Genomic DNA, 56,988 nt, shown 5'->3' with positions numbered 1-56,988 from the left:
CCGGCCGGCCGCGCCGATCGCGCGGCCGGCCGGACCCCGGGCCACGGGAGGTGCAGGATGGGGCCCCACCGGATCCGCTCCCGCACCGCAGCGTCGGACGACCGAAGGAGGACCACGTGTCCGTGCCCACCACCAGCTCCACGCACGAGTCGGCCACCACGGCCCAGGGTCCGAACGGTGCGAACCACGCCCCGAACGGCGCCGGTCACGCCCCCGCCTCCGGCACCCCCGACGCGACCTCCTCCGTCCCCGCCCCGCGCGGCGCCTCGCTCGACCCGGAGGACGCCCTGGTCCAGCTCCTCACCCCGGCCGGCGAGCGCATCGACCACCCGGTCTACGGGCCGCTCGTCGACGAGCTCGACGAGGACACGCTGCGCGCGATGTACCGCGACATGGTCCTCACGCGGGCCTTCGACACCGAGGCCACCCGCCTCCAGCGCCAGGGCGAGCTCGGCCTGTGGGCGCCGAGCCTCGGGCAGGAAGGCGTCCAGATCGGCTCGGCCCACGCCCAGCGGCCCGCCGACATGATCTTCCCCAGCTACCGCGAGCACGGCGTCGCGCTCGTCCGCGGCCTGCCGCTCACCGACCTGCTGCCCGTCATGCGCAGCACCCGGCACGGCGGTTGGGACCCCCGCGCGCACAACTTCCAGGTCCAGACCTTCGTGCTCGCCGCGCAGACCCTGCACGCCGTCGGGTACGCGATGGGCATCCAGCGCGACGGGCACGTCGGCACCGGCACGGACGCCGACCGCGCCGTCGTCGTCTACCACGGCGACGGCGCCGCCTCCGAGGGCGACTTCAACGAGTCCCTCGTCTTCGCCGCCTCCGCCCAGGCGCCCGTCGTCCTCCTGTGCCAGAACAACTCGTGGGCGATCTCGGTCCCCACCCGTGTCCAGTCGCGCGTCCCGATCGCCCGGCGCGGCCCCGGCGTCGGTATCCCGGCGGTCCGCGTGGACGGCAACGACGTCCTCGCCTCCTACGCCGTCACCGCCGAGGCGCTGCGCCGCGCGCGCTCCGGCGGGGGGCCGACCCTCATCGAGGCGGTCACGTACCGGATGGGCGCCCACACGACGTCGGACGACCCCACGCGCTACCGCCCTCGTTCCGAGGAGGAGGCCTGGCGCGCGAAGGACCCGATCGACCGGATGCGTGCCCACCTGCTCGCCGCCGGGCACGCGGACGACGCCTTCCTCGCCGCCGTCGAGTCCGAGGCCGAGGCGCTCGCCCGGGACGCCCGCACCGCCTGCCTCGCCGAGCGCGCCGACGCACCGGGGTCGATGTTCGACCACGTCCACTCGCTCCCGCACGCGCAGGTCGAGGCCGACCGGGAGGCGATGCTCGCGTTCGAGGCCGGCTTCGCCGACACGGAGACCGGCACGAGCACGGACACCGACAACGCCACCGGCACCGACACCGGCACGACCGCCGAGGAGGCCCGCTGATGCACCCCGCCCCGCCGGCGACGGCGACCACCCTCCCGCTCGCCCGCGCGATCAACGCGGGCCTGCGCGCCGCGATGACCCGCGACGACCGGGTGCTCGTCATGGGCGAGGACGTCGGCCCCCTCGGCGGCGTCTTCCGCGTGACCGACGGCCTGCACGCCGAGTTCGGTGCGGACCGCGTGGTCGACACCCCGCTCGCGGAGTCCGGGATCGTCGGCACCGCGATCGGCCTGGCGATGGCCGGATACCGCCCGGTCGTCGAGATCCAGTTCGACGGCTTCATCTTCCCGGCGTACAACCAGATCACCACGCAGCTCGCGAAGCTCACCTACCGCACGTCGGGCGCGCTCAGCATGCCGGTCGTCGTCCGCGTGCCCTACGGCGGCCACATCGGCGCGATCGAGCACCACAGCGAGTCGCCCGAGGCGCTGTTCGCCCACACGGCCGGCCTGCGCATCGTCAGCCCGGCCAACGCCGCCGACGGCTACGCGATGATCCAGCAGGCCATCGCCTCCCCGGACCCCGTGCTCTTCCTCGAGCCGAAGTCGCGCTACTGGGAGAAGGGGCCGGTCGAGCTCGACGCCCCCGTCGACCTGTCCGCCGACGCCCTCACGCGCGACCTGCACGCCGCCCGCGTGGTGCGTCCCGGCACCGACCTGACGATCGCGTCCTATGGTCCGGGTGTGAAGGTGGCGCTGCAGGCGGCCGAGGTCGCCCAGGATGAGGGGTCGAGCCTCGAGGTCATCGACCTGCGCTCGATCTCCCCGCTCGACGTCGACGCCGTCGCCGCCTCCGTCCACCGTACGGGGCGCCTGGTCGTCGTCCACGAGGCCCCCACCTTCTTCGGTCCCGGCGCCGAGCTCGCCGCCGCCGTCCAGGAGCGGTGCTTCTACGAACTCGAGGCCCCGGTGCTGCGGGTCGGCGGCTACCACACGCCGTTCCCGGCCTCCGCCCACGAGTCCGTCTACCTGCCCTCCCTCGACCGGATCCTCGACGCCGTCGAGCGTTCGCTCGCCGCCTGAGACGCCACCCGAGGAGCCGAGATGAGCGACCAGCGACACCAGACCTTCCGCCTGCCCGACGTCGGCGAGGGCCTGACCGACGCCGAGATCGTCAGCTGGGAGGTGGCCGTCGGCCAGCGGGTCGAGGTCAACCAGACCCTGTGCGAGATCGAGACCGAGAAGTCGGTCGTCGAGCTGCCCAGCCCGTTCGCCGGCGAGATCCGCGCGCTGCTCGTCGAGGAGGGCACGACCGTCGAGGTCGGCGCCCCGATCGTCGAGCTCGACACCCGCCCCGATGAGCCCGCCGCCCCCGAGCCGGCTGCCGGCACCGCGGAGGGGGACGAGGCCGACGACGACGCCGGCGGGTCGGGCGCCGTCCTCGTCGGCTACGGGACCCGGCCGGGCGCCGCCCGACGCCGTCCGCGGCGCGAGCCGGCTGCGGCGCAGCAGGGCGGATCAGCGGCGGGCGCCGCTCGGCCGTCCGCCGCGGCGAGCGCGTCCCCGGCCCCCGCCCCTCTCGTCTCACGCCCGAGCCCGGCCGGCACCCGCGTGGCCCCCGGCCGCCCGCGCACGGCCCCGGGCGGCGAGGCTCCCGGCGCCGCGGGCCCCGGCGTCCCCGGCCGCGCCACCCGCGAGGGTGGCGGCTCGAGCACGAGGTTCGTGCCGGCGTCGGGCGGTCCGACCCGGGCCAAGCCCCCGGTGCGACGCCTCGCGAAGGACCTCGGCGTCGACATCGACTCCGTGCACGGCACGGGGCCCGGCGGCATCGTCACGCGCGAGGACGTCGTGGCGCTCCACCAGCGCTCGGACGTCCAGCAGCTCGCCACGTGGTCGGACGAGGAGCCGTGGCTCGAGGGTGGTTCCGTCTCGCCCGACGGCCGGCGCACGCGCGTCCCGGCGCGGTCGGTGCGCCGCCGGACCGCGGAGGCGATGGTCCAGTCGGCGTTCACCGCCCCGCACGTCAGCGAGTTCCACACGATCGACGTCACGCGGACGATGGAGCTCGTCGCCCGGCTCAAGGCCGACCGCGAGTTCGAGGGCCTGCACGTGACGCCGCTGCTCATCGCCATGCGCGCCCTGCTGCTCGCGGTCAACCGGCACCCCGAGATCAACGCGTCCTGGGACGACGACACCCAGGAGATCGTCTACAAGCACTACGTCAACCTCGGCATCGCCGCGGCGACGCCCCGGGGGCTCGTCGTGCCCAACGTCAAGGACGCGCACCGGCTCAACCTCAAGGAGCTCGCGCAGGCGCTCGGCGAGCTGACCTCGACCGCGCGGGCCGGTCGCACGCAGCCCGCGGACATGGCCGACGGCACGATCACGATCACGAACGTCGGCGCCTTCGGCATCGACACCGGCACGCCGATCCTCAACCCCGGTGAGGCCGCGATCCTCGCGCTCGGCGCCGTGCGGCAGCAGCCGTGGGTGCACGACGGCGAGATCGCCGTCCGGTGGGTCACGCAGCTCGCGCTGAGCTTCGACCACCGGCTCGTCGACGGGGCCCTCGGCTCGTTCGTGCTCAAGGACATCGCGACGATCCTCGAGGACCCCTCGATGGCGCTCGTCTGGGCGTGATCCGGGGCGCCCGCCCGGCGCGTCAGCGCAGCGGGACGAACGCGTAGCTGCCCGGTGCTCGCTCCTCGTCGCGGCCGTCCGGCGTCCTGCGCACCCTCACCAGGTGCCCGCCCGCCGGCACGACCATGACGCCCCCGACCGCGAGCTGCGCGACCAACGGCTCCGGCACCGCGTCCGACATGGCTGACACGAGTATGCGGTCGAACGGCCCGTCGTCGGGGGCGCCGAGCACGCCCGCCTCGGCGACGCGGAACTCGATCCGCGGACGGCCGGTGCGGGGAGAGGCAGGCTTCTCCGTGTCCGTGTCCGTGTCCGTGCCCGTGCCGGTGCCCGTGCGGCCGTGGGGTGCGGCCGTCTCGACGTCCTCCGCCGCCTGCCCCACCGATGCCGCGCCCTCCAGCGCCGCGCGGCTGCGCCGCACGAGCTCGGGGACCAGCTCGACGCCGAGGACGCTGCCGCCCCGGCCGACGAGCTCCGCGAGGATCGCCGTGGTCCAGCCCGATCCGCTGCCGACGTCGAGGACCCGCGCACCCGCGGGCACGTCGAGGAGCTCGAGCATCGCGCGCACGGTCGAGGGCTGGGAGCACGTTGCGCCATGGCCGATCGTCAGCGGGGCGTCGGTGGACGCGTAGGGCCGGGTCGCGCGCGGGAGGAACCGGGCACGGTCCACCCGAGCCATCGCCTCCCGGGTGCGCGACGTCGGAGGTTCCCCGAACATCCCGTCACGCTACGGCCGCGCGGGCGGGACCGGAAGGCCCGCGACCGCCGCGCCTGCCGTGCAGGCTCGGCCGAGCAGATCGGGGCGCTTCACCCGAGCAGGTCGGGCGCCGCCGGCGGCTCCTCGCCGAGGACGTGCTCGGACAGGAAGCCGAGGACCACCTGGTACCAGAGCTTGGCGTGCTGGGGCGTGAGGATCCAGTGGTTCTCGTCGGGGAAGTAGAGGAACCGGTGGGGCGTGTGCCCGGCGTCGTCCATCGCGAGGGCGGACCGGGAGACGAGCGAGCGCCACAGCGCGAGGCCCTCGCCGATCGGGACGCGGTAGTCCTTGTCGCCGTGGATGACGAGCATCGGGGTCGAGATGTCGGCCACCGCGTGGTGCGGGGAGTGCGCGGCACGCATCTCCGGCGTCATCTCGCGCTCCCAGAACCAGCCGACGTCGGTGGTGCCGGAGAAGGTCTCGATGTTCCACAAGGAGGCGTGCGTGACGACCGCGTCGAACCGGTCGGTGTGGCCGGCGATCCAGTTGGCCATGTACCCGCCGAACGACCCGCCCATCGCGGCGGTGCGGGCGTCGTCGATCTCGGGCAGCGACGCGGCCGCGTCGGTGACCGCGAGGACGTCGGTGAACGGGTGGCCGCCCCACGCGCCCCAGCCGCGCTCGATGAACTCCCAGCCGTACCCGGTCGAGAGCGCCGGGTCGGGCAGGACGACGGCATACCCCTGCGCGACGGCGATCCACGGGTTCCACCGCCACGACCAGGTGTTCCACGAGGAGACCGGGCCGCCGTGCACCCACAGCAGGAGCGGCGCGGGCTTCTCGGCGGTGGCGCCGTCCGGGACCGCGAGCCAGCCCCGCAGCGGGTGGCCGTCGGGTGCGAACGCCTCGATCTCCGTGAGCGTGCCCGGCAGGGTCGGCGCCGGCACGGGGGAGGGGACGTCGGTGACCTCGGCGCCGCCGAGCGCGGGCTCGCGCAGCACGGACAGGTCGAGGCGCACGGGTGCGGCCGGCGCCCCGTAGCTCGCGCGCAGGGCGTAGGCGCGCGTCCCGTCGGGGGAGATCCGCACGTTCGAAAACGCGCCGTCGGCGGTGAGGCGGGTGACCTCCGAGCCGTCGAACGGCACGTGGAAGACCGGCGCCCGGCCGCGGTCGTCGGCCACGGCGAGCATGCCGGAGCCGTCCGGGAGGACCGTGGCCTCGCTGATCCAGCGGTCCCAGCCCTCGGCGATCGTCGCGCGCCGGCCGGTGGCGAGGTCGAGGAGCGCGAGGGTGACGATCGGGGGCCGCTCCGGGGTCGAGGGCTGCTCGACGGTGACGACGGCGCGCGCCCCGTCCGGCGTGAGGGCCACGGGCGAGAACTCGTGCTCCGCCGACGGCTCGGCCACCCAGCGGCGAGCGCCGGTCGCGACGTCGATCGTCACGACGCCGGTGCGTAGCTCCCCGCGCGCCGCGGGGACGGACCAGGCCGCGAGGATCGTCGTGCCGTCGTCGGACAGGACGTGGGTGCCCTCGAACAGGGCGGTCCCGGCGTCCGGGGTGAGGTCGACGAGCGTGCCGGGGGCATCGGCGTCGGGCCGTTCGTCGTCGTGCCCGGTCGTGGCGGCGTTCGCGCCGTCCGTCGCCGAACCGGCCGACGGCGGGTCGACCCGGTAGAGGTGCGGGTGACCGGGACCGAGGTCGTGGTCCCAGTAGCGGACCGGGTAGCCCGAGTGGAGGATCGCCGCCACCTTCTTGTCCGTGCGCGCCTTGCGTCGCTCGGTGTCGTCCTTGAGGTCGGTCGAGCCCGGGAGCGGGGAGCCGACGACGACCACCGTGTCCGCGGCGCGCGCCGTGAGGACGCCCTCGACGCCGCCGGGGTGGTCGGCGAGCACGCGCGCCTCGCCGCCGCCCGCGGGCAGGACCCAGGCGCGGGCGCGCGAGCCCTCCTCGTCCGCCGGGTCGGGCCGCGCGGCGGTGAAGACGAGGTCGCCGGACGCGGTGAAGGCCGGGGCGGACTCGCCGGTGCCGCCGCGGGTGAGGCGGCGCGCCGGGCGCTCGGCGTCGGGGTCGATCTCCCAGACCGCGCTCCGGTAGGCCGTCGCCTTGTCGTCGAGCGTGGCGACCGACGTGACGAGCCGCCCGCCGTCCGGGCTCAGCGCGAGCCCGGAGACGCGCCCGAGCGCGACGTAGGTGTCGAGGTCGTGGAATGGGGTGCGGGGCGTGTCGTCATCGGTCACCCTCGTATCCGACCACGGGCACGCCGCCCGTGTCCGCCTGATTCGGAGGTGTTCGCGACGCGCGGACAGCCGCGGCGGCCCCGCCGGGTCAGTAGGTCTCGAGCACCGACGGGCCGAGGCGGAAGCCGCTGCCGGACTCGGTCGACCAGCACTCGACGTCGACCCCTGTCACCGTGCACGCGAGGTCGCCGTTGTAGGCGGACTGGCCGTCGGAGAGCAGCGGGTCGGCGTTCGCGGACCGGTTGCAGTTGACGCCGGCCTCACCCTCGGAGCTGATCTCCACGCTGATGCCGCCGGGCAGGCACCCCTCGGGGGTGTCGAGCGAGTGGTCGACGATCGTGCAGACGACGTCGCTGCCGCTGAGGTTGCACGCCATGTTCGCGCCCTGGACCCAGAACCCGGGCATCTGCTGGGCGTCGGCCGGGATCTCGGGGACCTCGAGCCAGCTCATGTCGGCCTCGATGGCCGTGCGCAGCGCGGGGTTGGTGTCGGAGTCGCCGAGGATCATGTCGACGACCTCCTGGGTGTGCTCGCGCCCGCACTCGTCCATCAGCGCCTCGAGGGAGTCGACGACCCGGTCGCCGTGCGCGGGGTCGCCCCACGTGCCGTCGGGCGCCGCGGAGGCCGCGAAGGCCTGGACCACCTCGGCATCAGGACCCGGGTCGGAGCAGCCGGAGCTCGACGGGAGCGCCTCGAGGGCGGCGAGCGCGTCCGCGATCTCGTCGGTCGCGGGGCTCTCCTCCTCGCCCTCGCTCGGCGCCTCGTCGGTGGCCGGCGGGAAGTCGGGGTCGGGCTCGCCCGCCGAGGTGGTCTGCTGGTCGTCGTTCCCGGGCAGGTTGAAGATCCACAGGGCGCCGAGGACGATGACGGCGAGCGCGGCGGCGACGGCGAGGATCCCGGCCCACGGCACGGCGCGGCGCGGCTCCTCGATCTGTCGCGGCGGTGCGTCGGGCGTGCGGGTGGTGACCGGTGAGCCGTCCGGCGGGGTCGTGGGGCGCGCGAGCTGCTCGCCCTCGACCGCGGGGGACTCGGTGGTCGGCCGCTTGGCGGACCCGGTCGCGGCTGCGCCGGCGGCCCCCGCAGCGCCGAAGCGCTCGGCGGTGGGGCGGCGCACGGGCGCCGTGGCGGGCTCGTCCGGGTCGATGCCCGCGGTGCGCGCGCGGCGCTGGGCGATCGCGTCGTCGACGTCGTCGTCTCCGAGGTTCCCGAGCCACTCGAGCAGACCGGGGTAGGTCGAGGGGTTGCCGGCGATCGCCGGGCGCAGCTCGGGGTGGTGCTCGGCCAGTTCCTGCAGCCGGGTGAGCGGGGTCGCCGGGTCGGCGGCCTCGTTCGCCAGGTCGTTCGTGTCGTCAGTGCCGGTCACGGCCGTGTCCTCCATCGCGCGTCTGCCCGGGAGTGTACGGGCAGCCGTGCCCGCCGCCTCCCAGGTGTGGCGCGCGGCGCAGAGGGTCGTGCCGGCGGTGGCGGTGGTGTCGCCCACGGTCGCCGACCGCTGGCGGGGACGTCCTGAACGGGCACGTCTGACCACCTCGAGGGGCCGCCGAGCACCCTAGGGTTGTCGCGTGCAGCCGGGGACCTCCAACGACGACGACGTGGACCGCTCGTCCGACGTCGACCCGGAGACCCCCGACGGAGCGGCTGCTGCCGGACCTGATGCGGAGCCGGACGCCGGCCCGCACGTGGTCGAGAGTTCGGGTGAGGGGTCGGGCGCTGGCCCACATGTGGTCGAGAGTGCGGGTGAGGGGTCGGATGCCGGGCCGAACGTGGTCGAGAGTGCGGCTGAGCGACCTGACGTGACGCCCACCGACGACGACGCCGGACACCCCGAGCCGCCGACCGCGAGCACGGCCCCGCGCGTGAGCGAACCGCCGTCGGAGGTCCCGGACCTCCCGCCGGTCGCGCTGCCGGTGAACGACACGACCTCGGGCGGCCCGGTGCCCGGCGACCAGGTGGTCGTCCGAGGCGCGGGGGCAGGTGGCCACCAGGCAGACGGCCCCGACTCGCGATCCGCCCCCGACTCGCGACCCGCTCCCGACGCCGGCGAGGCAGATGGCCTCGACTCGCGACCCGCTCCCGACGCCGGCGAGGCAGACACCGCCGAGCTCGACGCCGCAGGACGCACGGCCGCGGTACCGCTCGATCAGGCGACCGCCGCCGGTGCCGCCGACCGGGCCTCCGCCGGCTCGGCCCTCCCCGACGAACCCGCCTCCGTGCCGGCAGGCTCGGCCCCGACGTACGTCGACGAGGGTGGCGCGGGCGCCGCCCCGGACGGCGACGGCGGGGCGGACGGCTCCGCGGCGGTGGGCGCTGACGGGACGGACCGGTCGCGCGAGCGCCGGCCGGACACGGACGACGAGACCCCGGCGGCTCTCGCCGCGGTCCAGGGCGCAGCGATGTCAGTGCGCCGGTGGTGGCGGCGGGCCGGCTCCGGCGTGGTCCAGCGGTGGGTGCTCTCGCTGGTCATCGCATCGCTGGTCATCGTCGTCGGGCTGCTCGTGGCCGACCGGTGGGCGCTCATGCGGGCGCGCGCCGAGGCGGAGGACGCGTTCGAGTCGTTCACCGAGGAGCTCGAGAACCCCGACGTCCGCCTCGACGGCTTCCCCTTCCTCCCGCAGGTGGTCTCCGGCCGCATCGACCGGATCGACTTCGAGGCCGACCGGATGGTCCTCCCGGACGTCGAGCTGCTCGACGTCGAGGGATTCATGACGGGCGTCGGTTACCGGCAGCCGGTCGAGGTGGCGCACCTCGAGGCCAGCGGCACCGTTCCGCTCGAGCTGGTGCAGGAGCAGGTGGCGGAGGCGACCTTCGACGTCCCCGTCCTCGGTGAGCGCAGCTTCGAGGCCGACATCGACGGCAACGACCTGGTCCTCACCACCAGCGTGCTCGGCGGCGACATCCACGTGACCGCCGAGGTCGCACCCACCGAGGACGGCCGCGGCATCCACCTTCACCTCGACCAGGGCACGCTCGCCGGTGTGAGCACGCGCCTGTCGGAGATCCCGCTCGTGGGCAGCCGCCTGCCGCTCGACCACTACGTCGAGCTCGAGGGCCTCCCCGAGGGACTGATCCTCACCGACACGACCGTGGTCGGCGACGGCATCGCAGTCGTGGTCGAGGGGGACGACGTCCGGTTCTGACCGATCGCCGATCGTCGATCACTGCTCATCGGTCAGCGCTGACTGCTGACTGCTGACTGCTGACTGCTCGGCGCGGCCACCGACTCTTCGGCGCGGCCACCGACTCTTCGGCGCGGCTACCGACTTTCGGCGTGGGGGACGCGGTGCGGCGTCGAGACGGGGGTGTCCGTGTCGAGACTCAGGTTGACGTGTCGAGAGGAGGGCCGCCGTCTGTACCTTCGACGCGTTGACCGACTCTTCGGCGCGGCTACCGACTCCTCGGCGCGTTGACCGACTCTTCGGCGCGGCTACCGACTCTTCGGCGCGGCCACCGACTCTTCGGCGCGGCTACCGACTTTCGGCGTGGGGGACGCGGTGCGGCGTCGACACACACCCCTACCGCTCCTGCGACGCCCTCGCCCGGGCCGCGAGCATCTCGTTGTAGGCGGCGAGCTCGGCGTCGCCGTCGGCGTCGGCCCGTCGGTCGATCCGCCGGGCCTCCTTCCGCTCCGACCGGGCCCACTGGACGGCCACGCCGACCGCGAGCGCGAGGGTCGGGAACTCGCCGACGCCCCAGGTGATCGCGCCGCCCACCCCCTGGTCGGCCATCGCGTCGACGCCCCACGGCAGCCCGAGCCAGCCGAAGTGGTCGGCCCCGAGCAGCGCCGTCGACTGCATGACGGCCACGCCGAAGAAGGCGTGGAACCCCATCGTCGCGATGAGCAGGACGAGTCGCAGCGGGTACGGGGGGCGGGTCGGGCCGGGGTCGATGCCGATGAGCGCGTTGGCGAACATGTACCCGGCGAGGGTGAAGTGGACGACCATGAGGATGTGGCCCACGTGGCTCCCGAGCGCCAGGTCGAACAGCGGCGTGAAGTAGAAGACGATGAGCGACCCGGCGAAGTTGATCCCCGCGACGATCGGGTGCGCCCACGCCTGCGCCCACCGCGACCCGAGCAGGGCGAGCAGCCACTCCCGGGGCCCGCGCGAGCCGTCCTGCCGCACGGGCAGGGCCCGCAGCGCGAGCGTGACCGGCGCGGCGAGGACCACGAACAGCGGCACGAGCATCGTCAGCGCCATGTGCATCGCCATGTGCACGCTGAACAGGATGTCGCCGTACACCGCCGGCGCGCCGAGGGTGAGGTAGGCGAACGCCGCGAGCCCGACGTACCAGCAGACCGTCCGGCCCACCGGCCAGGCGATGCCGCGCCGCCGCAGCCGCAGCGCCCAGCGCCCGTAGACCAGCGCGCCCGCGACGACCATGAGCACGAACAGCGGGTCGAGCCGCCACACGGTGAGGTAGGCGACCAGGTCAGGGAACGGTGGGACGGGTGAGCTGGTGATCGCGTAGGTAGGCGTCGGGTCCGGCGGCGGCGCGATCGGCACCGGCGTCTCGGACGACCCGAGCGCCACGGCCACGCCGATGACCGCGGCCATGAGCGCGACCTCGCCGATCGCGAGGCGGAGGAACGCCCCGCGCCGCCCCTGCCCGAGCGCCGGCAGGGTCGAGCGCCGGTGCCACGCGCCCGCCGCGAGCAGGGCGGCGCTCGCGACGACCTTCACCAGCAGCAGCCGCCCCCAGCCCGTGGTGACGAGCTCGCCGAGGTCGTTGATCCGCAGCATCGCACTCGCCGCACCCGACAGGACGACGAGGATCGCCGACCACGCCGCCGTCGACGAGTACCGCTGGGCCGCCGGCGCCAGCTCGCGCGACCTCAGGTGCTGCGCGGCGACGAGCAGCCCGGCGAGCCCGCCCATCCACAGCACGACGCCGGCGAGGTGCAGCCACATGCCGGTCATCGCGATCTCGTGGTTGGCGGCGCCGTTGGCGTGCCCCGTGAACCCGATCGGCGCGAGCGCCACCACGCCCACGACGGCGGTCCACGCCGCCCCGGCCGTGCCCGACGTCGAGACGGCGAGCAGCCCCGTCAGCAGCGCGAGCGCCGAGGCCCACACGAGCGTGACGCCGAGGTCGAGCTCGGTGACGAACTGCCACAGCGACGCGGAGTACAGCTCGCCCGTCAGCGGCTCCCCGACCACGGACGCGTGCGTGAGCAGCAGGTGCGCCACCTGCAGCGGGCCCCACAGTGCGGCCGCGATCATCCCCGCGCGCACCACGCGGGTCCAGGCCCGCGTCGGCGGCCTCGCCGCACGCCGCCTCTCGGCTGCCGACGACGACGAACGTGCCGCCTCCTCGCCCGCCGTGTCGGTCGCCGGACGGCTGGTTGGTGCCGGGAGGGCGGCGGGGTCGGCGGATGCCGGCGAGGGCTCGGCGTCGGAACCGCCGTCGGGGCCGAGGACGGGCGTCGTCGTCGCCGGCGCGTCCGTCGACCGTCCGCCGGCGGCCGCGCGGGCGGCGCGCTCGCGCGCGGAGACGCGCACGGTGTGGGCCTTGGCCGGCCCCACGAGCACGATCGCGGCCACGGCGAAGCAGCCGACGGCCAGCGTCGCGGCGAGGTGGCTCCCGACCGTCACCAGCGGCAGGCCCCAGCGGACGAGCACGCCGGGGTCGGCGAGCAGGGGGGCGTCCGCGGCGCCGGTGGAGAGCAGGCCGAGGACGAGCGCCACGAGGGCGGCGCCGAGCGCGCCGACCCATACCGCGACCGCGCGACCCGTCGACGGCGTCCGCATGGCCGACGCCTGCTCGGTCGACGCCTGCACGGTCGGCGTCCGCCCGGTCGACGGCGTCCGCCCGGTCGACGGCTGCTCTGCCGGGCCGGTCCCGCTCGGCACCTGTCGTCCCGTCGCGCCCCGCTGCGTCCCGGCCTGCTCGGTCGTCAACGAGCTGGCGCCGGCCGTCGCCGACCGGCGGGCATCGGAGGACGGGGGCTGCGGCACCTCGTCAGGGTACGTCGGCGGCGTCACGCGGCCCGGGGTGCGTGCGCGGTCTCACGCGGCGCGCGAGGGGAGCGGGCGGTTCGACGTCGCCGTCGTTCGTCGTCGTCGGACGTTCGTCCCGTCCCGCCCACGTCCCGGCCCCCGCACCAGGTGGGAAGCACTGCCCTGTGCTCCGGCCCGTGGACCGGCCCGCGCGTCGGTAGTCTGCACGGGCCACCCCGCCGGGGCGGCGTCGAGCATCGTGAGGGAGCACCCGTGCCTGAGTGGACCGCCCAGCCCGAGCAGCAGGCGAGGGCCCGCGTCAAGCGGATCAAGGACGACGAGGTCTGGCGCGCCACCGACCTCGTGCGGCAGGTCACCGAGGTGTTCAACACGCGGGTCGTCGGCCAGGACGACCTGCGGCGCGCACTGCTCTCCACGCTCATGGCGGGCGGGCACATCCTGCTGGAGTCCGTGCCGGGCCTCGCCAAGACGACCGCGGCGCAGACGCTCGCCTCCGCGGTTTCGGGCTCGTTCCACCGCATCCAGTGCACGCCGGACCTCATGCCGAACGACATCGTCGGCACGCAGATCTACAACTACGCGACCGGCGAGTTCACCACCCAGCTCGGCCCGGTGCACGCGAACCTCGTCCTCCTCGACGAGATCAACCGCTCGTCCGCGAAGACCCAGTCGGCGATGCTCGAGGCGATGCAGGAGCGCCAGACCTCGATCGGCGGCGAGGTCTACCCGCTGCCGAGCCCGTTCATGGTCCTCGCCACGCAGAACCCCATCGAGGAGGAGGGAACGTACGTCCTCCCCGAGGCGCAGATGGACCGGTTCCTCCTCAAGGAGGTCCTCACCTACCCGACCCCGACCCAGGAGGTCGAGATCCTCTCCGGGATCGCGTCGGGCTCCCTCAACACCCCGATCGACACGCAGCCGATCTCGCTCGAGGACGTCACGCTCCTCCAGGACCTCACGTCGCGCGTCTACGTCGACATGTCGATCAAGCAGTACATCGTGGCGCTCATCAACACCACGCGCGGCGGCGGACCGCGCCCGCTGCCCGGCTTCTCCGACCACGTCCGGGTCGGCGCCTCGCCCCGAGGCGGCATCGCGCTCCTGCGCGTGGCCCAGGCCGTCGCCCTCCAGGAGGGCCGCACGTACGTGGTGCCGGACGACGTCAAGCTGCTGCGGCACGCGGTCCTGCGCCACCGCCTCGTGCGGACGTACGACGCGCTGGCGAAGAACGTCGCGCCCGAGGCGCTCGTCGACGCGGTCTTCGCCGCGGTCCCGACGCCGTAGGGGGCGCGGTGGATCGGTCGAGCTCCAGGCTGGAGCAGATCCGGGCGCGGCTCGAGCTGCCGACGGTGCGCCGCGCGAGCGGCCTCCTCGACGGCCGGCACCGCTCGATCTTCTCGGGGCACGGCCAGGACTTCGACGACCAGGTCGAGTACCACCCCGGGGACGACGTCAAGGACATCGACTGGAAGTCCTCGGCGCGGGCTGGCCACCCGATCATCCGCCGGTTCGTGCGCGAGTCGAACCTGTCCACGGTCCTCGCGTTCGACACCGGCGTCTCGATGGCCGCCACGAGCGCCTCGGGACTGTCGAAGAAGAACGTCGCGATGTTCGCGGCGGACATCATCGCCTACGTCGCGCGCGCCCGCGGCGACCTCGTCGCGCTCGTCGCCGGGGACTCCGAGCGCATGGTCCAGCGCCCCGCCCGCCACGGGACCGCCCACCTCGAGTCGGTCCTCTCCCTGGTCGAGGAGGCGCTCACCCTCGAGGCCCCGCCGTCCGACGTCGGGCGGGTGATGGATCGTGTCCTCACCGGGTTCCCGCAGCGCTCGCTGGTCGTCCTCATCACGGACGAGGCCCGGCCCGGGCCGGAGCACGAGGACTCCCTGCGCCGGCTGCGCACGCGGCACGAGGTGCTCGTCGTGCGCGTCGGGGACGCACTGCCCACGGCCGCGGGGATCGGCCCCACGGCCGACGTCGACGGCTGGGAGCGCCTGCCCGCGTTCGTGCGCGAGGACAGGATCCTCGCCGCGCAGGTCGACCACGCCGCGGCCTCCCGCGCCACCGCCGCCACGCGCCTCCTCGACCGCCGCGGCGTCCACCACGTCGTCGCCTCCTCCGAGGACGAGGTCGTCGGCGCGCTGCTCGACCTGCTGGGGAGGTCGCGCCGTGTCCGTCGATGAGATCGGCACCGACCTCGCCGCGCTGCAGGACTACCCCTGGTGGGTCCTCGTCCTCGGCGTGGTCCTCGTGCTCGCCGCGGTCGCGTGGATCGTCCTCGTCCTCGTGCTCACGTCCGCCCGGCGCGAGCGGTCACGGGCCGACGTGCCGCTGCGCATGGCCGACGCCGAGCGGGAGCGGTTCATCGCCGAGGTCGAGGAGCACTACGCCGCCTACGAGGCCGGGGCGCTCGACCTGCGGGCCCTCCACCTCAAGCTCGCGCGCACGATGCGGGCGTTCGTCTCCGAGCGGGTCGGGCGCGACGTGCGCTCGTGGACGGTCAGGGACATCTCGAGCCACGACCCGACCGCGCGGGCCGGCGGCCTGCTCAGCGTGTGGGAGGAGCCGAGCTTCGCCCACCGCTCCGACGCCGAGGCGCGCGCCGCCCGGGACGGCGCCGTGGAGGTGATCCGGCGATGGTGACCCCCTGGCTCTGGCCGGTCGCGCTCGTGATCATCGCGGCCGCCGCGCTCGCCGGCTGGCTGACGGCGACCCGCGGCGCGCGCCGCCCCGACGACGTCACGTGGGTGGCGAACTCGACCTTCATCCGCTCCCTGCCGCGCTACCAGCAGCGGATGCGGCTCATGCGCCTCCTGCTCGGCGGCGCCGGCGTCCTGCTCGTGCTCACGTCCGTCGCGGGGTCCGCCCTCGCCGCGCGGCCGATCGACCGGGACGTCCGCCACGAGGAGCTGACCAACCGCGACATCGTCCTGTGCCTCGACGTCTCCGGCTCGATGATCGAGTTCGACGCCGAGATCATGGCCGAGTTCCAGCAGCTGGTCGAGTCCTTCGACGGCGAGCGGATCGCCCTCAACATCTGGAACTCGACGACGAGGGTCGTCTTCCCGCTCACCGACGACTACGCGCTCGTCAACGAGGAGCTCGAGCACGGCGCCGAGGTCCTGGGCTCGTACCTCGACTGGAGCAACACCGACTGGGAGTCGATCGACGAGTACATGCGGGGCACCACGTCGACCTCCTCGATGTCCTCCTCCCTCATCGGCGACGGCCTCGCGAACTGCGTCAACAGCTTCGACCTCGAGGACGACGAGCGCTCCCGCTCGGTCATCCTCGCCACCGACAACGAGGTGGCCGGCGACCCGGTCTACGAGCTCGAGGAGGCGGCGGCGCTGGCCCAGGAGCGTGGCGTGACCGTGCACGGCCTGTACGCCTCCACGCTCGGTCCCGACGCCGGCCCGACCCGCGACGAGTACGAGGCCACGATCACCGAGCACGGCGGCCAGTTCTACGAGCTCGGCGACCCCGGCGCCGTCCCCGCGATCGTCGAGCAGGTGCAGGCCCAGCAGGAGGCCGAGCTCGACGCCGACCCCACGGTCGTCGTCACCGACCGCCCCGACCGCTGGCTTCCCTGGCTCACGGCCGGGCTCGCCGGCTTCCTCGTCCTCGTCTGGCGGGTGCGCACATGATCCTGCGCTGGGCCTGGGACTGGTGGGTGGTCGCGCTCGTCGCGCTGCCCCTGCTCGCGATCTGCGTGCACGGGCTGCTGCGGGCGCGCGGCAGCCAGGAGAACACGCAGTGGTCGTGGGTGCGCCGCGCGGCCATGGTGCTGTGCCTCGTCGTCGTCGCCCTCGCTCCCGCCGTCCCCGCCGAGGAGACGGAGGTGGGCACGAACGCGGACGTGTTCTTCGTCGTCGACCGGACGGGGTCGATGGCGGCGGAGGACTACGACGGCGAGGAGCCGCGCCTCGCGGGCGTGCGCGCGGACATGGCGGAGATCGTCTCCTCGATGCCGGGTGCGCGGTTCTCGATCGTCGCGTTCGACTCGCAGGCCACGCGCGAGCTGCCGCTGACCAGCGACGCGCGCGCCGTGGGCACGTGGGTGGACACGCTGCGCCAGGAGGTCACCTACTACTCGGGCGGTTCCTCGATGGACCGTCCCCGCCAGAACCTGTCCGAGGCGCTCGCCCGCGCGGCGGAGAACAACCCCGGCAACGTGCGGCTCGTCTTCGTCCTGTCCGACGGCGAGAACACCGCCGGCGACACCTCGCAGCAGCAGCTCCCGGGCGCGTGGTCCGACTCGGCCGGCTACGTCGACGGCGGAGCGGTCCTCGGCTACGGCACCACCGACGGCGGCCAGATGCGCAGCTACGACGGGACCGAGCGCACCGGCCCGGGCACCACCTCGCCGTACATCACCGACGACTCCACCGGCGAGCCCGCGATCTCCACCATCGACGAGACGAACCTGCGGGCCGTGGCCGAGGAGCTCGGCGTGGAGTACCTGCACCGCACGGAGCCGGGCGGGCTGGACGCCGTCGTCGAGGGCATCGACGTCGAGGCCATCGCGCGCGCCGACGGCCGCCAGAACGTCGACGTCTACCGCGACGTGTGGTGGCCCGCGATGTACGTCCTCGTCCTGCTGCTGGCCTGGGAGGCGTTCGAGATCGCCCGGCGGATGCGCGGCACGTTCGACTCCGGCTCGGTCCGCCGGGCGGCCCTCGCCGCGCGTGCGGGGTCGGGTGCGGGGCCGGGGCGCGGGTCCGGCGGCACGGGAGCCTCGGGAGGTAGGGCATGAGCACGACGACGAACGACGACGTCGCCACGGGTGGGCCGAAGGACGGGAAGCCCGCGGCGGGCCTGCCGGACCGGCTGCGCCGGCGGCGCCGGATGCTCGCGTGGTCGGCGCCGCTGCTGGGGATCGCCCTGACCGCCGGGCCGTTCCTCATCGGGGTGTCGCTGGCCGACGACGGCCACCGGTCCACCGCCGAGGAGGACCCCGCGGGCGCGATCGACGGGTACGCCGCACTGGCCGACGACACCCGGTTCGGCCCGCGGCCCTGGATCGCCGTCTACAACACCGGCACATCCGCGCTCATGGCCGACCAGGCCGCGACCGCGGTGACCGAGCTGACCGAGGCCCTCGAGCTCGTCCCGGAGGGGACCGAGGGGGACGACGGCGAGGTCGACCCCGAGCTGCCGGAGTGCCTCGTGCGGCGCAACCTGTCGCTGTCCTACGAGCTGCTCGCGAGCGAGGCGCTCGCCGACGAGGACCGGCCGATGGTCGAGGAGCACCTCACCGACGCGCTCGAGGCGCTCGGGCCGTGCACGACCGACCCGCCCGAGGACGAGCAGTCCGAGAGTCCGTCGGAGAGCGGGTCGGACGACCCCTCCGAGAGTCCGTCGGAGAGCGGGTCGGACGACCCGTCGGAGAGCCCGTCCGAGAGCGAGTCGGACGACCCGTCCGACGGCGGGGAGGAGTCCGACGAGCCGTCCGAGGGCGAGGAGGAGTCCCAGGATCCCGGCGACGAGGGGGAGGAGTCCCAGGAGCCGGGCGAGCAGGGCAACCCGAACGACGAGATCCAGCGCCGCCAGGACGAGAGCCGCGAGGAGAACCGCGAGGCCCAGCGCCAGGAGGAGGAGGGATCCTCCGGCGACGAGGAGGAGTCCTCGAGCGGCGAGGGCGGCGAGGGCGAGGAGGAGTCGTCCTCCCTGTCCCCGCAGGAGCAGGAGCTCCAGGACCGCAACCGCGAGGCCCAGGAGGACCAGCGCCAGCAGGAGCAGCGCGAGGGCGGCGGGTACGGCGGCGGCCAGAACTGGTAGCCGCGGCGGCGGTCAGCCGACCGGCGCCGGCACCCGCACGCCGACGGCGCGCAGGACGAACTCCTGGGTCGCGCCGATGAAGTCCTCGCGCTCGACCTCGCCGGTGGGCAGGCGGCGGCCGGACAGGCACGCGTGGACGAGCTGGACCGTGACGTCGAAGTCGCTCTCGCCGACCAGGCCCTGGGCGTGGGCGTCGGCGAGGATCTGCCGCAGGAGCAGCTCGACCCGGCCGACGTGCGCGCGCAGTCTCTCCGCCGCGTCGCGCGAGATGATCTCCTTGAGCGCCGGGCCGGGCGCCGAGTGATATGAGCGGTCGAGCTGGAGCTGTTCGCGCACGTAGGTCCGCAGCTGCTCGACCGGGTCGTCGATCGCCTCGAGCCGGGCCGTGAGCGACTCGGTGAAGTCGGCCGTCTCCTGCTCGATGAACCCGAGCAGCAGGGACTCCTTGTCGGCGAAGTGGTTGTACACCGACGTGCGGCCGACGCCGGCGTCCTGGGCGATCTCCGCGAGCGACACCGCGTCGAAGCCGCGCTCGCGCATGAGGCGGTCGAGGGAGGCGAACAGGGCGCGGCGCGTGAGCTCGCGGTGCTCCGCGAGGGAGCCGCCGATGATCCGTGGCATGGAGCGATGATGCCATGTTCTGACGCATCCGGGGAATCCGTCTGATCCGTGGTCGGCGGCGATGCCCGGCCGGACCCGTGGCGCCCGAGGCAGGACGCGGGTGGCGCGCCGGGCGCCGCGCCCGCCGGGGCCGGTAGGTTGATCCGCGGAGAGGGGACCGCCATGCACGACGACGCACGACCCGGCACGTCGGGCATGCCCGCGACTGCTGCGGCGCCCGGCGCGACCCTCGACGACGACGAGGAGCGGCGTGGTCGGCACGGCGGACCCGCCGGCGGCTCCGGGCCGGACGACGGCGATGCCCCCGACGAGGACCGCCGGCGTCGGCGCCGCACGACCGCGGTCGTCGCGGGGGTCTGCCTCCTGCTCGTGCTCGTCATGACGGTCGGCGCGGCCCTGCTCGTGGGCCCGCGGAGCCCGGCGGAGTACGGCGACTGGCTGCCGCTGGATCGCCTCTGGGACGACTGCGCGGCCGGGGACGGGGCGGCCTGCGACGAGCTGTTCGTCGAGTCCCCGATGCAGTCGGACTACGAGCGGTTCGGCAGCTCGTGCGGGGACCGGTTCCCCGGGGCCACGCGGGCGTGCGTCGACCTCATGGAGAACCGCCAGGACGAACGGCAGCGGTAGACCGGCTGCCGGCCAGGAGGCTCGCCCGCATGAGGCGGGCGATCGGGACGTCGCCGTCGAGCCAGTCGAGGCCGGTGAGGTCGCCCGGGCCGACCCAGCGCAGCTCGTCGTGGTCCTGCAGCGGCTCGGGGGCGCCGGCAGTGAGCCGCGACCACCACACGCGCATGACCATGCCCTCGACGATCGGCCAGTACCCACCGGACGGGCCGGGCAGGAGGTCGCCGAGCGCGACGCTCACCCCCAGCTCCTCCGCGAGCTCGCGGTGGAGGGCGTCGGCGGGGTCCTCGCCGGGCTCGACCTTGCCGCCCGGCAGCTCCCAGCGGCCCGCGAGGTGCGCGGGCGCCGAGCGGCGGGCGCACAGCACGCGGGGCTCGGCGTCGTCGTCGAGGATCGCCGCGGCGACGACGAGGCGAGGGCTCACCAGTCCTCGCCCGCCTCGGCGCGGGCCACGAGGTCGGTGAGCTCGGGCTCCTCGACGGGCCACAGGTCGACCCCGACGTCGAGGGTCGAGGCACCCTCGTCCCGGTAGACGATGCCGGACAGCGGCGAGACGTCCCGGAAGTCGCGGCCCCACCCGAGGATCACGTAGCGGGAGTCGACGAACTGGTCGTTCGTGGGGTCGAGGTGGACCCAGCCGCCGCCGGGAACCCACACCGCCACCCACGCGTGCGTGGCGTCGACCCCCCGGAGCTTCTCCCGCCCGGGCGGCGGCCGCGTCTCGATGTACCCCGAGACGTAGCGGGCGGACAGGCCGATCGACCGCAGGCCGGCCACCATGAGGTGGGCGTAGTCCTGGCACACGCCCCGGCGATGGTCGAGGATCTCGTCGAGCGTGGTCCGCACCGTGGTGGTGCCCGGCGCGTAGTCGAGGTCGGTGTAGATCCGGTGGCACAGGTCCCAGGCCGCGGCGACGACCGGCCGGTCGGGCGCGAACGACTCCGCCGCGTAGGAGAGGACGTTCTCGCCGGGGCTCGCGTGCTCCGAGGGCAGGGCGTGGTCGACGATCGACATCACCGCGCTCGCGCCCTCACCGTGCTCGGCGTGCCCGGTCGAGCGCATGACCGCGACCTGGCCGGCGGTGTCCTCCCAGGACACGGTCGGCAGCCGGGCGGGGTCGGTCCGGCGGTCGATGGTGAGCAGCGACCGGGCGACGACCTCGAGCTCGGTGTGGTCCTCGGTGACGTGGAAGTAGGTGACCCGGTTGCCGTGCACGTCGAGGTGCTCGGCGAGCTCGCCGGGGGTGGGGGAGACGTCGAGGGACGTGGCGTGCACGTGCTGCCCGCCGACCTGCCTGGGCAGGATGAGCGCGCGGCCGTAGGAGCTCGTCACCGTGGTGTCGTACGTGTAGGTGGTGCGGTGCTCGAGGCGGTAGTACGAGGTGCCGGACGTGGCCGAGGGGGTCACATCTCCCACCTGCCCTCGGTCCACCGGGCGGCCGGGGTGCGGCGGAAGTGGACCGCGGTGATCTCGCCGGTCAGCTCGCGCAGCCGCCACGAGATCGAGGTGAGGATCTCCGCGAGGTGGGTGCGGGTGCCGTCGTCGCGGACCTCGTCGGCACGCTCGGTGCGCAGCTCGTCGAGGAGCTCGCGGACCTGCCCGAGGAGCTCGTCGCGCTGGCCCGTGGTCCGCGCCAGGGCGGGCAGGTGCTCGAGGTGCTGGGTGAGGGTGGCGACCTGGAACGCGAGCGAGCGGGGGTTGGACTCGTCGAGCAGGAGCAGCTCGAGCGCGGCCCCGAGGCCGCCGGTCGGGTAGCGGCGACGGAACGTGATGACGGAGTCGTGCGCAGTGAGGACCGACTCGAGGACGAGCTCCTCCGTGCCGGCGTCGCGGCGGGTGCTGAGCGGCTCGAGGGCGCCGACCACCCCCTGGGCGCGCTCGAGGCGGCGCCCCACGTCGAGCAGCCGCCAGCCGATGTCCCGCACGAGGGACTCGGTGAAGACGCCGTGCAGCGCCATGAGCGACTCGAGCAGCCGGCTCAGGGTGCTCTGCACACCGGTGAGCTCGTCGGTGGCGCGGCGGCGGCGCTCGCGACCGATCACGCGGTCGAGGCTCGCCATCACCGTCAGGACCTCCGGCGGGAGGTTGTCCCGGACCCCGCGCGCGTCGCGCTGCATCCGGGCCACGCACCACGCGACCGAGCCCGCGAGGGACCGGTCGGTGACGAGCGCCCCGAACGCCGGGTCGTCCGGCGCGAGGCCGAGGGCGCGGACGAGGACGTCGAGGGCCTGGCGGCCGGAGCCGCCGACCGTGGAGTCGTCGGCCGGTTCGTCGGCGGAGTCGGACCCGGTCGTGGTGTCGGACCCGGTCGTGGTGTCGGACCCGGTGGCGGTGCCGTCCGCAGCGGCCGGACCCTCGCTGCCGTCCCCCTCGACGCCGTCGTCGGAGCTCTCCGTCTCGTCGGTCTCGTCGTCGGGGCGCGAGCGGAAGTCGTCCCAGCGGTCGGTGGCCACGGACAGCATGCGGACCATGCCCTCGGCCCGCTCGGTGTAGCGCCCGAGCCAGAACAGGTCCTCGGCGGCGCGGGGCGACACGGCGGTGTCGGGGAAGCGACCCGGCAGGACGTCGCGCCCCGTCGCGCCCGACGCCGTCACCGGCTGCGAGCGGTGCGTGATGACCCAGACGTCCTTGGCACGGCCCGCGAGGGTCCCCCCGAGCGGGGTGGCCGCGTCGTCGTCGGAGGAGATCCCGACCGCTCCGGACATCACCTGGTAGTCGGGGCCGTCGACCGCGGCGAACAGGCGCAGGGAGGTGGGGCGCGGGTGCAGCGTCCCGGAGTCCACGGTGGGGGTGGTCGAGGCGTCGACCGGCTCCTCGCCGACCCACCAGCCCGGGCGCTCGGAGATGCGCGCCGCGAGGGCAGCGCGCTGGGTGACGGTCAGCTCCCAGCCCCGCACGGCGCCCTCGGGGCCGGCGACGGGGCGGACGACGAGGCGGTGGAGGTTGGCGATGACGTGGTTGCACATCGACCGGTCGCCGCACCAGTACGTGACCGCGGAGGGGAGCTCGAGGTCGCCGAGCCCGAGGTAGCGGGCGGCGCGCGGGAGGTGGGCGCGCAGGGCGGGGGACTCGAGGACGCCGGAGCCGATGGGGTTGACCACCGCGACCGAGCCGGAGCGCAGGGCGTGCAGGAGCCCAGGGGTGCCCGTGCCGGCGGTCGAGCGGATCTCGAGCGGGTCGACGTCGCCGGCCGGGACGTGCCGCAGGAGGACGTCGACCGGCTCCTCGCGGCCGAGCGAGCGCATGGTGAGCCGGCCGTCCTCGACCCGCAGGTCGGAGCCGTGCACGAGCTGGAGGCCGAGCATCCCCGCGAGGTAGGCCTGGTCGAAGTACGTGGGGTGCTCGGGGCCGGGGGTGAGGACGGCGATGTGCGGCTCGTCGCCGGCGCCCGGCGGGGCGGCCTCCTGGAGCGAGCGGAGCAGCGCCTGGAAGTACGGGCCCACGCGGCGCACCCGGGAGCGGCGATAGACGCCGGACAGGACCTCGGAGACGACCCGGCGGTCGGCCATCGCGTACCCCGCGCCGACCGGCGTGCCGGTGCGGTCCATGAGCACGGTCCACGTGCGGTCCGCGTTGCGCGCGACGTCGACCGCCAGGTGGAAGAGCCGGTGCTCCCCGTGCTGCGGGAGGGAGTGCGCGTGCCGCGAGTAGCCGGGGTGGGCGAGGACGACCTCCGGCGGGATCGTCCCGGAGGTCAGCAGGCGGCGCTCGCCGTAGAGGTCGTCGAGCACGAGGTCGAGCAGCTGGGCGCGCTGGGCGAGGCCGGACTCGAGCGGCTGCCAGCCGTCGTCGTCGACGAGGACCGGGACCGGGTCGAGGTTCCACGTCTCCGTGGAGTCCGGCTCCCCGTACGTGACCGACTGGTCCTGAAGAAGGTCGACGACCTCCTCGGCCACGGCGTCGAGCGCTGCGGGGTCCGATCCGAACGGGCGGGTGAGGATGCGCGTCCACGCGCGCCGGTGGTCGGGGTGCGAGCCGAGCATCTCGTCGTGCGCGGTCGCCCGGGCGCGGTAGTCGTCGACGAGGTGGCTCACGGTCCTCCTGTCGCTCGACTCCCGCCCGGACCAGGCTCGCCACGAGGCTACCCGCCCGGTCGGAGGGTCTGCTCACAGTCCGGCTGCCGTGGCGCGCGAACGGCCCCGGTCCGGGTACAGTGGTCGGGCGCTTCGGCGCGACGCGGGTGTAGTTCAATGGTAGAACTTCAGCTTCCCAAGCTGACAGCGCGGGTTCGATTCCCGTCACCCGCTCCGCACGGACCGAGCCGCGGCACCGATCATCAGGTGCCGCGGCTCGGTCGTTCCAGGGACGTACCGGACGGGCGCGGGGCGCGCCGCGACGTCCGGCAGCCGAGGCCCCGCCCGCCTACGCTGAGGTTCCGAGCACCCTCGTGACCACGGAAGGCGTCCGTCATGAATCGCGCACCCGACCCCTCCGCCGGCGATCCCACCGTCCCCGGGCGGGCAGCCGACGACGCTCGAGCCCCGGAGAGCCTGGGCGAGTACGTGCCCGGCGACCGTGACCACCCGGGCGGGACGTCCGCGCAGCCGCCCGCGACCTCCTCGACCGGTCCGCGACCTGCGACGGGTTCCTCCCCGGTCCAGGCGCCCCCGCGCCAGGGCCCTGGCATCGCCGTCAGCACCTGGGTCGCGCTCATCCTCGGCGCCGTGATCCTCGTTCTCGTGCTGGTCTTCATCCTGCAGAACAACGTCCCGGCGGACTTCAGCTTCCTCGGCTGGAGCTTCGAGCTGCCGCTCGGCATCGCGATGCTGTTCGCGACGATCGCCGGCCTGCTCGTCATGGCGTTGTTCGGATCGGTGCTGCTCGTGAGGTCCGCGCGCCGGGCGCGCAAGCTGGAGAAGGAGCTCGCCGTGCACCGGCGCGGTCGCTGACCGTCCGAGCGGGCCGGACCTCAGTCGGCGGCCACGGCCTTTGCCGGGACTCGCGCACCGCGGATCGCGGACAGGTTGACGAGCAGGGTGAGCGTGAAGGCGAGCCCGGCTGACGCGAGCATCGCCACGACCATGCCGACCGCGTCGGTGGCGACGGTCGGCACGACGAACGCGGGCAGGTAGGCGGTCGCCTCGGCACCGAACACGCCGACGAGCGCGCCGCCGACGGTCGCGGAGAGGAGGGCGACGCCGAGGATGCGCCGATCGCCGAACATGAACGGGTAGGAGGCCTCGACGAAGGTCCCGAAGAAGAAGTTGACCGCCGACCCGGAACCCGCGAGCGCCCGTTCGCCCGACGTCCGGGGCCGCACGACGTTCGCCAGGGTGATGCCGAACGAGACCATGACGAGCGCGACCATGTCGACGGCGCCGAAGAAGCTGTGCCCCTTCTGCCCCATCTCCAGCAGCACGAGCGGCAGGATCACCGAGTGGTAGACCCCGGCGACGATGGCCGGCCACATCGCCAGCCCGGCGAGGGCACCGGCGAGCAACGGGTTGACGTCGACCGCCCACTCGATCGAGGTCTGCACCCACTCGCCGAGATAGCTGGTCAGCGGGGCGAGCGCGAAGTGCACGAGCAGGCCCGGCAGCAGGCCGGCGAACGCGCCGGTGACGATGTTGGCGGTGGTCGCGGGGAACCGGTGGGCGAGCGTCCAGCGCAGGAGGAACGACGCCGCGAGACCGGCGAGGATCCCGCCGACCAGCCCGCCGAGGATGCCGCCGGGCGCCGAGAGGGTCCCGGCGATCGCACCGGCGACCAGGCCGACCTCGTCGAGGGCACTGATGCGCCGGGCGGCGACGGTGGCCACGATGATCGGCAGCGCGGCGACGAGCAGGTCGAACACCGGGGTGAGGCCGTCGGCGCCCGGGATCCGGCTGACGGCGAGCACGAGCGCGAGGGCGATGAACGCCGGGATCGAGCCGACCATGATGCCGCGCAGGCTGATCCGCCGCCACGCCGGCTCGGACGTCCCGTCCGCGACTCCCGTGGCCGCAGAGCCGCCGAGGGAGGGGCGGTACGGGATTCGCCAGTGGCGGGCGAGCCCGGACACGTACGCCACGGCGCGGGTCGAGCTCGTGGTGCCGGTGGTTCCCGAGGCGGAGACGAGGTCGAGACCCATCCGCTGCGCCGTGGCGATCGAGGTGCCGCCGGTGCCCGCCGCAGGCAGGCCGCGTTCCACCGCGGCCTCGACGGTGCGGCGGTTCGTGTCACCGGGGTCGGCGCTCATGAGGACGAGCGCGTCGACCCGCCCCTCGCGCACGAGCGCGGCCGTGCGCTCGTCCTGCTCGCGCGCCGCGGTATTGACCTCCTCGAGCGTGCCGGTCGCGAGGAGCGACGGCTCGCCCTCGACGAACCCCCACAGCTCGGCGGGCGCGTCCGGTGCGATCCCGTCCATCGACGACGACGCCGCCACGAGCTGCACCGGCCCGACCTGGAGCCCGGCCGCCCCGATCTGCCGGGCCACGTCACGCAGCATCCGCGCGGGGTCGTCCCCGCCGTGGCTGCGCAGGTTGCCTCCGCTGCTGCCCAGCACGGCGACGGTGCGGACCTCCGTGCGTCGGGGCTCGTCGGTGGGCTCGGACATGGTGGGAGGCCTCTCGGGCGGGACGGCGGGACACGGCACCCTAGAGGCGGGGCGGGGCCGCCGCACGTCCCGTCCGGACCGTGGCGCATGCGCATGCGCATGCGCGTGCCAGGCTGGCGCCATGACGACGCGCGCCCAGCTGAGGAAGGCCGCCCTCGCGCAGCCGGAGACCGAGGAGAGCGGCACCCGGGCCGCCGCCGAGTTCCTGGTCGCGGGCACCCGCTTCGCCGCGGTCGAGGACGGCCAGGCCGTGCTGCACCTCCCAACCGCCGACGCCGACGAGGTGCTGCGCGACCACCCGTCGGCGGCGCGGGCCGAGGAGGCGGGCGGCGTCGTCGTGCGTGTCCCGCTCGCCGACATCGGTGGTATGGCGCTCAACCACTGGGTGCGCCGCGCCTGGGCGTCGCGTGCACCGGCCGGGCTCGTGCGGGAGGCCGAGGGTGCGTCGTCGGCCGAGCCGGGCGAGGTCGGCGACCTCCCGCGCGAGATCGGGCGCCCGGCCACGCGCGCGCTCGCCGGGGCGGGCATCACCTCGCTCGCCGAGGTGGCCGCGCGCAGCGACGCCGAGCTGCTCGACCTGCACGGGGTGGGGCCGAAGGCGCTGAGGCTCCTGCGGGCGGCCGCGCCTGCGACGAACGGTTGACCGCGGTCATCCTCCGGTCGTAGCGCAGGCGGGCACTTCTACCCGCAGGACTGATGCCCCGGCGCGCCCGACAGGGCCATGCTCGTGCCATGACCTCGACGCCGTCCGCCGCGCTGCGGCGGACGTGTGCGTCGTCGACCGGAGGGGGCGCGTCATGACCGTCGACGAGCGGACCCGGAGCAGGCACCGAGCGCCTCGACTCCCGCAGCTGCGTCCGGCGAAGGTCGCCCAGGAGCCGACCGAGCCCGAGCGAGCCGACGTGAAGCGCACCGACCCCGCGGGGGAGCACCCCGCGGCGAAGACCACCGCACCGCAGGACGGCAACCCCCGGCCGCCCGCCGCAGAGCCTGCCGCCGGCTCGGCCTCCCTCCCCGTCGTCCCGGAGCCCGCGGACGAGCAGCCGCGCCGCGCTCCGGCCACGACCCGCGTCCGGGCCCGCACCCGCCACCGCCTCGCCCTCATGCTCGGGCTCCCGGGCGCGGGCGTCGTCGTCGGGCTGGCCGTCGCCCTCGTCGTCGAGATCGTCGCCCACCTGACCGTCTTCGACGGCGTGCTCGGATACGCGGACTCGCTCGGCGAGCCGGTGGGCCTGATGATCGGCACGGGCCTCGGGCTCGTGCTCGGCGCGATCGTCGCCGGTGCCGCGCTGCGCGAGACGATGCGCGCCGAGATCTCCGAGCGGTCGCTCCTCGTGGTCTGGGACGACGCACGCGTCTGCGTCCCGCGCGCCCTGGTCGGGCAGATCGTGCTCGCCGACGACCTCGTGGTGCTCGGCCGCGGCGGCGTCGAGCTCGCCCGGGTCCCCATGCGCCTCGCGGAGGAGCCCCTGCGGGCCGCCCTCGCCGAGCACGACTACCCCGAGCCGCGGGCCGACGACCCGCACGAGGACGACTTCCGCCCGTGGGGCGAGGACGACGGCCTCGACGACGCGACCACCCGGCTGCTCGCGGCCCGCGCGGCCGCGGTCCAGGACGGCCAGCCCGGCGACGCCGAGCTCCTGCGCCGCCAGCTCGCGCGCCGCGGCGTCATGGTCCGTGACCGGGGCGGACGGCCGCCGCAGCAGCAGTGGCGTCGCGTGGTGGCGCGTCACCGGCCCGCCGCGGAGTAGGCACCGAGGGTGGCGCGCGGCGCCTCGACGGCTGCCCGCCGAGGGGCGTCCCCGGCCTCCTGCCCTCGATGGCACAATCGGTCCGTGCTGCTCTCCGACCGCGACATCCGCGCGCAGATCGACGCCGGACGCGTGGGCCTGGAGCCTTTCGACCCGTCCGCCGTGCAGCCGGCCAGCATCGACGTCCGCCTCGACCGCCGCTTCCGGCTGTTCGACAACCACCGGTACGACGTCATCGACCCGTCCGCCGACCAGCCCGAGCTCACCCGGCTCGTCGAGGTCGGCCCCGACGAGCCGCTCGTGCTCCACCCCGGAGAGTTCGTCCTCGGCGCGACCTTCGAGCAGGTCACCCTGCCCGACGACGTCGCCGCCCGCCTCGAGGGCAAGTCCTCGCTCGGGCGCCTCGGGCTGCTCACCCACTCGACGGCGGGCTTCATCGACCCCGGCTTCACGGGGCACGTGACGCTCGAGCTGTCCAACACGGCGACCATGCCGATCCGGCTGTGGCCGGGGATGAAGATCGGCCAGCTGTGCTTCTTCCGGCTCAGCTCCGCCGCCGAGCACCCCTACGGGCAGGGCGCGGACGGCTCGCGGTACCAGGGCCAGCGCGGGCCGACGGCGTCCCGCTCCCACCTGCGCTTCAACCGCGTCGACGTCCCATGACCACGCGCCGGGCCCGCCGCGAGGCGGAACGCGAGCGAGAGCGCGCGCAGGCTGCGGCCACGCAGACGCGACGGCGGGATCTTCGCCCGCACGGCACGGACGAGCCGGCCCCCGCCCCGGACACGGACACGGCTGCACCCGCCCGGGCGGCCGGTGCGCGGACGCGACGCCTCGACCGCTCCGTCGCCGCGAACCACCACCTGCTCGTGCTCGAGCGCCCGACGACGGCCGCCGCCCTCGCGGGCGTCCTCGTCGAGCGGCTCCCGGACCTGCGCACCCGCCGGGACGACGAGATCATCCTCGCGCCGGGCGCCGTGCTCACCGGCCCGTGGGAGGTCACGCCCGAGCTGGCCGCCGAGCTCGACCTGCCCGGGGCCTGCGCGTTCGTCCTGCGCGTGCGCCCCGACCGCGGGGACCCGACGCCCCCGGAGCTGCGCGGCCTCTCCCCGCTCGACGACGCCTTCCCGGACGGCTCCCCGCAGGGGGACGAGCTCGCGGCCCTCGAGAACGTCCACGCCCTCGCCCGGCGCCTGGGCGGCGCGATCCGGGTGACCGGCACCGGCGCGGTCGTCGTCCCGGACCCCGCCTCGGTCATCGATCGGCTCGTGCGCAGCGAGGTCGAGCTCGGCGCCACCGAGCTGGCCGTGCTCCTCGACCGCTTCCTCGACGACGTCGTCGTCCTGTCCGACGACATCTGGGGCGGAGGCTCGTCGTCCGTCGGCGGACGCATGGTCGGCGACGGCCCGGAGTGGGCACGCGACATGGTCTCGATCGAGGTGACGACGGTCGCGCCGGTGACCGAGCTGCCGGCGATCCGTCCGCCGCGCCCGACCGACGACGGCTCCCTGCTGGTGCCGCTCCTCGAGGCGCCGGTGCTCGGACGACCCGGCTCCGGCCGGTCCTCGCTCGCCGAGCGCGGGGACGAGGGGGCGACCCCGGACGCGGTCCCCGGGTCCCGCCCGGTGCTCACCTACGAGGTGCGGTTCCGGCCCGGCCGCCCGATGGACGTCCTCGGGACGCACCCCACCCGCGCGGGGCGGCGCTCGCGGCGGGAGGGCCGGCGCGTGGTCGACGGCGTGTCAGCCGACCTCGTCCGGCTCATCGGCGGGCACGTCATCGACGACGACGGGTTCCACCGCAGCACCGGCCCGGCGTCCGACGACTGAGACGGGGCGGATCCCCGACCCGCGGAGTGCCCGACCTGCCTAGCGTCCGTTCCGACACTTCCGGCACCTGGAGAGGACCACCATGTCGACCTACAGCCCCGAGCTGCAGAAGGCCACGCTCGCCGACGTCGCGCCCGACGTCCATGGTCGGATCTCGAAGCGCACGGCCGAGCTCGACGGCGTGTCCGTCACCGAGGTGACGTTCGACGTCGGTGCGAAGTGGTCCGAGGACCTCAAGCCCGACGCCGGCACGGAGCTGTGCGAGCTCCCGCACGTCGCCTACGTGACGGCCGGCGTGCTCAGGATCGTCGCCGCCGACGGAACGGAGGTCGACTACGCGGCGGGCGACGTCATGCTCCTCCCGCCCGGGCACGACGCGTGGACCGTCGGCGACACCGCCGTGACGTTCGTCGAGTTCTCACGCGGCAACGACTACTACGGGGCGTAGGCCGGGCCACCTGTACTACGGGGCGTAGGCCGGGCCACCTGTACTACGGGGCGTAGGCCGGGCCACCTGTACGAGGAGTAGACCGGGTCGCCTGCACCGGGCCCGGACCGGTCACCCGCCGGCGCGCCGCAGCCGCGCGGCCGCGACGACGACGACCACGAGCGCCGGAAGGGTGACCAGGCACAGCGCGCCGAACCCCCAGATCGCCACGACCGGGCCGGACAGGATCGCGCCCGCCGCGGCGACGGCGTTCATCGCCATGTCGCCCGCCCCCTGGACGACGGGCCGCTGCGCGGCCGAGACGGCGCCGGTGAGCATCGCGGCGGCGGGCACGGTGACGACCGACCAGCCGAGGCCCACGAGGAACAGCGCGACGCCGACGACCTCGCGCGAGGGCCCGGCGACGGCCCCGACGACCGCGCCGACCCCGAGGACGGCCAGGCCGCCGAGGATCACCGGGACGGGGCCGAGACGGTCGGACGCGCGGCCGACGAGTGGGGCGAGCCCGAACATCCCCAGCACGTGGACCGAGATGACGAGCCCGACCACCCCGATGTCCGCGCCGTGGTGGTCGAGGTGGATCGGCGTCATCGTCATGATCGAGACCATGACGAGGTGCGCGAGCACCTGGGCCGTGAGCGCGAAGCGGGCGCGGGGGACGTCTCGGACGAGGCGCAGCGCCGCGCGCACGGTCGTCCGGCGGGCGGGGTCCGCGGGCGGGGCCGGCGCCGGCTCGTCGGCGGGGAGCTCGGCGGGCGCGGTGACGTGCCGGGTGTCGTCGTCGTGCTCGTCGACCGGGCGTGAGTCGATCTGGCGCGGGTCGGTCGAGGGTGCGCCGGCCGACGACCGGGTGCTCGCCGTGCGCGCGTCGCGCAGCCGGATCGAGAGCAGGAGCGGGTCGGGGCGGAGCAGCACGAGCAGCGCGAGGGCCGCGACGGCCATGAGCGCGCCCCCGATGACGAACGCCCCGGTGTACTCCGGCAGCCCCCAGCGCGCCTCGAGCGCCTCCCCGGGCAGGCCGAGGTTGGGGCCGAGCACGGAGCCGATCGTCCCGACCCACACCACGAGGGCGATCGACCGCCCGCGACGGTCGGACTCGGCGAGGTCCGCGGCCGCGAACCGCATCTGGAAGTTGGCCGCTGCTCCGCAGCCGACGAGCATCATCCCGACGACGAGGAGCGCCGTGCTCGAGACCACCGCGGCGAGGACGAGCAGGCCGGCCCCGACGGCGGCCGCAGCGTAGGCGGAGGCGAGCGCGCCGCGCCGGCCCCACCGCAGCGCGAGGGTGCCGAGGGGGACGGCGGCGATCGCGGCACCGATCGTCGTCGCGGACCGGGCGACGCCCGCCCACGCCTCCGACTCGACGACGGCGCTCGCGAGCAGCACGCCGATGCTCGGGGCGGCGCCGGCCCCGAGGTTGCCGAGCACCTGACCGAGCGAGAGCGTGGCGAGGGTCCGGCGTCGGGTGCCCCGGACCTCCTGGTCGGACGGCAGCGGGAACGACGACGGCGCTCGGTCGTCGGGGCGTGGCACCGGGACAACCTAGCCCCCTGGTTGGACGACGAGAGCATCGCCACCCGGACGGGCACGGTCCGCACGTGGTCCGGCCTTTACACTGTGGTCAACCCCCGTCGGCCGGTCGCTCCGGCCCGAGCCGTCGCCCGTGCCCAGATACGGACCGGCGTCCAACGGACCGGGGACACGACGGACCGCGACCGGATGGGAGACAGCCCGTGATCGAGCTGCTGACCCTCCACGCGCTCGTGGCCGTCGCAGCTCCGCCGCTCGTCTCCCGGTTCGGACGCCGGATCTTCCTGCTCCTCGCGCTCGCGCCGGCCTCGGCCGCCGCCTGGGCGCTGGCGCACACGAGCGAGGTCCTCGCCGGGGACGGACCCACGCAGCTCGTCACGTGGGTGCCGGGGTACGACCTGCACCTGGACTTCCGCCTCGACACGCTCGCGTGGCTGATGACGATCGTGGTCGGCGGAGTCGGCGCGCTCGTCCTCGCGTTCTGCGCCGCCTACTTCTCCCGGACCGCGAAGGGGCTGCCCCGCTTCGCGGGCGTCTTCGTCGCCTTCGCGGGCGCCATGCTCGGCCTCGTCACCACGGACAGCACGCTGCTGCTGTATGTGTTCTGGGAGCTGACGACCGTCTTCTCCTTCCTGCTCATCGGGCACTCGTTCGAGCGCCAGTCCGCCCGTCGTGCCGCCGTGCAGGCCATCCTCGTCACGACCCTCGGCGGCCTCGCCATGCTCGCCGGCGTCATCGCGCTCGGCGAGATGGAGGGTGGCTCGTACCGCCTCTCCGGCCTGGTCGAGGCCGGGGCGAACGGGCGCCTGGCCGAGGGGCCGCTGCTCACGTGGGCGATCGTGCTCGTGCTCCTGGGCGCGCTGAGCAAGTCGGCGCTCGTGCCGTTCCACTTCTGGCTGCCGGCCGCGATGGCCGCCCCGACCCCGGTCTCCGCGTACCTGCACGCCGCGGCGATGGTCAAGGCGGGCGTCTACCTGGTCGCGCGGCTCGCACCGGGCCTCGCCGACCAGACGGCGTGGCAGGTCATGGTCCTCGGGTTCGGGCTCGGCACCCTCCTCATCGGGGGCTACCGGGCGCTGCGGCAGCACGACCTCAAGCTCGTCCTCGCGTTCGGCACCGTGTCCCAGCTCGGCTTCCTCATCGCCCTGGTCGGCCACGGGCAGCGCGCCGTGGCGCTGGCGGGGCTCACGCTCCTGCTCGCGCACGCGCTGTTCAAGTCCTGCCTCTTCCTCTCCGTCGGCATCATCGACTGGGCGGTCGGCACCCGTGACCTGCGCAAGCTCTCGGGGCTCGGCAAGCAGATGCCGGTCCTCGCCGTCGTCATGGGTATCGCGACCGCCTCGATGGCGGGACTGCCACCCACGCTCGGCTACCTGGGCAAGGAGGCGGCCCTCGAGGCGCTCGTCCACGGCACCGGCTGGGTCGACACCGTCACGCTCATCGGCGTCGTCGCCGGGTCGGTCCTCACGCTCGCCTACGGGCTGCGCCTGTGGTGGGGCGCGTTCGGCACGAAGAAGGGGCTCGAGCCGACAGTGGTCCCGCGCCGCTCGATGCTCATCATGGCGCCCCCGATCGTGCTCGCCGCCCTCTCGCTCGCCGCGGGCCTCGTGCCCGGCCAGGTCGAGCGGATCCTCGCCCCGCACGCCGATCTGCACCCCGGCGAGCCGGGGCACCTCGTCCTGTGGGCCGGGGTCACGCCGGCGTTCCTCCTCACGCTCCTCGTGATCGTCCTCGGCGCCGTCCTGTTCGCGTTCCGGAGGCAGGTCGAGCGCGCCCAGGACCTCCTGCCGGACCACGCCGGCGCCGAGGGCGTGTACCGCCGCTCGCTCGTGGCCCTCGACCACTTCGCCGCCGACGTCACCGCGATGACCCAGCGCGGCTCGCTGCCCGCCTACCTCTCGACCATCTTCGTCACGTTCGTCCTCGCCGCACTGGGCGCGCTCGTGCTCGTCCCGGGCGCGGTGCCGGCCGACCTGCGGCTGGCGGACTCCGCCCTGCAGGCGGCGGTCGCGCTCCTCGTGTGCGTCACCGCCGTGCTCGCCGCCCGCGCGCGCCGCCGGCTCAAGGCCGTCATCCTGCTCGGCGTCGCCGGCTACGGCGTCGCGCTGCTGTTCGTCCTCCACGGCGCTCCGGACCTCGCGCTCACGCAGGCCGTGGTCGAGACCGTCACGCTCGTCGTGCTCATCCTCGTCCTGCGCCGCCTGCCCGCGTACTTCTCCAACCGGCCGCTCGCCGCCTCGCGCTGGACGCGGTTGGCCATCGCCGCGGCGGTGGGCACCACCGTCGCGGTGCTCGCGCTGTACATGACCGGCGGTCGGATCCACGAGCCGGTCACGGTCGACTTCCCCACCGAGGTCTACGAGTACGGGTACGGGCGCAACATCGTCAACGTCACCCTGGTCGACACGCGTGCGTGGGACACGCTCGGCGAGGTCTCGGTCATCGTGGCCGCAGCCACCGGCATCGCCTCGCTCGTCTTCGTCCGCGGCCGGTTCGGGCGCGTCGAGCGCCGCGTCGAGCCGCGGAAGGGGTCGCCCGGCGTGTGGGCGGAGTTCCCGGACCCCGCCGCCGTCGTCCGCAAGGAGCGCCACCGCCCCGGCCCGAGCCCGCGGCTGCGAGACCCGCAGCGGGGTCAGCGCTGGCTCGCGGCGAGCGCGACGCTCGCCCCGGTGCGGCGCTCGGTGATGTTCGAGATCGGCGCCCGGCTGATCTTCCACACGCTCATCATCTACGCGCTCTTCCTGCTGTTCTCCGGCCACAACGCGCCGGGCGGCGGGTTCGCCGGCGGCATCGCGGCGGGCATCGCGCTCATCGTCCGCTACCTCGCGGGCGGCCGGTTCGAGCTCGCCGAGGCGGTGCCGCTGCACCCCGGCCAGCTCCTGGGCAGCGGGCTCGTCGCCATGGTCGCTGCGGCGACGATCCCCATGCTGTTCGGCGGCACGGTCCTGCAGAGCGCGGTCTTCGACTTCACGCTGTGGCCGTTCGGGGACGTGCACCTCGTCACCACGCTCTTCTTCGACATGGGTGTCTTCCTCGTCGTCATCGGCCTCGTGCTCGACATCCTGCGCTCGCTGGGCGCGGAGGTCGACCGCCACGGCGAGCTCGAGGGCGAGCAGGCGCCCGACCTCTCCCACGACGACCCGGCGCGCGCCGCCGACGACCGCGTCGTCGGCGTCGACCACCGCGACGACGTGCCGGACGAGCTCCAGGGCGCCGACGCACCGACCGCGCGTCCCGGTCTCGACGGCTCCGCCGGACGGGGGCGCACATGATCGACGTCAGCCCCTCCCTCGCCCTCGTCGTCGTGATCGCCGTCCTCGTCGGGGCCGGTGTCTACCTCGTGCTCGAGCGGTCCCTGTCGCGCATCGTCATCGGCGCGGGCCTCATCACGCACGGCATCAACCTGCTCATCCTCGTGGCGGGTGGTCGGGCCGGAGAGCCGCCGATCATCGGCCAGTCCGCCACGGAGGACATGTCCGATCCGCTGCCGCAGGCGATGATCCTCACCGCGATCGTCATCAGCCTCGGCATCACCGCGTTCCTCATGGCGCTCGCCTACCGCTCGTGGCAGCTCAACGGGCACGACGAGGTGCAGGACGACCTCGAGGACCGCCGCATCGCGCGCCGCGCCGCCCGCGACGAGCTCGACGCCCGCTCGACCGACGACTCGGGAGCCAGCCTCGAGCAGGAGGCCGAGACGACCTTCGACGAGACCGACACGGACGACTCCGGGGGGCGCGCATGAGCATGGACTGGCTCCTGGCCGTCCCGGTCATGGCCCCGCTGCTAGGCGCGGGCCTCTCGCTCGTGCTCGCGCGGTTCCGCAAGGCGCAGGGCATCATCTCGGTGGTCGTGCTCGCCGCGGTCCTCGCGGTGGCGATCGTGCTGCTCGTGGCCGTGGACTCCGGGCCACTCGTCCTCAACATCGGGGGGTGGTCGGCGCCCGTCGGCATCGTCCTCGTGGGGGACCGGCTCTCGGCGCTGCTGCTCGTGGTCTCCGTGGCCGTCACGCTCGCGGTCCTCGTCTACTCGTTCGCCCAGAACGTGGCCGACGGCGACGAGGGCGCACCGGTGACGATCTACCACCCGACGTTCCTCGTCCTGTCGGCGGGGGTCTCGAACGCGTTCCTCGCGGGCGACCTGTTCAACCTCTACGTCGGCTTCGAGATGCTCCTCGTGGCGAGCTTCGTGCTCATCACGCTCGGCGGCACGCGCGACCGGATCCGCTCGGGGACGGTCTACATCATCGTCTCCTTCAACTCCTCGTTCATCTTCCTCATGGGGCTGGCCTACGTGTACGCCGCCGCGGGGACGGTCAACATGGCCCAGCTCGCGCAGAGGCTCCCGGAGATCGACCCCGGCGTGACGATCGTCCTCGAGGCGGTCCTGCTCATCGCGTTCGGCATCAAGGCGGCGCTGTTCCCGCTGTCCGCCTGGCTACCCGACTCCTACCCGACCGCGCCCGCGCCGGTGACCGCGGTCTTCGCCGGCCTGCTCACCAAGGTCGGCGTCTACGCGATCATCCGGTCGCAGGTCACGCTGTTCGGCGACGGCCGGATGAGCACGGTGCTCATGGTCGTCGCGGCGGCTGCGATGCTCGTCGGTATCCTCGGGGCGGTCGCCCAGGCGGACCTCAAGCGTCTGCTGTCCTTCACGCTCATCAGCCACGTCGGCTACATGATCTGGGGCATCGGTACGGCGACCACCGACGGGCTCTCGGCCGCGATCTTCTACGTGGCCCACCACATCACCGTCCAGACCGCCTTGTTCCTCGTCGCCGGTCTCATCGAGCGCCGCGGCGGCACGACCTCCCTCGTCCGGCTGGGGTCCCTCGCCAGGCTCGCGCCGCTCCTGGCGATCCTCTATCTGGTCCCCGCGCTCAACCTCGCCGGAATCCCGCCGTTCAGCGGGTTCCTCGGGAAGGTCGGGCTCATGCAGGCCGCCGCGACCGAGGGCTCCTGGATGTCCTGGACACTCGTCGCGGCCGGCCTCGTCACCTCGCTGCTCACGCTCTACGCGGTGGTCAAGGCCTGGAACATGGCGTTCTGGCAGGAGGCGCCCGAGGAGCTGCAGGGGCAGTCCACGCCCGCCACGATGACGCTGTCGGCCGGCGCCGTCATCGCGATGTCGCTCGGCATGACCGTGGCCGCGGGGCCGATCGTCGACTACGCGGACACGGCCGCCCGGGACCTCATGCTGCGCACGCCGTACATCGCCGCCGTGCTGCCCGGCGGGGTGCGCGGCGACGGCATCTCCGACGAGGTCGCCGAGGAGGGCGAGCGCTCGGAGGAGGTCCCCGTGGAGACGCCGAGCGAGGACCAGCCCGTCGGAGAGGAGGGAGTGCCGTGACCGAGGACCTCGGACACTTCCGTGCGGGGGCCGCCACGCCCTCGGACCCGCGCACCACCGTCCGTGGCAGCCGCCGGGGCCGGCCGGGCGCCCGCGCCAATTGGGGACGTCGCCGAAGCGCGCGCGGCGCGCCCCCTCGCCTCGTGCCCACGTCGTGGAAGCTCGTCGTCTGGCTCACGGTCGTCTGGGTGCTCCTGTGGGGCGACCTGTCGGTCGGCAACGTCGTGGCCGGCTTCGCCCTGGGCATGTTCGTCACGATCCTCATGCCCATGCCGCGCGCCACGGGTCGGACCACCGTGCGACCGCTCGCGGTGGTGGTGCTCGTCGCCGTCTTCGTCAAGGAGGTGCTGCGTGCCTCCTGGCAGATCGTCGTCCTCACCGTCCGCGGTCGCGCCCCGCGCGGTGCGGTCATCCGCGTGCAGCTCCGCTCCCACTCGGACCTCATCCTCACCGCGACCGGCGGGATGTGCTCCCTCGTGCCCGGCTCGCTCGTCGTCGAGGCGATGCGCCTGTCCGGCATGCTCTACATGCACATCCTCGACGTCGACATCTCGGGCGGGCTCGAGCAGGCGCACATCGACGTCCTCGCCCAGGAGGAGCGGCTGCTGCGGGCCTTCGCCACCGACGACCAGCTCGTCGACGCCGGCTTCCGACCCGGGTGGTCGCGGCGCGCCGGCCGGCTGCCGGCGCCGTCGGTCGAGGGTGCCGCCGCCGACGCGCCGTCGGAGGAGGGGCCCGCCGACGGGGTCCGTAGCGAGGACCGGACGACGGATGGGGGCGCCTCATGATGGAGGCCGTGGTCTACGGCTGCCTCGGCATCGTCGTGCTCGCCGTCTTCGTCGCGCTCGTGCGCATGGAGCGCGGGCCGTCGACGCTCGACCGCGCGGTCTCGACGGACGTCGTCACCGCCTCCGTCGTCGCGCTCGTGGGGCTGCTCATCGCCTGGACCGGGGACGCGGCGTACCTGCCGATGCTCGTCGTCCTCACGCTCGTCGGATTCCTCACGACGGTCACCGTCGCGCGGTTCACCGCCGTCGAGAAGTCCGACGAGGCGCGGATCCTCACCAAGGAGGAGCTCGCCCAGGTCATCGCCCGCGAGCGCGAGCTCGAGGACGACGACGCGCCCGTCCACGGTCCCGACTCCCCGCGCGTCACCGGCGAGGACGTCGACGACGAGGACGCGGACGTCGACGCGCCGACCGGCACCGGCTCCCCGCGCGAGGGTGCGGGCAGCGACCCGGCCGGGAGTGCGGCCGACGGCCGTGCCGACGGAGCGCCCCACGGCGCGGCGACGGGCACCGAGCAGGGGGAGGCGCGCTCATGAGCTGGTCCGACGTCGTCTCCGTGCTCGCGGCGATCCTCCTGGTGGCCGGGTCGCTGCTCGTCCTCGTCGCGGCGCTCGCGCTCGTCCGCTTCCCCGACCTGTTCAGCCGCATGCACGCGGCGGCCAAGCCGCAGGTCCTCGGCCTCGCGCTCCTCATGGCCGGCGTGGCCCTCGAGGTGCGCGACCCGCGGATCGGGTGGACCCTGGTCCTCGTCGTCGCGTTCCAGCTCCTCACGGCGCCCATCAGCGCCCACATGGCAGGGCGCGCCGGCTACCGCACGGGGCGGGTGGACCGGTCCCGGCTCGTCGTCGACGAGCTGGCCGAGGACATCGAGGCCGCGGGCGGCGACATGAACCACCAGCACACTGGGGCATGATCGTCCCCGGGGGACGCGCGGGACGACCGGGCGGACCACCACACGACGACCAGGGCGAGAGGCCCTGACCACGGAGGGCACAGATGGACATCGGTTGGAAGATCGTCAGCACGGGCGCCGGCGTGGTCGCCGGCATCGCGGCGAACAAGATCCTCGCCAAGGGGTGGGTCGCCGCCACCGGGCACGAGCCGCCGGAGGTCGTCGACGGCGACGACTCGGTCTCGCTCGTCGAGATCGTCATCTTCACGGCCGTCTCGGGCGCCGTCGTCGGCCTCGTGCGCCAGCTCGCCATGCGTCAGGCGGCGAAGTGGTACAAGCCGGCCGAGCTCCAGAAGGTCGCGGACGACGTCTTCGACGACTGACCCGCGCGCCGGGACACGAACGTCGGACCCCTGCGCGCCGGGGTAGCATGCCGGTGAACGACAGGGGAGCGCCGAGCCGGCGCTGAGAGTGCGGGAAGCCGCAGACCCTCGAACCTGATCCGGTTAGCACCGGCGGAGGTAGTCGGGACATCTCTCCGTCGTCGCGGCACCCGCCGCGGCGACGAACCCTGCGCACCCACGCAGGAGGTTCGACATGCACAGCACGACCACCCGTCGCGGCGGGGCCGTCCTCGGCCTCGCCTCGGCGATCACCCTCACCCTCGCCGGCTGCTCGCTCGGCGGCGGGGACGACGAGAGCCCCGACGACGGCGCGCCGGCCGGGTCGGACGGGACGACGACGGAGGGCTCGGCGTCCGAGGGCCCGTCGTCGGGCGGGTCCGGGCCCGGCGTGGGCGGCGAGGTCGCGCTCGTCGCGCACGACTCGTTCACGCTGCCGGACGAGCTGATCGAGGCGTTCGAGGCCGAGACCGGCTACACCCTCGTCGTCACCTCGCCGGGCGACGCCGGCAGCGTCGTCAACGACCTGCTGCTCTCCGCGGGCAGCCCGTCGGCCGACGTCGTGTACGGGATCGACAACGCCTACGCGAGCCGGGCCGTCGACGGCCAGGTGCTCGAGGCGTACACGTCCCCCGAGCTGCCCGCCTCCGCCGAGGAGCTCCTCGTCGACGGCGGGGACGAGCTCACCCCGATCGACTTCGGCGATGTCTGCCTCAACGTCGACACCGCCTGGTTCGAGGCCGAGGGCCGCACCCCGCCCGCGACCTTCGAGGACCTCGCCGACCCGGAGTTCGCCGACCTCGCGGTCGTCACCGACCCCAACGTCTCCTCGCCCGGCCTCGCGATGCTCGTCGGGACCGTCGCCGAGAGCGGCGAGGACGGGTTCGCCGACTACTGGCAGCGGCTCCTCGACAACGGGGTCCGCGTCGTCGACTCCTGGTCCGACGCCTACTACGTCGACTTCACGTTCTCGGGCGGGGACCGACCGGTCGTCCTGTCCTACTCCTCCTCGCCGGCGGCGACGCTCACCGAGGACGGCTCGGCCTCGACGACGGCGGCGCTGCCCGAGACCTGCGTCCGGCAGGTCGAGTACGCGGGCGTCGTCGAGGGGGCGGACAACCCCGAGGGGGCGCGCGCGGTCATCGACTGGCTGCTGTCGGAGGACGTCCAGTCGGCACTGCCGGACGCGATGTACATGTACCCGGTCGACGACTCCGTGGCGCTGCCCGAGGCATGGGCCGAGTTCGCCCCGCCCGCGGAGGACCCGATCGAGATGCCGGCGGCCGAGGTCGACGAGCACCGCGAGGACTGGCTCGCCACGTGGGACGAGGTGGTCGGCGGTTGACCGCCCGCCGCGCCGCGCGAGTGGTCGCGGCCGGGGTCCCGATCGCCTTCCTCGCGGCGTTCTTCGTGGCCCCGGTCGTGGCCCTCGTCGTCCACGGCTTGCTGCCCGGCGAGCGGATCCCGGGGATCCCCGCGGGTGACCCGGTCCTGGAGATCCTCGCGCGGCCCGGCACCGGGCGGGCGCTCGTGCGCACCCTCGCGCAGGCTCTCGCGGCCACGGCGTGCGCCGTGCTGCTCGGGGTGCCCGGCGCCTACGTCCTCTACCGGACGAGCTTCCCCGGCCGGAGGCTGCTCCGCGTCGTCGTGGCCGTCCCGTTCGTGCTGCCGACCGTCGTGGTGGGCGTCGCCTTCCGGGCGGTGCTCGCGCCGTCCGGCATCCTCGGCGGCCTCGGGCTCGACCGGACGCCATGGGCGCTGCTCGCGGCCCTCGTGTTCGTCAACTACTCGGTGGTGGTCCGGGTGGTCGGACCCGCGTGGGCGGCGCTCGACCCGCGCCCCGCGCAGGCCGCCCGCACGCTCGGCGCCTCCCCGTGGCGGGCGATGCGCACGGTCACGCTGCCCGCGCTGACCCCCGCGATCGTCTCGGCCGGTGCGCTCGTCGCCCTCTTCTGCGCCACCTCGTTCGGGATCGTCCGCACGATGGCGCCGCTCGGGTGGTCCACCCTCGAGACGGAGATCTGGCGGCTCGGCACGCGCAACCTCGACCTGCGCGGGGCGGCGGTGCTCTCGCTCGTGCAGATCGTCGTCGTCGTCGCCGCGACCGTGCTCGTGGCCCGCTCACGGGGCGTGCCCGGGCGGACGCGGCCGGTGCCGACCCCGCCGCTCGACCTGCGCGTGCCCGGCCAGCTCGCGGCCGCCGCGACGACCGCTCTCGCCGTGGGCGGCCTGCTCCTGCTCCCGATGCTCGGGCTCCTCGAGCGGGCGCTGCGCGCCCCCGACGGGTCCTGGACCTTCGACCACTTCCGTTCCCTCGCGGGCGACGGTGACGGCGCCCTGCCGAGAACCGTGCTCGACGCGGCCGAGCTGTCCCTGCGGGCCGCCGTCGACGCCACGGTCCTCTCGCTGGTGGTCGGGCTCCTCGCCGCGGTCGTCATCGCGGGGCGGCCCGGCGCGGGGCCGCTCGTCACGGCGGGGCGGAGCGCAGGGAGCTCGCGGGTGGGCGGGAATGCCCGGGCAGACGGACGCGGGCAGGCCGACGGAGTCGGCCGGACGGGTCGGCGAGGCCGGATTCTCGGACGCGGCCGGTCCCTGCTCGACACGCTCGTCATGCTCCCGATCGGGGTCTCGGCGGTGACCGTCGGGTTCGGCATGGTCCTGCTCTCGACCTGGCTGCCGGTCGACCTGCGCTCCTCGCCGCTCGCCGTCCCGATCGTCCAGGCGGTCGTCGCGGTGCCGCTCGTGGTGCGCACGGTGGTCCCGGTGCTGCGGGCGGTCCAGGCGCGGCAGCGGGAGGTCGCGGCGACCCTCGGGGCCTCGCCCGCCCGGGTGCTCCGCACGATCGACGGACCGGCGCTCCTGCGGGCCGGCGGCGTGGCGACCGGGTTCGCGTTCGCGGTGTCGATGGGAGAGTTCGGGGCGACGAGCTTCCTCGCCCGCTCGACCGACCCGACGCTGCCGGTCGCGATCGTCCGGCTCCTCGGGCGGCCGGGGGCGGAGACCCACGGGACGGCGATGGCCGCGGCGGTGCTGCTGGCGGCGCTGACGGCCACGGTGATGGCGCTCGCGGAGCGCGCGCGGGCGGAAGGAGATGCGGGATGGTGACGAGCGACGACGGCGCGGGGCCGACGGGCACGGCGGGCACGGGGGCGGACCGGACGACCGCGGAGGGGACGGGGGCGGACCGGGCGACCGTTGACGGGGGCGGCCTCGTCGTCGAGGGGGTCTCGGTCGTCTACCCGGACGGGCACAGGGCGGTCGACGACGTGTCGGTGAGCGTGGCGCCCGGCGAGGTGCTCGCCGTGGTCGGGGCCTCCGGGTCGGGCAAGTCCTCGCTGCTGCGGGCGGTCGCCGGGCTCGAGCTGCTCGCGTCCGGGACGGTGCGCCTCGACGGCGCCGACCTCGCGGGCGTCCCGGTGCACCGCCGCGGCGTCGGCCTCGTCTTCCAGGACGGGCAGCTGTTCGACCACCTCGACGTGGCGGGCAACGTGGCCTACGGGCTGCGCTCGGTGCCGCGGGCGAGGCGGGCGACCCGCGCGCGGCGCGACGCCCGGGTGACCGAGCTGCTCGAGCTCGTCGGGCTCGCGGAGCTGGCCGACCGGCCGGTCACCACGCTCTCCGGCGGCCAGGCCCAGCGGGTGGCCCTTGCGCGGGCCCTCGCGCCGCGGCCGCGGGTCCTCCTGCTCGACGAGCCGCTCTCGGCCCTCGACCGCGGCCTGCGCGAGCGGCTCGCCGTCGACCTGTCGGCGATCCTGCGCACCGCCGGCGCCACCGCCCTGTACGTCACGCACGACCTCGACGAGGCCGCCACCGTTGCCGACCGCATCGCCGTCCTCAGCGACGGGCGCCTGCGGCAGGTCGCGACACCGGGACGGCTGTGGGAGGCGCCGGCCGACCGCGAGGTCGCCGAGCTCCTCGGCCACGGCCCGGTCCTGCCGGCGGCGGCGCTCGGGATGTCGGGTGCGGCCGGTCCGGGCGCCGGTGCCGGCGAGGTGGCACTGACCCCGGGTGCGCTCGTCGTGGGCCCCTCGGACGCCGAGATCGCGGCCGTCCTCCCCGCCCGCGCCACCGCCGTGCGGCAGCTGCGCGGGCGCACGTGGGTCGACGTCGTCCTCGAGGGAGGCGTGCGCGCGCGGGCGCTCGTCGTCGGGCGGGGGTCCGTTCCCGAGCCGGCCGACGTCCGGGAGGTCGCCGTGCTGAGGGCGGGAGTGGTCCTGCTCGGGGCGTCGGAGACGGCGTGAGGGTGCGGGCCGCGGGTGGTCGCGGCGTCGTGCGGGTCGCGGGGACGGTGACGGACCACGGGTGCGACCGCCGGGGGTGCGTCGTCGTGCGGGGGTGTTCCCAGGGCCTCAGGCCGCGCGGGTGAAGCGCTCCTTCAGCGTCTCCACGCCGGGTCCCTCGAGGCGCTCGACGTACGCGGAGCGCCCGGCCATCGCCATGACGAGCTCGAGCGTGCGGCCGGTGACCTCGGGCCCCTCGCCGTACCGGAAGACCCCGTCGGTGGCGACGAGCTCGAGCCCCTCGACGGCGGAGCTCGAGTTGACCGCCCAGTCCTTGGCGACGTAGCTGAGGGCCACCTGCTCGACAGCGTCGTGGTCCGGCTCGGAGGCGATGCCGAGCGGGTGACGGATGTCCATGCCGTGCACGACCACCTCGCCGAGCCACGCCCACGTGGTGGGGGTGGGCTCGACCTGGCTGGGGATCGTCGTGCGGAACAGGAGCAGCGTCTCGGCCGGGGTGGCCCCCTTGTGCCGGTCGAGGAGGCGCTGGTTGTGGACGTTCGTGCGGAAGCGGGCGCCGACCATGCTCCGCAGCCAGGCCAGCGTGCCCGTGCTGCCAGCGGCCGTGAGGTGCGCGAGCGTCTCCTCCACCGTCCAGTCGCTGCTCAGGGAGCGGGTCTGCCACTGCTCGGCGGTGAGGTCGGCGAAGTCGTCGGCGAGGCGCATGCGCTCGGTCCGGATCGCCTGCCAGAGCCGGTTCCGGTCCCAGGTGTCCATGGGGGTCCTCCGCCCGTCGGGAGGGCCAGGATCTCACAGCGGTCCGCGGCGGCTCGCGGGCCGCGGACGACGGTGCGGGTCGTCAGGCCCCGGTGGGCGCGAGGCCGCCGGAGCGGAAGGTCCGCACGAGCTGCGCGGCGTCGTCGGCGATGATGCCGTCCACGCCCTGGTCGAGCAGGCAACGCACGTCGGCGGGGGCATCGACGGTCCAGGCGACGACGCGCAGGCCGAGGTCGTGGGCCATGCCGACGAGGCGGCCGGCGACCCGCGGGTTGCCCATGATGACGAGCTGGTTGAGGCGCCACGCGGCGTGGGCGAACGCGCCGCCCTCGGCGAGCCGGCGCGGCGGGTGGGTGCCGGACATCGCCGCGACGTAGAGGCGGAACAGGGACTGCCAGCCGAGCGCGGAGGTCACGCCCGCGCGGTCGCGGAGCTCGGCGAGCCAGCCGTCGAAGCCGCCGGCGACGCACACCCGGTCGGCCGCGCGCGTGCGGCGGACGGCGGCCACGAGCGGGCCGATCGCCGCCGCCTCCTTGATGTCGATGATGAACCGGGCGTCGGGGAACCAGGCCAGCAGGTCCTCGATGCGGGCGACCGGGCCGCCGCCGAGCACGGGGGTGGCCGCGAGCTCGGCCCAGGTGCGGGTGGAGACCGGGCCGGTGAGCTCGGTGACGCGGTCGAGCGTGGCGTCGTGGAAGGCCACGGCCACCCCGTCGGCGGTGACGCGGACGTCCGTCTCGAGGTAGGTGAGGCCGACGGCCGACGCGCGTGCGAAGGCCTCGGCGGTGTTCTCCGGCGCGTTCGCGAGCCCGCCGCGGTGGGCGATCGCCCACGGGCCGCGGTGCGCGCCGTAGGGGAGCGAGCGGGGGGCCTGCGGCGCCGGGAGCGGCTCGACGTCGACCGGGGCCCATGCCGGCGACGGGGCCGAGGGGTGCCACGGCGGGAGGTCGACCGTGTGCGTGGGGGAGACCGCGCGGGCGGCCGGGGCCGGTGCGGTGCGGGCCCCGGCGACTGCGGGGGCCGGCGGGAGGGGGTGCGCCGGCGGGGCGGCGGTGCGCGCCGGTGGGAGCGTGCGCGCGGGGGCCGAGGGTGCGGCGAGGTCAGCGGACGAGGAAGCCTCGAACGACGTACCGGGGTCCACGAGGATGGCCACGGCTCCATCCTGGGACGGTGCCGGCCGGATCGGCCGTGGCGCGGCTCACGATCACGAACTGTTCACCGAGCCGCCGCCCGGGTGTCGTCGAGGGGTTGCCACGAGGTCGCTCTCGGGGCCGTCCGGGCTGGTCGGGCGGGGCGCCGGGGCGTCGTCGTCGGTGGCGGGGTGGTCGGCGGGGTGGTCGTCGTCGGAGTGGTGTGCGTCGTCGTCGGGGCGGGTGTCCTCGGGCACGGCGGGCCGCTCGGCCACGTGCCGGACCGCGAGGCCGACGGCACGGGTGCGGCGTCGGCGGCGGAGGCGTCGCACGACGAGCACGACGACGACGATCGCGCCGATGATCCCCAGCACGAGCGAGTACGTGGTGACGACCTCGTTGATGAGTTCCGAGCCGCGCTGCCCGAGGTAGTAGCCCGCGACGACGAACACGCCGTTCCACGTGCCGGAGCCGATCGCCGTGGCCAGCCCGAAGGTCAGCGGGTTCATGCGCTGCGTGCCGGCGGGCAGCGAGATGAACGCGCGGAGCATGGGGATCCAGCGCACGAAGATCACCGCCCACGCCCCGTACCGGTCGAAGAACGCGGTCGCCCGGTCGATGTCCGCCGACTCGGTCAGCGGGACCTTGAGGAGGAGCCGCCGGGCGCGGTCCGGGCCGAGGAGGCGGCCGCCCGCGTAGATGACGTAGGCGCCGACCACCGAGCCGAGCGTCGTCCAGCCGAGCGCCCACCAGATCCCGTACCCGTTCTGCTCGGCGAGCATCCCGACGAACGGCAGGAGGATCTCGCCGGGGATCATCGCGACGAGGTTCTCGAGGGCGAGGACGAGCGCGATGCCGGCGCCCCCGAGGGCGTCGACGACGGCGAGCGACCAGCCGACGAGATCCACGGGGCGGCTCAGGCGTGCGTGAGGACGGCGACGAGGAAGTCCGACGACGGGCGCAGGGCGCGCAGGTCCCAGGTGCCGAGGAGGAGGTCGGGGGCGAGCCCGGCGGCTCCGGCGTCGGAGAGGAAGTCGTCGACCGGGTACCCGCGGTCGGGCCCGAAGCCGATCGCCGCGCGGCCGTCGGCGGCCAGGTGCCGTGCGAAGCCCTCGAGGGCGGGACGGCGCTCGGAGCGGGCGAGGAACGTCATGACGTTGCCGGCGCAGACGATCGCGTCGAACGGCTCGGCGGCGCCGGCGCGGTCGGCGAGCGCGGAGTCCAGGTCCGCGATGTCCCCGACCAGCCACTGCGGGCCCGGGTGGAGCGCGCGGGCCTCCTCGACGAGCTCGGGGTCCAGGTCGACGCCGACCACCACGTGGCCGGCGGCCGCGAGGTGCCCGCCGACCCGGCCCGTGCCGGCACCGGCGTCGAGGATCCGTGCGCCGCGGGGGACCAGCGCGTCGACGAGCCGCGCCTCGCCCGCCAGGTCCGCCTCGTTGTCCGCCATGCGTCGGAACCGCTCGATGTACCAGCGGGAGTGGCCGGGATTCTCCGCGAGCATCGCGGTCCAGCCGTTGACGTCGTCCACGTCCCGACACTAGCCGCGGGCCCGGTGCGGCGGGCAACGGTGTGGACGGGGGAGAACTGGCCGGAACGGCAGGTGGTGGGTGTGGCAGGACGCGAGGGCGGCGGCGTAGGTGCCGGTGTGGGTGGCGGTGCCCACGTCGGCGTCGTGCCCCGGGTGGGCGACAATGGCGAGGACATGACGACACCACCAGGGGCCGCGCCCGCACCGGGGGACGAGCCGATGCCGCGGGAGATCTGGGTCCTCGTCGTCGCCTCGTTCATCGTGGCCATGGGGTACGGCCTCGTCGCGCCCGTGCTGCCGACGTACGCGCGGTCGTTCGGGGTCGGGGTGACGGCGGCGACCGTCGTCGTCTCGGCGTTCGCCCTCATGCGGCTCGTGTTCGCGCCGGTCGGCGGAGGACTGGTGGGCCGGCTCGGCCCCCGGATCGTCTACGTGGCGGGCCTCGTCATCGTCGCGCTCTCGACGGGGGCGAGCGCGTTCGCCGGCGACTACTGGCAGCTGCTCGTGTTCCGCGGGCTCGGCGGCATCGGGTCGACGATGTTCACCATCTCCGCCGCGTCGCTGGTCATCGCGCTCGCCCCGGTGGCGAAACGTGGACGGGCGTCGGCGCTGTTCGGGTCGGGCTTCCTGCTCGGGAACGTCTTCGGTCCGGTGCTCGGCGCGGCCCTGTCCGGGCTCGGGCTGCGGGCACCGTTCGTCATCTACGGCGTGGGGCTGCTCGTCGCGGCCGCGGTGGTGGCCGTCTTCGTCCGGCCGTCGCGGGCCGAGCGCGAGGCGGCGAAGGCCCGCGTGGTCGCCGAGCCCGCGCAGCCGCCCATGCGGGTGGCCGAGGCCATGCGCGATCCCGCCTACCGGGCCTCGCTCGTCTCCGGGTTCGTGCACGGCTGGGCCAACCTCGGCGTGCGGATGGCGATCGTCCCGCTGTTCGCACTGACCGTGGCGGGCTCCGGGCAGTGGTCGCCCGGCGTGGCGCTCGCGAGCTACGCGATCGGCACGCTCGTGGCGCTGCGCTGGACGGGGAGCGCGATCGACCGGGTGGGGCGGCGGCCGCTGCTGCTCGGCGGGCTCGTCGTGTCCGCGGTGACCTCCGTGCTCATGGGCCTCTCGCCGCACGTGGTGATGGTGCTCGGGATGTCCGTCCTCGGTGGGCTGTCCGCCGCGGCGATCCAGCCCGCGCAGCAGGCCGTGCTCGCCGACGTCGTGGGGCGCGAGCGCAGCGGCGGGTCCGTCGTGGCGCGCAGCCAGATGGCGATGGACGCCGGCACGATCCTCGGCCCGATCGTCTCGGGCCTGCTCGTCGACGAGCTCGGGTACGCGTGGGCGTTCGGCCTGGCCGGGGTGATGCTGCTCGCCGGTGCGATGCCGTGGCGGACCGCGCCGGAGACGCTGGGGCGGGAGTCGCGGGAGACATGATCGAGACGGGGCGGGCGGCGGACGTCGTGGTGGTCGGGGCCGGCGCCGCCGGATGCGCCCTCGCCGCCCGGCTGGCGGACCTCGGCCGGCGCGTCCTCATCGTCGAGGCGGGCGCGTTCACCTTCGACCCCGTGGTGACGGTCCCCATGGGGTTCGTGCGCACGATGGTGCGGCCGGGCCTGTCGTCGCAGTACGAGGTGCGTCCGGCGCAGGAGGGGGTCGCGCCGGAGCCGGATGGTGCCTGTCCCGGGTCGGCTGGTGAGGAACCTGACCCGGCTGGTGACGACACCGGCGGGAACGCCCACGGCTCCTCCGAGACGTGGCTGCGCGGCCGCGGCCCCGGCGGCTCCACCCTCGTCAACGGCACGATGTACCTCCGCGGCGAGCCGCATCTCTACGACGCGCTCGCGGCCGACCTGGGCGCGCACTGGTCATGGCGCGAGTTCGAGCCGGCGTTCGAGGCGATCGAGCGCCGCCTCCCCGTGCCGCCGCCCGCGAGCGACCCGGGGGACTCGGAGGTGCTTCGGGCACTCGCCGGCGGGCTCGCCTCGACGGGGGTGCCGTTCGTACCCGACGTGCGTGCCGCCGTCGGGCCCCGTGCCGGACGGACGCCCGCGTCGATCGTGCGAGGCCGTCGCGCCGCCGCGTGGCGCCTCGTAGCTCGGCACCTCGCGACGGGGCGGGTGCGGCTGGTGCAGCGGGAGCGCGCGGTGCGGGTGGTCCTCGAGCGCGGCCGGGCGGTCGGGGTCGAGGTTGTCGACGCGAAGGGTCGGCGCCTGCTGCACCGCGGCCGGGAGGTCGTGCTCACGGCCGGTGCCCTGGAGACCCCGCAGCTGCTCGAGCGGTCGGGAGTCGGGGACCCCGACCGGCTCGCGTCGCTCGGCATCGAGCTGCAGGTCGCGTCACCGCAGGTGGGAGAGGGGCTCAGGGAGCAACGGGGCGCGACGGTCAAGGTGCGCGTCCGTGACGGCCTCGGGATGAACGCCGCTCTGCGGGGGCGGGGCCTGCGCCGCTCGGTCCTCGAGTACCTCCTCACCGGCTCCGGACGCCTCGCGCGCGGGCCCTACGACCTCGTGGCGTCCGTCGATTCTCGCGGCGGTCAACACCCTGACCTGCAGCTTCTCCTCACCGAGGTCTCCACCGACGACGACGGGCTGACCCCCAGCGGGCACGCCGGTCTCATGGTGCAGGCGTTCCCGCTGGTCCCGCGCGCCACCGGGTCCGTCCATGTGACCGGGGCGGACGTCGACGCGCCACCCGAGGTTCGCGGCCCGCTGCTCGGCGACCCCGCGGACCGGGAGATGGCCGCCCGGGCGCTCGAGGCCGCGCGCGCCGTCGTCGGGTCGGACGCGGTTGCCGCGATCGATGCCGAGGAGCTGGTGCCGGGACGTCTCGTGCCGTCCGGCGACGTCGCGGCTGCGGCGCGGTACGTGCGGGACACCGGCGGCGCGATCTTCCACTCGGTGGGCACGGCGGCGGCCGGCGGGACGGGCGCGGTGCTCGACGAGCGGCTGCGCGTGCGGGGTGTCGGCGGGCTGCGGGTCGCCGACCTGTCCGCCTTGCCCTCGCACACCTCGGGCGGGACGCAGTCGGTGGCGATGGCTCTCGGGCACCTGGCCGGCGGGTGGATCGGCGAGGACGGTGTGGCTGGCCGCGAGGCGCACCGTTGACGGCGCGGTGGGCGACGGAACTGCTGTGGCCGGCCCTCCGGCCAGGGTCGTTGTTTCCGGCGGAGGGGTGACGCGGGGTTCGTCGTCGTCGGTGATGGTCCTGGGGGCGACGTGCTAACGGGGTGGGTCGAGGCGCGCGGTGAGGGCGGCGGAGACGTCGGCGTCGAGCAGCTCAAGGTCCGTGACCGCGTCGAATGCGGCGTCGATGCAGGTGGCGAGGTCGGCTGAACGCCTCGGGATCCACTGGCGGTAGGCGGCGACGGCGACGGACAGTGCGACCTCGCCGACGAGCTGGGGGCCGAAGGCGGAGGCCTCGGCCTGGAGGCGGCGGGCCGCGAACTCGGCGATCGCGCGTCGCCAGCCCTGGAACTTGAGCAGGGATCGGGCGATGAGGTCGGGCTCGGTGAGGATGAGGCGGAGGCGTGCGCGGTGCTGCGCCATGCCCTCCGGCGGGACGCGGTTGAAGTCGACCACGGCGGTCCGCAGCGCCGCCATCATCGGGACGTCGTCGTCGACCTCGGCGAGGGCGGCACGCAGACGCTCGACCTCCGCCTCGAAGTCGCCCCACACCACGTCCGCCTTTGTCTCGAAGTAGCGGAAGAAGGTGCGCCGGGAGACGCCGGCCGCGGCGGCGATCTGCTCGACCGAGACGTTGGCGTACCCGTGCTCGGTGAAGAGCTCGACGCCGATCGTGGCGAGCTCGTGGTGCGTCGTCGCGCGAGGGCGGCCGGGGGGTCGGTCGGAACCGGTCGCGGCCCGGTCGTCGGGACCGCTCGTCGTCGTGTCGTCGTCTCCGGTGGGCCGTGCCGGGGCGCGCGGGCCGCCGCCCGCCCCGTCGTCGCTGACGTCGTCCTGCATCGCTCCGTCCCCTTCAGGAATCCATTGCAGTGGCACTCAGTGTCATATACGCTCCCATGAGGATCGTGTGGGCTGGCCCACACATCAGGACGAGGCCCTGGCGACCGTTCGAGGAGGAACGCATGACCCAGTCCACCACGGCACCGTCCTCGGCCTGATCCGCCGCCCGCGGCCTCGTGCGCGCGGGACCCGGCGAACGACCGAGAGGCGGGTGCCCTCCTCGGTCGCGCGCACCACCACACCGACGTGAGGAGCACAACCATGGCAGGACGACTCGAGGGCAAGGTCGCCTTCATCACCGGCGCGGCCAAGAGCCAGGGCAGGAGTCACGCGATTCGGCTCGCGCAGGAGGGGGCCGACATCATCGCCGTCGACATCCTCGAGGACATCGCCACGGCGCCCTACGCGATGGGGACCCAGGAGGAGATGGACGAGACGGTCCGGGCCGTCGAGGCGCTCGACCGGCGCATCGTCGCGCGGCAGGCCGACGTCCGGGACTCCGCCCGCCTGACCGAGGTGCTCGACGAGGGTGTGGCCGAGCTCGGGCGGCTCGACATCGTCTCCGCCGGTGCCGGGATCGTCTCGGGCTTCCGGCCGTCGGAGGAGATTGACGAGCAGACCTGGCAGGACATGATCGACATCAACCTCACCGGTGTGTGGAAGACGTGCAACGCGGCGATCCCGCACCTGCGTGCCTCCGGCGGCGGGTCGATCACCATCACGAGCTCTGTCGTCGCGCTCAAGCCGGCCCAGAACGTCGTGCACTACGTCGCCGCGAAGATGGGTGTCATCGGGGTCATGCGGGTGCTCGCGCTCGAGCTCGCGAAGGACAAGATCCGCGTCAACACCATCCACCCGACGACGGTGGCGACGGACATGACGTTCATGCAGCCGATGTACGACCTGTTCCGGCCCGACCTCGAGAACCCGACCAAGGAGGACTTCCTCGAGGTGACGCACACGCTCAACCCGTACCCGGTCGACCTCATCGAGTCGATCGACCTGTCCAACGCGCTGCTGTTCCTCGCGTCGGACGAGGCGCGGTACGTCACGGGCATCGAGTTCCCGGTCGACGCCGGGAACCACATCGGGTGACGTGTGGCCGGGAAGCTGTAGCGGACGGACTCAGCCCGGAATATCCATCCGGATGCATGAGTTGGAGCCGGTGACGACGAGGACAGGCGGCGAGCCGCAGGTGGCGCCCGGCGACCGGCGCGGACCGCCCGCCCCACGTCCGTCATGACCGAGAGATCCGTTTGAGCATCACGACACGAAGGAGTTGATCGATATGGCTGGCCGTCTCGAGGGCAAGGTTGCGCTGATCTCGGGAGGTGCACGCGGGCAGGGGCGCTCGCACGCGGTGCGTCTCGCCGAGGAGGGCGCGGACATCATCACGTTCGACATCGCCGCGCCGGTCGAGGGCGTCAAGTACCCGGCGCCGACCGAGGAGGACCTCGCGGAGACGGTGCGCCAGGTCGAGGCCCTGGACCGCCGGATCGTCGCCCGGGTCGCCGACGCGCGCGACTTCGCGGCTGTGTCCGCCGTCGTCGACGAGGGCGTCGCTGAGCTCGGCGGGCGCCTCGACATCGTGTCGGCCAACGCCGGCATCTTCACCTTCGGCTCCCCGGCGATCGAGGAGTCCGAGGAGGACTGGGACACGATGCTCGACATCAACCTCAAGGGTGTCTGGCACACGGTCAAGGCCGCCGCCAAGCACATGATCGAGGCCGGCAACGGTGGGTCGGTCGTGCTCACGTCGTCGACCGCGGGGATCCTCGGCACGCCGAACGTCGGCTCCTACACGGCGGCCAAGCACGGCGTCGTCGGGCTGATGAAGACGCTCGCCAAGGAGCTCGGCCCGCACCGGATCCGCGTCAACACGATCCACCCGACCTCGGTCAACACCCCGATGGTGCTCAACCAGGCGCTCTACGAGCTGTTCGCCCCGGACCTGGAGAACCCGACCGAGGAGGTCTTCCGCGAGCGGCTGCAGGCGCTGCACGCCCTGCCGATCTCGGCGATCGACCCCGTGGATCTCTCGAACGCCATCCTCTTCCTCTCCTCGGACGAGGGTCGCTACGTCACGGGTACGCAGCTGAAGATCGACGCCGGCTTCACGCTCTGACCGATCGGTGCCCCGGCGTGCGCGGCCGCGCCGGGGCGCCGCCCGCACGGGCCGCAGCACCGCGGCACACGCATTCCCACGACGACGAAGGAGCTTGACGACATGACGGGTCGCCTCGAGGGCAAGGTTGCCTTCATCACCGGTATCGCGCGGGGGCAGGGTCGCAGTCACGCGGTCCGGCTCGCGGAGGAGGGCGCAGACATCATCGGCGTCGATCTCCTCGAGGACGTGCCGCTGATCCCCTACGCGGGCGGCACCCAGGCCGACATGGACGAGACCGTGCGTCAGGTCGAGGCGCTCGACCGCCGGATCATCGCCGCCAAGGTCGACATCCGGGACGAGGCGGCGATGCAGGCGTTCGTCGACTCCTCGGTCGCCGAGCTGGGCGGCCGGCTCGACATCGTCAGCGCCAACGCCGGGATCTCCGGCCCGATGATGCCGACCATCGAGCTCGACCACGAGGCGTGGGCGCAGATGATCGACATCAACCTCACGGGCCAGTGGATCACGACGAAGGTCGCGGCCCCGCACATGATCGCGGCCGGCAACGGCGGTTCGATCGTGCTGACGAGCTCGGGTGCGTCCCTGCGGGCGAACGCGAACATCGCGCACTACTCGGCCGCCAAGGCCGGCGTTGTCTCCCTCATGCAGACGCTCGCCAAGGAGCTCGGTCCGCACTCGATCCGGGTCAACTCGGTGCACCCCACCCAGGTCGAGACGCCGATGATCATGCACGACGCGCAGATCAAGATCTTCCGGCCCGACCTCGAGAACCCGACCGAGGACGACTTCGCCGAGGCGTCGCGATCGCTGCACGTGTTGCCGATCCCGTGGGTCCAGTCGGTCGACATCTCCAACGCGATCGTCTTCCTGTCGTCGGAGGAGGGGCGCTACATCACCGGCGTCCAGCTCCCGATCGACGCCGGCGGTTCGCTCTGACCCATCGGTGCCCCGGCGTAGGCGGCCGCGCCGGGGTGCCGCCCCCAGTTGACAGGTCGCGAACGGTTCACCACTGATCACGACGAAGGAGTCTGGAGTCATGGCAGGACGAGTAGCAGGCAAGGTCGCCTTCATCTCGGGAGGTGCGCGGGGGCAGGGTCGTAGCCACGCCGTGCGCCTGGCCGAGGAGGGCGCCGACATCATCACGTTCGACATCGCGGAGGACGTCCCCAACGTGCCGTACGCCGGTGCCACGGAACAGGACCTTGCCGAGACGGTGAGGCAGGTCGAGGCGCTCGACCGCCGGATCATCGCTCGCAAGGTCGACGTGCGCGACGCGGAGGCCGTCAAGGCGCTGGCCGACGAGGGCGTCGCGGAGCTTGGCAGCATCGACATCGTCTCCGGCAACGCGGGGATCATCTCCGGACTCGCCCCGGCGCACGAGCTGCCGGTCGAGGTCTGGAAGGACATGATCGACATCAACCTCTCCGGCGTGTGGAACACGTGCCGAGCCGCCATTCCACACATGAAGGCCGGACGGCGTGGCGGCTCGATCGTGCTGACGAGCTCGGCCGCCGGCCTCATGCCGTACGCGAACTCCGCGCACTACGTCGCTGCGAAGCACGGGGTGGTGGGACTCATGCGCTCGCTCGCGCTGGAGCTCGGGCCCGACAACATTCGCGTCAACTCGATCCACCCCACCCAGGTGGACACGCCCATGATCCAGAACGACGCGACATGGAAGCTCTTCCTCCCGGCCGAGGAGCATCCCACCCGGGAGCAGTTCGGGGAGGTCTCGAAGGGGATGCAGGTGCTTCCCACCCCCTGGGTAGATGCGCGCGACATCTCCAACGCCCTTCTGTTCCTCGCCTCGGACGAGGCGCGGTTCATCACCGGCGTCCCGCTGCCCGTCGACGCGGGCACCCTCATCAAGTAATCGACCTCGACCACCACACTCACGACGAAGGAGTCACGAATCATGGCAGGACGTATGGAAGGCAAGGTCGTCTTCATCACCGGGGCCGCCCGAGGGCAGGGACGCAGCCACGCGCTGCGCCTGGCCGAGGAGGGCGCCGACATCATCGCGATGGACATCGCCGGACCGGTCGAGGGCTTCTCCCAGTACGAGCCCGCGAGTCCGGATGACCTGGCGCAGACCGTCCGAGAGGTCGAGGCGCTGGACAGGCGGATCATCGCTGAGGAGGGCGACGTCCGGAACCCGGATCGCCTCAAGGAGGTCGTCGACAAGGGCGTGGCAGAGCTCGGTGGCCGCCTCGACGGCATCGTGGCGAACGCAGCAATCGCCAACATCAATCACTGGCACGCCTTCTCGCAGGAGGAGTGGCAGACGACGATCGACATCAATCTGACGGGCGTGTGGAACACGGTCCGCGCAGCCGCGCCGACGATGATCGACGCGGGCAACGGCGGTTCGATCGTTCTCATCTCGTCGGCCAACGGCATCAAGGCCGGTCCGTTCAACGCTCCGTACAACGCGGCCAAGTTCGGCGTCACGGCGCTCGGCAAGTCCTTCGCTATGGAGATGTCGAAGCAGAGAATTCGGGTGAACACCATCCATCCGGGACCGGTGGACACCCTCATGGGCAACGGAGCGATGGGAATCATCGGTGACCTCGATCGGGAGAGCCCGGGCATTCTGCCGATGGCCAACGTGTGGCCGCGGCCGGAGGGTGACCCGAACTTCATGTCGCCGAGGGAGATCTCCAACGCGATTCTCTACCTCCTGTCCGACGAGTCCACCTGGACCACCGGATTGGCGATGAACGTCGACCAGGGCATGTCGCAGTACTGAGAACCAGGAGTGGAGCGCCTTCCCGGTGAGGAGCGAGCTGATGCGGCTCGTCCCCACCGGGAACGCGCGAACGGGCAGGCACCGGACGAGTGCGGCCCCTAGGGCGTGTCTCCTAAGCGGTGGCCCGGGTGTGCGTGAGTCTGGGTGGATGAGTCGCAGAAGTGTGTTGTCCGACGCGCAGTGGGAGACGATCGAGTCGCTGTTGCCTGCTCAACGTCCCTGGTCAGGTAGACCCAGGCGGGATCACCGCCAGGTGATCGAGGGAATCATCTACCGCTACCGGTGCGGTCTGGCCTGGCGAGATCTGCCCGAGGAGTTCGGGCCCTGGCAGACCGTCTGGAAGCGCCATCGAGCCTGGGCTCAGGACGGAACCTGGGACCGGGTCCTCGACGCTCTCCTGGTCCGCGCCGACGCCCAAGGAGAGCTGGACTGGTCGGTCGCGGTCGACTCCACGATCTGCCGCGCTCACCAGCACGGCACGAACCTGGCCCGCACCACAGGGGGAGCTGTGGAATCACAAGAATCTGCGCGTCGAGCCTCCTGATCACGCGTTGGGCCGTTCCCGAGGCGGACTGTCGACAAAGATCCATCAGCTCGTCGACGGGCACGGACTACCCCTGGTGATCCTGTGCGGGCCCGGCCAGGGCGGCGACTCACCCATGCTGCGCCCGTTGCTCGATGCCCTCTCGATCGACCGAGCCGGGCCCGGTCGCCCTCGAACGAGACCGGACATGCTGCGTGGCGACAAGGCCTACTCCTCGCGCGCCACCCGGCAGGCTCTGCGCCGTCGCGGCATCAAATGCGTCATCCCCGAGCCCCGCGACCAGCAGCAACACCGGCGCAACCGCGGCTCACGCGGTGGCCGGCCCGTCGGACTGGACACCGAGGCCTACCGCGGCCGCAACGTCATCGAACGCGGATACAGCGATGTCAAACAATGGCGCGCGCTGGCCACCCGCTACGACAAGCTCGCACTGACCTACCGAGCAGGAGCCGTCCTGCGAGCCGTCACCCAATGGCTCAACCACCTGCTTTAGAGACATGCCCTAGC

General features: G+C 74.0%; 50 protein-coding genes, 1 tRNA gene and 1 riboswitch. Of the genes, 36 read left to right on the top strand and 15 right to left on the bottom strand.

Annotated elements, in window-relative coordinates; all coding sequences use genetic code 11:
* Window positions 1-116: 116 nt before the first annotated feature.
* Genes pdhA through ACPYO6_RS05220 form a run of 3 tightly spaced genes read left to right on the top strand, consistent with a single transcriptional unit; the run spans window position 117 to window position 4,021 of the window.
* On the top strand, window positions 117-1,442 hold the full coding sequence (pdhA, locus tag ACPYO6_RS05230) for a pyruvate dehydrogenase (acetyl-transferring) E1 component subunit alpha (RefSeq protein WP_425713838.1): 1,326 nt from the start codon (window positions 117-119) through the stop codon (window positions 1,440-1,442).
* Entirely contained in the window at window positions 1,442-2,464 is a 1,023-nt protein-coding gene (locus ACPYO6_RS05225; RefSeq protein ID WP_425713837.1) for an alpha-ketoacid dehydrogenase subunit beta, read from the top strand. Before pdhA ends, ACPYO6_RS05225 begins: the two co-directional genes overlap by 1 nt.
* Before the next feature lie 21 nt (window positions 2,465-2,485).
* A complete protein-coding gene (locus ACPYO6_RS05220) occupies window positions 2,486-4,021 on the top strand; it encodes a dihydrolipoamide acetyltransferase family protein (protein WP_425713836.1) in 1,536 nt (511 codons plus the stop codon).
* 22 nt (window positions 4,022-4,043) lie between these two features.
* Here ACPYO6_RS05220 and ACPYO6_RS05215 read toward each other — a convergent pair whose 3' ends face one another.
* From ACPYO6_RS05215 to ACPYO6_RS05205, 3 genes are all read right to left on the bottom strand, one after another.
* Window positions 4,044-4,700 carry a protein-L-isoaspartate O-methyltransferase family protein gene (locus ACPYO6_RS05215; RefSeq protein ID WP_425713835.1) on the bottom strand — a complete coding sequence of 219 codons (657 nt, stop codon included), beginning with the start codon at window positions 4,698-4,700 and terminating at the stop codon, window positions 4,044-4,046.
* Between the two features lie 128 nt (window positions 4,701-4,828).
* Window positions 4,829-6,955, bottom strand: coding sequence for a prolyl oligopeptidase family serine peptidase (locus tag ACPYO6_RS05210; RefSeq protein ID WP_425713834.1), 2,127 nt, complete (start codon window positions 6,953-6,955; stop codon window positions 4,829-4,831).
* 88 nt (window positions 6,956-7,043) lie between these two features.
* Window positions 7,044-8,318: a hypothetical protein gene (locus ACPYO6_RS05205; RefSeq protein WP_425713833.1), complete on the bottom strand. Its 1,275-nt coding sequence runs from the start codon at window positions 8,316-8,318 to the stop codon at window positions 7,044-7,046.
* 430 nt (window positions 8,319-8,748) lie between these two features.
* Here ACPYO6_RS05205 and ACPYO6_RS05200 point away from each other — a divergent pair, with 430 nt between their 5' ends.
* Window positions 8,749-10,092, top strand: coding sequence for an LmeA family phospholipid-binding protein (locus tag ACPYO6_RS05200; protein WP_425713832.1), 1,344 nt, complete (start codon window positions 8,749-8,751; stop codon window positions 10,090-10,092).
* Window positions 10,093-10,467: 375 nt separating this feature from the next.
* Here the strand turns inward: ACPYO6_RS05200 and ACPYO6_RS05195 are convergent, their stop codons facing one another.
* Window positions 10,468-12,909: a cytochrome c oxidase assembly protein gene (locus ACPYO6_RS05195; protein ID WP_425713831.1), complete on the bottom strand. Its 2,442-nt coding sequence runs from the start codon at window positions 12,907-12,909 to the stop codon at window positions 10,468-10,470.
* A gap of 255 nt (window positions 12,910-13,164) precedes the next feature.
* On the opposite strand from ACPYO6_RS05195, the gene ACPYO6_RS05190 reads away from it, so the two are divergent.
* From ACPYO6_RS05190 to ACPYO6_RS05165, 6 genes are read left to right on the top strand one after another with little or no spacing between them, the layout of a single operon-like run.
* Window positions 13,165-14,196 (top strand): AAA family ATPase, encoded by a 1,032-nt coding sequence (locus tag ACPYO6_RS05190; RefSeq protein WP_425713830.1) that lies wholly within the window; start codon window positions 13,165-13,167, stop codon window positions 14,194-14,196.
* Between the two features lie 8 nt (window positions 14,197-14,204).
* Window positions 14,205-15,095 carry a DUF58 domain-containing protein gene (locus ACPYO6_RS05185; protein WP_425713829.1) on the top strand — a complete coding sequence of 297 codons (891 nt, stop codon included), beginning with the start codon at window positions 14,205-14,207 and terminating at the stop codon, window positions 15,093-15,095.
* Window positions 15,082-15,555 (top strand): hypothetical protein, encoded by a 474-nt coding sequence (locus ACPYO6_RS05180; RefSeq protein WP_425713828.1) that lies wholly within the window; start codon window positions 15,082-15,084, stop codon window positions 15,553-15,555. The genes ACPYO6_RS05185 and ACPYO6_RS05180 overlap by 14 nt, the downstream gene beginning before the upstream one ends.
* Window positions 15,549-16,559: a vWA domain-containing protein gene (locus tag ACPYO6_RS05175; RefSeq protein WP_425713827.1), complete on the top strand. Its 1,011-nt coding sequence runs from the start codon at window positions 15,549-15,551 to the stop codon at window positions 16,557-16,559. Before ACPYO6_RS05180 ends, ACPYO6_RS05175 begins: the two co-directional genes overlap by 7 nt.
* Entirely contained in the window at window positions 16,556-17,668 is a 1,113-nt protein-coding gene (locus ACPYO6_RS05170; protein WP_425713826.1) for a vWA domain-containing protein, read from the top strand. The genes ACPYO6_RS05175 and ACPYO6_RS05170 overlap by 4 nt, the downstream gene beginning before the upstream one ends.
* Window positions 17,665-18,693: a hypothetical protein gene (locus ACPYO6_RS05165; RefSeq protein WP_425713825.1), complete on the top strand. Its 1,029-nt coding sequence runs from the start codon at window positions 17,665-17,667 to the stop codon at window positions 18,691-18,693. The genes ACPYO6_RS05170 and ACPYO6_RS05165 overlap by 4 nt, the downstream gene beginning before the upstream one ends.
* 12 nt (window positions 18,694-18,705) lie before the next feature.
* Here the strand turns inward: ACPYO6_RS05165 and ACPYO6_RS05160 are convergent, their stop codons facing one another.
* Window positions 18,706-19,314 (bottom strand): TetR/AcrR family transcriptional regulator, encoded by a 609-nt coding sequence (locus tag ACPYO6_RS05160; RefSeq protein ID WP_425713824.1) that lies wholly within the window; start codon window positions 19,312-19,314, stop codon window positions 18,706-18,708.
* Between the two features lie 162 nt (window positions 19,315-19,476).
* On the opposite strand from ACPYO6_RS05160, the gene ACPYO6_RS05155 reads away from it, so the two are divergent.
* Complete coding sequence (locus ACPYO6_RS05155) at window positions 19,477-19,941, top strand: hypothetical protein (protein WP_425713823.1); 465 nt, start codon at window positions 19,477-19,479, stop codon at window positions 19,939-19,941.
* On the opposite strand, the gene ACPYO6_RS05150 is transcribed toward ACPYO6_RS05155, so the two are convergent.
* The 3 genes from ACPYO6_RS05150 to ACPYO6_RS05140 are packed head-to-tail and all read right to left on the bottom strand — an operon-like array spanning window position 19,907 to window position 23,972.
* On the bottom strand, window positions 19,907-20,362 hold the full coding sequence (locus ACPYO6_RS05150) for a (deoxy)nucleoside triphosphate pyrophosphohydrolase (RefSeq protein ID WP_425713822.1): 456 nt from the start codon (window positions 20,360-20,362) through the stop codon (window positions 19,907-19,909). The genes ACPYO6_RS05155 and ACPYO6_RS05150 overlap by 35 nt on opposite strands.
* Window positions 20,359-21,345, bottom strand: a complete 987-nt coding sequence (locus ACPYO6_RS05145) for a transglutaminase family protein (RefSeq protein ID WP_425713821.1) — start codon at window positions 21,343-21,345, stop codon at window positions 20,359-20,361. Before ACPYO6_RS05145 ends, ACPYO6_RS05150 begins: the two co-directional genes overlap by 4 nt.
* On the bottom strand, window positions 21,342-23,972 hold the full coding sequence (locus ACPYO6_RS05140) for a circularly permuted type 2 ATP-grasp protein (protein WP_425713820.1): 2,631 nt from the start codon (window positions 23,970-23,972) through the stop codon (window positions 21,342-21,344). Before ACPYO6_RS05140 ends, ACPYO6_RS05145 begins: the two co-directional genes overlap by 4 nt.
* Window positions 23,973-24,114: 142 nt before the next feature.
* On the opposite strand from ACPYO6_RS05140, the gene ACPYO6_RS05135 reads away from it, so the two are divergent.
* Window positions 24,115-24,185 (top strand) — tRNA-Gly (locus ACPYO6_RS05135).
* 162 nt (window positions 24,186-24,347) lie between these two features.
* Window positions 24,348-24,827: a LapA family protein gene (locus ACPYO6_RS05130; protein ID WP_425713819.1), complete on the top strand. Its 480-nt coding sequence runs from the start codon at window positions 24,348-24,350 to the stop codon at window positions 24,825-24,827.
* Window positions 24,828-24,847: 20 nt separating this feature from the next.
* Here ACPYO6_RS05130 and ACPYO6_RS05125 read toward each other — a convergent pair whose 3' ends face one another.
* Window positions 24,848-26,473, bottom strand: a complete 1,626-nt coding sequence (locus ACPYO6_RS05125; protein ID WP_425713818.1) for a hypothetical protein — start codon at window positions 26,471-26,473, stop codon at window positions 24,848-24,850.
* A 121-nt stretch (window positions 26,474-26,594) separates the two neighbouring features.
* Here ACPYO6_RS05125 and ACPYO6_RS05120 point away from each other — a divergent pair, with 121 nt between their 5' ends.
* From ACPYO6_RS05120 to ACPYO6_RS05100, 5 genes are all read left to right on the top strand, one after another.
* The gene (locus tag ACPYO6_RS05120; protein WP_425713817.1) at window positions 26,595-27,116 is read left to right on the top strand and encodes a hypothetical protein; all 522 of its coding nucleotides are present in this window, start codon (window positions 26,595-26,597) and stop codon (window positions 27,114-27,116) included.
* A gap of 259 nt (window positions 27,117-27,375) precedes the next feature.
* Window positions 27,376-28,224: a YqeB family protein gene (locus ACPYO6_RS05115; RefSeq protein WP_425713816.1), complete on the top strand. Its 849-nt coding sequence runs from the start codon at window positions 27,376-27,378 to the stop codon at window positions 28,222-28,224.
* Between the two features lie 84 nt (window positions 28,225-28,308).
* Window positions 28,309-28,887 (top strand): dCTP deaminase, encoded by a 579-nt coding sequence (gene dcd / locus ACPYO6_RS05110; protein WP_425713815.1) that lies wholly within the window; start codon window positions 28,309-28,311, stop codon window positions 28,885-28,887.
* Window positions 28,884-30,053 carry a hypothetical protein gene (locus tag ACPYO6_RS05105; RefSeq protein WP_425713814.1) on the top strand — a complete coding sequence of 390 codons (1,170 nt, stop codon included), beginning with the start codon at window positions 28,884-28,886 and terminating at the stop codon, window positions 30,051-30,053. The genes dcd and ACPYO6_RS05105 overlap by 4 nt, the downstream gene beginning before the upstream one ends.
* A gap of 82 nt (window positions 30,054-30,135) precedes the next feature.
* A complete protein-coding gene (locus ACPYO6_RS05100) occupies window positions 30,136-30,501 on the top strand; it encodes a hypothetical protein (RefSeq protein WP_425713813.1) in 366 nt (121 codons plus the stop codon).
* Between the two features lie 111 nt (window positions 30,502-30,612).
* On the opposite strand, the gene ACPYO6_RS05095 is transcribed toward ACPYO6_RS05100, so the two are convergent.
* A complete protein-coding gene (locus ACPYO6_RS05095; protein ID WP_425713812.1) occupies window positions 30,613-32,034 on the bottom strand; it encodes an MFS transporter in 1,422 nt (473 codons plus the stop codon).
* A gap of 200 nt (window positions 32,035-32,234) precedes the next feature.
* On the opposite strand from ACPYO6_RS05095, the gene ACPYO6_RS05090 reads away from it, so the two are divergent.
* The 10 genes from ACPYO6_RS05090 (at window position 32,235) to ACPYO6_RS05045 (ending at window position 43,702) form a co-directional block, all read left to right on the top strand.
* Window positions 32,235-35,303, top strand: a complete 3,069-nt coding sequence (locus ACPYO6_RS05090) for a Na+/H+ antiporter subunit A (RefSeq protein WP_425713811.1) — start codon at window positions 32,235-32,237, stop codon at window positions 35,301-35,303.
* Entirely contained in the window at window positions 35,300-35,776 is a 477-nt protein-coding gene (locus ACPYO6_RS05085; RefSeq protein WP_425713810.1) for a Na(+)/H(+) antiporter subunit C, read from the top strand. The genes ACPYO6_RS05090 and ACPYO6_RS05085 overlap by 4 nt, the downstream gene beginning before the upstream one ends.
* Complete coding sequence (locus ACPYO6_RS05080) at window positions 35,773-37,380, top strand: Na+/H+ antiporter subunit D (RefSeq protein ID WP_425713809.1); 1,608 nt, start codon at window positions 35,773-35,775, stop codon at window positions 37,378-37,380. Before ACPYO6_RS05085 ends, ACPYO6_RS05080 begins: the two co-directional genes overlap by 4 nt.
* 143 nt (window positions 37,381-37,523) lie before the next feature.
* Window positions 37,524-38,168, top strand: coding sequence for a Na+/H+ antiporter subunit E (locus tag ACPYO6_RS05075; protein WP_425713808.1), 645 nt, complete (start codon window positions 37,524-37,526; stop codon window positions 38,166-38,168).
* Entirely contained in the window at window positions 38,165-38,704 is a 540-nt protein-coding gene (locus ACPYO6_RS05070) for a monovalent cation/H+ antiporter complex subunit F (RefSeq protein ID WP_425713807.1), read from the top strand. Before ACPYO6_RS05075 ends, ACPYO6_RS05070 begins: the two co-directional genes overlap by 4 nt.
* Entirely contained in the window at window positions 38,701-39,081 is a 381-nt protein-coding gene (gene mnhG, locus ACPYO6_RS05065) for a monovalent cation/H(+) antiporter subunit G (RefSeq protein ID WP_425713806.1), read from the top strand. The genes ACPYO6_RS05070 and mnhG overlap by 4 nt, the downstream gene beginning before the upstream one ends.
* Before the next feature lie 83 nt (window positions 39,082-39,164).
* Entirely contained in the window at window positions 39,165-39,443 is a 279-nt protein-coding gene (locus tag ACPYO6_RS05060) for a DUF4235 domain-containing protein (RefSeq protein WP_425713805.1), read from the top strand.
* A 52-nt stretch (window positions 39,444-39,495) separates the two neighbouring features.
* Window positions 39,496-39,601: riboswitch (TPP riboswitch) on the top strand.
* 56 nt (window positions 39,602-39,657) lie between these two features.
* On the top strand, window positions 39,658-40,806 hold the full coding sequence (locus ACPYO6_RS05055; RefSeq protein WP_425713804.1) for a thiamine ABC transporter substrate-binding protein: 1,149 nt from the start codon (window positions 39,658-39,660) through the stop codon (window positions 40,804-40,806).
* Window positions 40,695-42,566, top strand: a complete 1,872-nt coding sequence (locus ACPYO6_RS05050; RefSeq protein WP_425713803.1) for an ABC transporter permease — start codon at window positions 40,695-40,697, stop codon at window positions 42,564-42,566. The genes ACPYO6_RS05055 and ACPYO6_RS05050 overlap by 112 nt, the downstream gene beginning before the upstream one ends.
* Entirely contained in the window at window positions 42,560-43,702 is a 1,143-nt protein-coding gene (locus ACPYO6_RS05045) for an ABC transporter ATP-binding protein (protein ID WP_425713802.1), read from the top strand. The genes ACPYO6_RS05050 and ACPYO6_RS05045 overlap by 7 nt, the downstream gene beginning before the upstream one ends.
* Window positions 43,703-43,810: 108 nt before the next feature.
* Here the strand turns inward: ACPYO6_RS05045 and ACPYO6_RS05040 are convergent, their stop codons facing one another.
* The 4 genes from ACPYO6_RS05040 to ACPYO6_RS05025 all read right to left on the bottom strand — a co-directional run bounded on the left by ACPYO6_RS05040 (window position 43,811) and on the right by ACPYO6_RS05025 (window position 47,119).
* A complete protein-coding gene (locus ACPYO6_RS05040; RefSeq protein WP_425713801.1) occupies window positions 43,811-44,458 on the bottom strand; it encodes a maleylpyruvate isomerase family mycothiol-dependent enzyme in 648 nt (215 codons plus the stop codon).
* Window positions 44,459-44,540: 82 nt separating this feature from the next.
* Complete coding sequence (locus tag ACPYO6_RS05035; protein ID WP_425713800.1) at window positions 44,541-45,611, bottom strand: glycerophosphodiester phosphodiesterase family protein; 1,071 nt, start codon at window positions 45,609-45,611, stop codon at window positions 44,541-44,543.
* Window positions 45,612-45,662: 51 nt separating this feature from the next.
* Window positions 45,663-46,496, bottom strand: coding sequence for a DedA family protein (locus tag ACPYO6_RS05030; protein ID WP_425713799.1), 834 nt, complete (start codon window positions 46,494-46,496; stop codon window positions 45,663-45,665).
* An 8-nt stretch (window positions 46,497-46,504) separates the two neighbouring features.
* Window positions 46,505-47,119 carry a class I SAM-dependent methyltransferase gene (locus ACPYO6_RS05025; RefSeq protein ID WP_425713798.1) on the bottom strand — a complete coding sequence of 205 codons (615 nt, stop codon included), beginning with the start codon at window positions 47,117-47,119 and terminating at the stop codon, window positions 46,505-46,507.
* Window positions 47,120-47,293: 174 nt separating this feature from the next.
* Between ACPYO6_RS05025 and ACPYO6_RS05020 the strand changes: the two genes are divergently transcribed.
* Together ACPYO6_RS05020 and ACPYO6_RS05015 are read left to right on the top strand one after the other, a co-directional pair.
* Entirely contained in the window at window positions 47,294-48,532 is a 1,239-nt protein-coding gene (locus tag ACPYO6_RS05020; protein WP_425713797.1) for an MFS transporter, read from the top strand.
* A complete protein-coding gene (locus ACPYO6_RS05015) occupies window positions 48,529-50,202 on the top strand; it encodes a GMC family oxidoreductase (protein ID WP_425713796.1) in 1,674 nt (557 codons plus the stop codon). The genes ACPYO6_RS05020 and ACPYO6_RS05015 overlap by 4 nt, the downstream gene beginning before the upstream one ends.
* A gap of 114 nt (window positions 50,203-50,316) precedes the next feature.
* Here ACPYO6_RS05015 and mftR read toward each other — a convergent pair whose 3' ends face one another.
* Window positions 50,317-51,060 (bottom strand): mycofactocin system transcriptional regulator, encoded by a 744-nt coding sequence (gene mftR, locus ACPYO6_RS05010; protein WP_425713795.1) that lies wholly within the window; start codon window positions 51,058-51,060, stop codon window positions 50,317-50,319.
* 261 nt (window positions 51,061-51,321) lie between these two features.
* Here mftR and ACPYO6_RS05005 point away from each other — a divergent pair, with 261 nt between their 5' ends.
* From ACPYO6_RS05005 to ACPYO6_RS04980, 6 genes are all read left to right on the top strand, one after another.
* On the top strand, window positions 51,322-52,155 hold the full coding sequence (locus ACPYO6_RS05005; RefSeq protein ID WP_425713794.1) for a mycofactocin-coupled SDR family oxidoreductase: 834 nt from the start codon (window positions 51,322-51,324) through the stop codon (window positions 52,153-52,155).
* 193 nt (window positions 52,156-52,348) lie between these two features.
* Window positions 52,349-53,185 (top strand): mycofactocin-coupled SDR family oxidoreductase, encoded by an 837-nt coding sequence (locus tag ACPYO6_RS05000; RefSeq protein WP_425713793.1) that lies wholly within the window; start codon window positions 52,349-52,351, stop codon window positions 53,183-53,185.
* 102 nt (window positions 53,186-53,287) lie between these two features.
* Window positions 53,288-54,124: a mycofactocin-coupled SDR family oxidoreductase gene (locus tag ACPYO6_RS04995; protein WP_425713792.1), complete on the top strand. Its 837-nt coding sequence runs from the start codon at window positions 53,288-53,290 to the stop codon at window positions 54,122-54,124.
* Between the two features lie 100 nt (window positions 54,125-54,224).
* The gene (locus ACPYO6_RS04990) at window positions 54,225-55,061 is read left to right on the top strand and encodes a mycofactocin-coupled SDR family oxidoreductase (RefSeq protein ID WP_425713791.1); all 837 of its coding nucleotides are present in this window, start codon (window positions 54,225-54,227) and stop codon (window positions 55,059-55,061) included.
* A 54-nt stretch (window positions 55,062-55,115) separates the two neighbouring features.
* Entirely contained in the window at window positions 55,116-55,937 is an 822-nt protein-coding gene (locus tag ACPYO6_RS04985; protein WP_425713790.1) for a mycofactocin-coupled SDR family oxidoreductase, read from the top strand.
* A 148-nt stretch (window positions 55,938-56,085) separates the two neighbouring features.
* A protein-coding gene (locus ACPYO6_RS04980; protein WP_425713789.1) for an IS5 family transposase occupies window positions 56,086-56,974 on the top strand; the annotation gives its coding sequence in 2 pieces (ribosomal slippage) (window positions 56,086-56,448 and window positions 56,450-56,974; 888 coding nt in all).
* Window positions 56,975-56,988: the final 14 nt, after the last annotated feature.

Origin of the sequence: Georgenia sp. Z1344, from assembly GCF_049856295.1 — a bacterium.
Lineage (GTDB): Bacteria > Actinomycetota > Actinomycetes > Actinomycetales > Actinomycetaceae > JB111.
The sequence above is the reverse complement of the archived record's forward strand: the minus strand, read 5'-3'. Positions and strand labels throughout refer to the sequence as shown.

Bases quoted from the DNA above. Each gene is read 5' to 3' on its own strand.
- ACPYO6_RS05225 (WP_425713837.1), top strand. From the start codon at position 1,442: ATGCACCCCGCCCCGCCGGCGACGGCGACCACCCTCCCGCTCGCCCGC.
- ACPYO6_RS05220 (WP_425713836.1), top strand. From the start codon at position 2,486: ATGAGCGACCAGCGACACCAGACCTTCCGCCTGCCCGACGTCGGCGAG.
- ACPYO6_RS05215 (WP_425713835.1), bottom strand. From the start codon at position 4,700: ATGGCTCGGGTGGACCGTGCCCGGTTCCTCCCGCGCGCGACCCGGCCC.
- ACPYO6_RS05175 (WP_425713827.1), top strand. From the start codon at position 15,549: ATGGTGACCCCCTGGCTCTGGCCGGTCGCGCTCGTGATCATCGCGGCC.
- ACPYO6_RS05170 (WP_425713826.1), top strand. From the start codon at position 16,556: ATGATCCTGCGCTGGGCCTGGGACTGGTGGGTGGTCGCGCTCGTCGCG.
- ACPYO6_RS05165 (WP_425713825.1), top strand. From the start codon at position 17,665: ATGAGCACGACGACGAACGACGACGTCGCCACGGGTGGGCCGAAGGAC.
- ACPYO6_RS05160 (WP_425713824.1), bottom strand. From the start codon at position 19,314: ATGCCACGGATCATCGGCGGCTCCCTCGCGGAGCACCGCGAGCTCACG.
- ACPYO6_RS05155 (WP_425713823.1), top strand. From the start codon at position 19,477: ATGCACGACGACGCACGACCCGGCACGTCGGGCATGCCCGCGACTGCT.
- ACPYO6_RS05130 (WP_425713819.1), top strand. From the start codon at position 24,348: ATGAATCGCGCACCCGACCCCTCCGCCGGCGATCCCACCGTCCCCGGG.
- ACPYO6_RS05125 (WP_425713818.1), bottom strand. From the start codon at position 26,473: ATGTCCGAGCCCACCGACGAGCCCCGACGCACGGAGGTCCGCACCGTC.
- ACPYO6_RS05120 (WP_425713817.1), top strand. From the start codon at position 26,595: ATGACGACGCGCGCCCAGCTGAGGAAGGCCGCCCTCGCGCAGCCGGAG.
- ACPYO6_RS05105 (WP_425713814.1), top strand. From the start codon at position 28,884: ATGACCACGCGCCGGGCCCGCCGCGAGGCGGAACGCGAGCGAGAGCGC.
- ACPYO6_RS05100 (WP_425713813.1), top strand. From the start codon at position 30,136: ATGTCGACCTACAGCCCCGAGCTGCAGAAGGCCACGCTCGCCGACGTC.
- ACPYO6_RS05085 (WP_425713810.1), top strand. From the start codon at position 35,300: ATGATCGACGTCAGCCCCTCCCTCGCCCTCGTCGTCGTGATCGCCGTC.
- ACPYO6_RS05080 (WP_425713809.1), top strand. From the start codon at position 35,773: ATGAGCATGGACTGGCTCCTGGCCGTCCCGGTCATGGCCCCGCTGCTA.
- ACPYO6_RS05070 (WP_425713807.1), top strand. From the start codon at position 38,165: ATGATGGAGGCCGTGGTCTACGGCTGCCTCGGCATCGTCGTGCTCGCC.
- mnhG (WP_425713806.1), top strand. From the start codon at position 38,701: ATGAGCTGGTCCGACGTCGTCTCCGTGCTCGCGGCGATCCTCCTGGTG.
- ACPYO6_RS05060 (WP_425713805.1), top strand. From the start codon at position 39,165: ATGGACATCGGTTGGAAGATCGTCAGCACGGGCGCCGGCGTGGTCGCC.
- ACPYO6_RS05055 (WP_425713804.1), top strand. From the start codon at position 39,658: ATGCACAGCACGACCACCCGTCGCGGCGGGGCCGTCCTCGGCCTCGCC.
- ACPYO6_RS05050 (WP_425713803.1), top strand. From the start codon at position 40,695: ATGGGCCGAGTTCGCCCCGCCCGCGGAGGACCCGATCGAGATGCCGGC.
- ACPYO6_RS05045 (WP_425713802.1), top strand. From the start codon at position 42,560: ATGGTGACGAGCGACGACGGCGCGGGGCCGACGGGCACGGCGGGCACG.
- ACPYO6_RS05040 (WP_425713801.1), bottom strand. From the start codon at position 44,458: ATGGACACCTGGGACCGGAACCGGCTCTGGCAGGCGATCCGGACCGAG.
- ACPYO6_RS05020 (WP_425713797.1), top strand. From the start codon at position 47,294: ATGACGACACCACCAGGGGCCGCGCCCGCACCGGGGGACGAGCCGATG.
- ACPYO6_RS05015 (WP_425713796.1), top strand. From the start codon at position 48,529: ATGATCGAGACGGGGCGGGCGGCGGACGTCGTGGTGGTCGGGGCCGGC.
- mftR (WP_425713795.1), bottom strand. From the start codon at position 51,060: ATGCAGGACGACGTCAGCGACGACGGGGCGGGCGGCGGCCCGCGCGCC.
- ACPYO6_RS05005 (WP_425713794.1), top strand. From the start codon at position 51,322: ATGGCAGGACGACTCGAGGGCAAGGTCGCCTTCATCACCGGCGCGGCC.
- ACPYO6_RS05000 (WP_425713793.1), top strand. From the start codon at position 52,349: ATGGCTGGCCGTCTCGAGGGCAAGGTTGCGCTGATCTCGGGAGGTGCA.
- ACPYO6_RS04995 (WP_425713792.1), top strand. From the start codon at position 53,288: ATGACGGGTCGCCTCGAGGGCAAGGTTGCCTTCATCACCGGTATCGCG.
- ACPYO6_RS04990 (WP_425713791.1), top strand. From the start codon at position 54,225: ATGGCAGGACGAGTAGCAGGCAAGGTCGCCTTCATCTCGGGAGGTGCG.
- ACPYO6_RS04985 (WP_425713790.1), top strand. From the start codon at position 55,116: ATGGAAGGCAAGGTCGTCTTCATCACCGGGGCCGCCCGAGGGCAGGGA.